Source organism: Kitasatospora sp. NPDC008050, assembly GCF_042957465.1.
GTDB lineage: Bacteria > Actinomycetota > Actinomycetes > Streptomycetales > Streptomycetaceae > Kitasatospora.
Genome location: NZ_JBIBIJ010000033.1, coordinates 1 through 44,271, shown reverse-complemented (window position 1 = coordinate 44,271; position 44,271 = coordinate 1). Strand labels below are relative to the sequence as shown.

Here is a 44,271-nt window from a genome sequence, read left to right as displayed (position 1 = left end):
TTGACTTTTGGCACGCTGTTGAGTTCTCAAGGAACGGACGCTTCCTTTGCAGCCACTTCCGTGGCCCCTCCGGGCGCTTCGTTCTTTCGTGTTTCCAGCTTATCAGATCCGGCTCAGTGCCTTTTCCGCTTCGCTTTCCACATTTCGCTTCCGGCCTTTCGGCTTTCCGCTTCCCCGACTCTACCAGAGTTTCAGTTTCGCTATTTCCTTCGAAAAGGACATACAAAACCGTCAGACTGTTCGTTCGGGGGGTTTCGCCTCCGAACCGCTCCTGCGGCCGGGGCAACTCGGAGAACATTACGCACCCGCGGCCCCGGAGTCAAACCGGCCCCGGGCAGCCGAGCTGCCCGGGGCCGGTCCGGCGACGGTCACGCCGGTCGAACGCGAGGTCAGACCTCGACCACGACCGGAAGGATCATCGGCCGGCGGCGGTAGTTGTCCGCCACCCACTTGCCGATGGTGCGGCGCACCAGCTGCTGCACCTGGCGCACCTCCAGCACGCCGTTGTCGGCGGACTTGCGCAGCGCCTCCTCCAGCTTCTGGACGACCGGCCCGAAGGCGTTGTCGTCGATGCCGGAGCCGCGGGCCTGGATGGTCGGGCCGCTGACGATCTTCCCGCTGGCGGAGTCCACCACGACGAAGACCGAGATGAAGCCCTCCTCGCCGAGGATCCGGCGGTCCTTCAGCGAGGACTCGGTGATGTCGCCGACCGAGGACCCGTCGACGTACACGTAGCCGGCCTGCACCTTGCCGACGATCTTCGCGACGCCGTCGACCAGGTCGACCACCACACCGTCCTCGGCGATCACCGTGCGGTGCTTCGGGACGCCGGTCTTGATGCCCAGGTCGGCGCAGGCCCGCAGGTGGCGCCACTCGCCGTGCACCGGCATCAGGTTCTTCGGGCGGCAGATGTTGAAGAAGTAGAGCAGCTCACCGGCCGAGGCGTGGCCCGAGACGTGCACCTTGGCGTTGCCCTTGTGCACGACGTTGGCGCCCCAGCGGGTCAGGCCGTTGATGACCCGGTAGATCGCGGTCTCGTTGCCCGGGATGAGCGAGGAGGCCAGGATCACGGTGTCGCCCTCGACGATCCGGATCTGGTGGTCGCGGTTGGCCATCCGGGACAGCGCGGCCATCGGCTCGCCCTGCGAACCGGTGCAGACCAGCACGACCTCCTTGTCCGGGAGGTCGTCGAGCTGCTTGACGTCGACGATCAGGTTGCCGGGCACCTTGAGGTAGCCGAGGTCGCGGGCGATGCCCATGTTGCGCACCATCGAGCGGCCGACGAAGGCGACCTTCCGCTTGTACTCGTGCGCGGCGTCCAGCACCTGCTGGATGCGGTGCACGTGGCTGGCGAAGGAGGCGACGATGATGCGCTTGTCCGCGTTGGCGAAGACGTTGCGCAGCGCGGCGGAGATGTCCCGCTCGTGCGGGATGAAGCCGGGGACCTCGGCGTTGGTGGAGTCCACCAGCAGCAGGTCCATGCCCTCCTCGGCCAGCTTGGCGAAGGCCGGCAGGTCGGTCAGGCGACCGTCCAGCGGGAGCTGGTCCATCTTGAAGTCGCCGGTGGCGACGACCATCCCGGCGGGGGTGCGGACGGCGACCGCGAGCGCGTCCGGGATGGAGTGGTTGACCGCGATGAACTCGCAGTCGAAGGGACCGATCTGCTCGCGCTCGCCTTCGACGACCTCCAGCACGTAGGGCCGGATCCGGTGCTCGGCGAGCTTGGCCTCGATCAGGGCCAGGGTCAGCTTCGAACCGATCAGCGGGATGTCCGGGTTCTCCCGGAGCAGGTACGGGACCGCACCGATGTGGTCCTCGTGGCCGTGCGTCAGCACGATGCCGTCGACCTTGTCGAGGCGGTCCCGGATCGAGGAGAAGTCCGGCAGGATCAGGTCGATGCCCGGCTGCTCGTCCTCCGGGAAGAGCACCCCGCAGTCGATGATGAGCAGCCGTCCGGCGTGCTCCAGCACGGTCATGTTGCGACCGATCTCCCCGAGGCCGCCGAGCGGGGTGATCCGGATCGCGTTCGGCGCGAGCGCGGGGGGCGCGCCGAGGTCAGGGTGAGGGTGGCTCAAAAGACTCTCCTTCGCGCCGCGCGCCATATGCCCGGGGTTCTCCCGCTGACATATGGCGCGCGGCTTGTGCTAGCTACCTATCAGGTCAATCCGCCCGTCACCGAGCGGCTGGCTTGTTGCGCCTCGCGCCTGCTCCGGTCCAGCGGCGGATCCCCGGGTGCGGCGATGGGGGTCCGGCGAGCCGGGGGCGCGCACGTCTCTTCGCTACAGGTGTACCCCGCCTGCGGCGAGATCCTGCTTCAATTGCACGATCTCCTCGGGTGTGGCGTCGACCAGCGGCAGCCGGACCGGGCCGGCCGGGTGTCCCTGCAGGTTCAGGGCCGCCTTGGAGAGGATCAGGCCCTGGGTACGGAACATACCGGTGAAGACCGGCAGCAGGCTCTGGTGGATGGCGGTGGCCTCGGCCACCCGGCCGGCGGTGTGGGCCTCGATCATCGCGCGCAGCTGCTCGGAGACCACATGGCCGACCACGCTCACCACACCGACCGCGCCGACCGACAGCAGCGGCAGGTTGAGCATGTCGTCGCCGGAGTACCAGGCGAGGCCGGAGCGGGCGATCGCCCAGGCCGCGGCGCCCAGGTCGCCCTTGGCGTCCTTGTTGGCGACGATCCGCGGGTGCTCGCCGAGCCGGACCAGCGTCTCGTGGCTCAGCGCGACGCCGCTCCGTCCCGGGATGTCGTAGAGCATCACCGGCAGCTCGGTGGCGTCGGCGACCGCGACGCTGTGCCGGTACAGGCCCTCCTGCGGGGGCTTGCTGTAGTACGGGGTGACGACCAGCAGACCGTGGGCGCCGGCGGCCTCGGCCTGCCGGGCCAGCTCCACGCTGTGCGCCGTGTCATTGGTGCCGACACCCGAGAGCACCCGGGCCCGGTCACCGACCGCCGCCACCACCGCTCGCACGAGCTGCGCCTTCTCGGCGTCGCTGGTGGTCGGCGACTCGCCGGTGGTGCCGTTGAGCACCAGGCCGTCGTTGCCGGAGTCCACCAGGTGGGTCGCCAGGCGCTGGGCGCCGTCGAGGTCGAGCTCACCATCGGGGGTGAACGGGGTCACCATCGCGGTCAGAACCCGGCCGAAGGGCGCGGTGGCGAGGGCAGCTGTCGGTGTGGAGGTCGGAGCCATGGGTCCAAAAATACTCGTAGCCGATAAGGAGACCGTGACTCCGGTCCAGGGTTCGGACAACGGGAGTCCTGAGAGCCTGCCAGAAATCCGGACACATCATAGGATTCCGGCGCCACCCGCTCGGGGGTTCAAGTGGCGCCGGAATCCGTGTCCCGAGCCTAGGGAGCGCCCGAATCGGTCGCAATCCAGACATGCCGGGCCAATGCGTCCATATGCCTATCCGGCCAGGTCAGGGCGCGACCCGACCGTGCTCGTTGAAGGCCGCATGGGTGAGCGGCATGAGCTGCGCCCAGAGCGCCTCCATCCGCTCGGCCACCATCTCGATCTCGCGCTGCGGGAAGCTCGGCACCTTGGCGTTCTCCGCCTTGGTGCGCAGCGAGAGGAAGTGCATCAGCGAACGGGCGTTGCAGGTCGCGTACATGGAGGAGAACAGGCCCACCGGCAGCACCGCGCGGGCCACCTCGCGGGCGACGCCCGCGGCCAGCATCTCCTGGTACTCGGCGTAGGCCTGGGTGTAGGCCCGCTCCATCGCCGTGGTCACCGTCTTGTGCTGCTCGGCGCTGCCCTCGACGAACTCGTACCGGCCGGGCCGGCCCTGCTGGACCAGCTTGCGCTCCTCGCCCGGGACGTAGAAGACCGGCTGCAGCTCGCGGTAGCGCCCGCTCTCCTCGTTGTAGGACCAGCCGCTGCGGTGGCGGTGGAACTCGCGGAAGACGAAGATCGGCGCGCTGATGAAGAAGGTCATCGAGTTGTGCTCGAAGGGGGTGCCGTGCCGGTCGCGCATCAGGAAGTTGATCAGGCCCTTGGACTTCGCCGGGTCCTGCTCCAGCGACTCCAGGGACTGCTCGCCCTTGGTCGAGACACGGGCCGCCCAGAGCACGTCGGTGTCGGTGGCGGCGCTGCGGACCAGCTCCACCGTGACGTCGCTGCGGAACGTGGGGGTGGCCGCTGCTTCGTCGGTCACGGGTTACTCCTCAACTTGATGGCGTGGTGCATGGTCTTGCGGGCCTGCGGGGTGTCCCCGGCGTCCGCGTAGGCGACGGCGAGGCGGAACCAGACCCGCCAGTCGCCCGGATCCGCCTCGGCCTCGGCCTGGCGCTTGCTGAACACCTCGTCGGCCGAGGCGCGGTCGATCCGCCCACCGGAGGTGCGGCGCAGTTCGTCCACCGGCAGCCCGCCCTCGGCCTCCAGCTCGCGCGACATCGCCTCGGTGGTGCGCCCGAACCTGACCGTCTGGCGCAGGAACCACACGCCGATGCCCGGGATGATGAACGCACAGATCCCGAGACCGATGCCGAACGGCTTTCCGGTGGCGATCAGTTGGACGCCCTCGCCGACGCAGACCAGCGCGGTCAGCAGCAGCACGGCGGCGAGGATGAAGAAACCGGTACGGGAGGTCATTCGCAGTTCACCGGCTCACAGGTCGAGGAAGTGTTCGAGGCCCAGGGTCAGCCCGGGGACCTGCCCCACCCGGCGCACCCCGAGCAGGATGCCGGGCATGAAGCAGCTGTGGTGCAACGAGTCATGACGGATCGTCAGGGTCTCGCCGGTGTCCCCGAAAAGCACCTCCTGGTGGGCCAGCAGACCGCGCAGCCGCACCGCGTGCACCGGCACCCCGTCGACGTCCGCGCCGCGGGCGCCGGGCAGCGCGTGGGTGGTCGGGTCCGACTGCCGGGGCAGCCCGGCCGCGTCCCGGGCCGCGGCGATCAGCTGCGCGGTGCGGGTGGCGGTGCCCGAGGGAGCGTCGGCCTTGCGGTTGTGGTGCAGCTCGACCACCTCGACGGACTCGAAGTACTTCGCCGCCTGCTGGGCGAAGTGCATGGTGAGCACCGCGCCGATGGAGAAGTTGGGGGCGATCAGCAGCCCGACCTCGGGCCGGGCGGCGAGCCGGCGGTCGACCTCGGCGAGGCGCTCCTCGTTCCAGCCCGTGGTGCCGGTGACCACGTGGATGCCGTGCCGCAGGGCGAAGTCGAGGTTGCCCATCACCGAGTCGGGGTGGGTGAGCTCGACGGCCACCTCGGCGCCGCTCTCCAGCAGGGTCTCCAGCGCGGAGTCCCGGCCGAGCGCGGCGACCAGCTCCAGGTCCTCGGCGGCCTCGACGGCCTTGACGGCCTCCGAGCCGATCCGGCCGGTGGCGCCGATGACGGCCACGCGCAGAGTCATGAGGTGTCCTTTCAGGGCAGAGGGCGTTGAAGCAGCGGGCGTTGATCAGATGAGGTCGGCGAGCCGGGCCGCCCGCTTGTCGGCGATCGGCCCGATCAGCGCCAGCGAGGGCCGGTGGGCGCCCAGCACGTCCCGGGCCACCTCCTGGACGTCGGCCAGCGTGACGCCCGCGATCCGCTCCAGCATCTCGTCCACCGACAGGTGGTGGCCGTAGGCCAGCTCGGCCTTGCCGATCCGGTTCATCAGCGAACCGGTGTCCTCCATGCCGAGCACGGTGGAGCCGGAGATCTGGCCGATCGCCCGGCGCAGCTCCTCCTCGGTGATCCCCTCGGCGACCACCTTGGCCAGCTCGGTGCGGCAGATCCGCAGCACCTCCTCGACCCGCTTGGGCTGGCAGCCGGCGTAGATGCCGAACACGCCGCTGTCCGCGTAGGAGGAGGAGTACGAGTAGACCGAGTAGGCCAGGCCGCGCTTCTCGCGCACCTCCTGGAAGAGCCGCGAGCTCATCCCGCCGCCGAGCACGGAGTTGAGCACGCCCATCGCCCAGCGCCGCTCGTCGTGCCGCGGCAGGCCGGGCACCCCGAGCACCAGGTGGGCCTGCTCGGTGGGCCGGTTGAGCACCTCGACCCGTCCCGCGGTGCGCGTCGCCCGCAGGCCGCGGCGGGCCTCGGCGGGCGCCGCGTCGGACTTGGCGAGCAGGCCGGCGAAGGCCTGCTCGACCTGCTTGACCACCGCGCGGTGGTCCAGGTTGCCGGCGGCGGCCACCACCAGGTGCTCGGGCTTGTAGCGGCGCTTGAAGAAGCCGGCGATCTGCTCGCGGGTCAGCGCCCGGACGGTCTCCTGGGTGCCGAGGATCGGGCGGCCCAGCGGGGCGTCACCGTAGATCACCTTGGCGAACAGGTCGTGCACCACGTCGCCCGGGTCGTCCTCGGCCATCGCCATCTCCTCGAGGATGACGCCGCGTTCGGCCTCCACGTCCTCGGTGCGGATCAGCGAGCCGGTGAGCATGTCGCAGACCACGTCGATGGCGAGCGGCAGGTCGGTGTCGAGCACCCGCGCGTAGTAGCAGGTGTTCTCCTTGGCGGTGAAGGCGTTCATCTCGCCGCCGACCGCGTCCAGGGCGGCCGAGATCTCCAGCGCGTTGCGCTTCTCGGTGCCCTTGAAGAGCAGGTGCTCCAGGTAGTGGGTGGCGCCGTTCAGCACCGGGGTCTCGTCCCGCGAGCCGACCCCGACCCAGATGCCGAAGGTCGCCGAGCGGACCGTCGGCAGGGTTTCGGTGACGACCCGCAGGCCGCCGGGGAGCACGGTGCGACGCACGATTCCGGCTCCGTCCACGCCCTTGAGCAGGGTGCGGGTGGTACCGGGGCGCTGCTTGGCCGCCGAAGCCTGAGCCACGGGCCGTCCTTCTTTCAGGTCAGGAGAACAACAGGGTGCGGCCCGTACGCCGCGAGGGGCGTACGGGCCGCAAGAGACTACTGCGGGTGCGTCACTCGGCGGCGGCGGTCTCGCCGCCCTCCTCGCCCTCGACGACCGGGATCAGCGAGAGCTTGCCGCGCGGGTCGATCTCGGCGATCTCGACCTGCACCTTGGCACCGACGGCCAGCACGTCCTCGACGTTCTCCACGCGCTTGCCACCGGCGAGCTTGCGGATCTGCGAGATGTGCAGCAGGCCGTCCTTGCCCGGCATGAGCGAGACGAACGCGCCGAACGTCGTGGTCTTCACCACGGTGCCCAGGTAGCGCTCGCCGACCTCCGGCATGGTCGGGTTGGCGATCTGGTTGATCGTCGTACGGGCAGCCTCCGCCGAGGGACCGTCGACCGCACCGATGTAGATGGTGCCGTCGTCCTCGATGGTGATGTCCGCGCCGGTGTCCTCCTGGATCTGGTTGATCATCTTGCCCTTCGGGCCGATGACCTCACCGATCTTGTCCACCGGGATCTTGATGGTGATGATGCGCGGCGCGTTCGGCGACATCGCGTCGGGCGCGTCGATCGCCTCGTTCATCACGTCCAGGATGTGCAGACGCGCGTCCTTGGCCTGCTTCAGCGCGGCGGCCAGCACGGAGGCGGGGATGCCGGTCAGCTTGGTGTCCAGCTGCAGGGCGGTGATGAAGTTGCGGGTACCGGCGACCTTGAAGTCCATGTCGCCGTAAGCGTCCTCGGCACCCAGGATGTCGGTCAGCGCGACGTAGTGCGTCTCACCGTCGATCTCCTGCGAGATGAGGCCCATCGCGATACCGGCGACGGCGGCCTTCAGCGGCACACCGGCGTTCAGCAGCGACATGGTGGAGGCGCAGACCGAGCCCATCGAGGTGGAGCCGTTGGAGCCCAGCGCCTCGGAGACCTGGCGGATCGCGTAGGGGAACTCCTCGCGGGTCGGCAGCACGGGCAGGATCGCCCGCTCGGCCAGCGCGCCGTGGCCGATCTCGCGGCGCTTGGGCGAGCCCACGCGGCCGGTCTCGCCAACCGAGTACGGCGGGAAGTTGTAGTTGTGCATGTAGCGGCGACGCGTCTCCGGGGAGAGCGTGTCGAGCTGCTGCTCCATCCGGAGCATGTTGAGGGTGGTGACGCCCAGGATCTGGGTCTCGCCACGCTCGAACAGGGCCGAGCCGTGCACCCGCGGGATCGCCTCGACCTCGGCGGCCAGGGTGCGGATGTCGGTGACACCGCGGCCGTCGATGCGGACCTTGTCCTTGATGACGCGCTCGCGCACGATCTTCTTGGTCAGCGCGTTGTAGGCGGCGCTGATCTCCTTCTCGCGGCCCTCGAACTCCGGGAGCAGCTTCTCGGCGGCGACCGCCTTGACCCGGTCCAGCTCGTTCTGGCGCTCCTGCTTGCCGGCGATGGTCAGCGCCTTGGCCAGCTCGCCCTTGACGGCGGAGGTCAGCGCGGCCAGCACGTCGTCCTGGTAGTCCAGGAAGACCGGGAACTCGCCGGTGGGCTTGGCGGCCTGGGCAGCCAGCTTGGACTGCGCGGCGCACAGCACCTTGATGAACGGCTTGGCGGCCTCCAGGCCGGAGGCGACGATCTCCTCGGAGGGGGCCTCGGCGCCCTCGGCGACCAGCTGGATCGTCTTGGCGGTGGCCTCGGCCTCCACCATCATGATCGCGACGTCGCCGTCCGGCAGCGCGCGGCCGGCGACGACCATGTCGAACACGGCCTCCTCCAGCTCGCTGTGGGTCGGGAACGCCACCCACTGGCCGCGGATCAGCGCGACACGGACGCCGCCGATCGGGCCGGTGAACGGCAGGCCGGCCAGCTGGGTGGAGGCGGAGGCGGCGTTGATGGCGACCACGTCGTACAGGTGGTCGGGGTTGAGCGCCATCACCGTGACGACGACCTGGATCTCGTTGCGCAGGCCCTTGACGAAGGACGGGCGCAGCGGGCGGTCGATCAGGCGGCAGGTCAGGATGGCGTCCTCGGAGGGACGGCCCTCACGACGGAAGAACGAGCCGGGGATCCGGCCCGCGGCGTACATCCGCTCCTCGACGTCCACCGTCAGCGGGAAGAAGTCGAAGTGCTCCTTCGGCTGCTTGGAGGCGCTGGTGGCCGACAGCACCATGGTGTCGTCGTCCAGGTAGGCCACGGCGGAACCGGCGGCCTGACGGGCCAGGCGGCCGGTCTCGAAGCGGATGGTACGGGTGCCGAAGGAACCGTTGTCGATCACGGCCTCGGCGTAGAACACGTTCTCTTCCACCTGGAAGATCTCCTCTTTCGTACGTCTCCGGGAGAGCGTCCCCGCGCTTGCCTGCCGGTGGCCCTGACCTGCCGGGCCGGTCTTCGATCGAAGCCCCCGGGTCGTCCACTCGTGGGACTCCCGGCGGCCACTACCGAGGACCGGCGCCTCTCGGCTGCCAGGCCGCTCAGCGGTGGGCGTCTGGACGCTCTCCTGGATGCGGGCGGCTTCCGTTTGAAGCCTTCGGCCCGCAGTGGGGTTGTGCTGCTCGGGTGAAGCGCGTGGTCGCGCCACCACCCGGCATGCCCACAACCCTACGGTGCGAATCTCGGCCGCCCTGGGAGGCGGACCGGAAATTCTGGCACCCTGCGTCTGTCCCCGGGGTCTGCGGAGTGTCTCCGCGCGACGCCTTCGGGACGGACGGCCTACAGGGGGATGGTACGCGCGAGGGGCGGCTCCCCGTGTGGGGAGCCGCCCCAGGCGGCGGTCTTAGCGGGCGCCACCCGCGGCACCGCGGCGGATGCCCAGGCGGTCGACGAGCGTACGGAAGCGCTCGATGTCCTTCTTGGCCAGGTACTGCAGGAGGCGGCGGCGCTGGCCGACCAGGATCAGCAGACCACGACGGCTGTGGTGGTCGTGCTTGTGGAACTTGAGGTGCTCGGTCAGGTCCGAGATCCGGCGCGACAGCATGGCGACCTGGACCTCGGGGGAGCCCGTGTCGCCCTCCTTCTGACCGAACTCGGCGAAGATCTGCTTCTTGACAGCGGCGTCGAGGGCCACGGCAACTCCTTCTGGGGTGTCCGAGTGAACCTGGTCTACCGCACAGGATCTTCGAGAACTCGGAAGCCCCAGGGTACCAGCCGGCCACTGACCCGTTTGACCTGGTCGCACCCCAGGGCTGCCCGCGGGGCGCGACCGGGCGGCAGCGGGCGGTCAGCTCGCGCCGCGGACCAGGGTGTAGATGCCGAGCACCGCCAGGGTCAGCGGGACCAGCGACATCAGCAGCAGGCTGTCCACCAGGTCCAGGATCCGGCCCCAGAACGGTGACACACCCAGCCGCGGCACCACCAGGGCGATCGCGATCAGCAGCGTGGCACCGAGCGCGACCGAGCCGCCCAGCCAGATGGTGCGCAGGTCGACGGCGGTGCTGCTGGTGGCCTTGAGGATGAACAGCGGGGTGTGCAGCGACAGGCCCAGGATCAGCATGCCCAGGCCCAGCAGCCCGGCGATGGTCAGGCTGAAGACCTGTGCGGTGTAGCGGAACAGCCGGGCCCGCAGCATCGTCGAGATGCCCAGCGCCAGCGCCAGCACCTGCGGGAACATCCGGTCGGCGAAGCCCAGCACGGTGCAGGCGCCGATGATCACCGCGGCGCAGCCGCCGACCAGGCCGACCAGCACCTCGTGGCCGCGGCGGGCCTGGTGGGCGATCCGCTCGTACTGCACGGCCTCGGCCCGGCTGCTCTCCTCACCGGCCCGGCTGCCGCGGGTGCGGGTCTGGCCGGGGGCGCTGAAGCCGACCGGGAGCCGCGCGAAGCGGGCCGAGAGGGCCGGCAGGAAGCCGATCGCGGCGAGCGCCGCGACCCCGGCCACGGCAGCGATGTGGTCGGCCGGGGTGCCCGGCATCAGCACGGCGGCGAAGGTGGCCAGCGTGCCGGCGGCGGAGAGCACCGCGGCGGCCACGAAGACCGAGTCCTTCTCCGGGAGCAGGCCGATCAGCAGCACCGAGACCACCAGCATGGCCACGCAGCCGACCAGGAACTGCAGGCGCCCCGGCCCGTCGTACTTGTGCGCGACGCCGAGGATGCCGCTGCCGGCGATCAGCGCGTGCGGCAGGGCGGCGATGCCCAGGGTGAGGGCCGCCACGTGGTCCTTGTAGACCCGGGCGCGCACGCCTGCGAAGGCGACCAGCACCACGGCCGTCACGCCGGAGAGCACCCCGGGCAGGCCGTGCATGTTGTGGGTCAGGTCGGAGAACCAGAGGGCGAAACCGAGCAGCACGATCAGCAGGCCGGCGCCGATCAGGCCGAAGGCCCGCATCAGGTCCGGGCTCCAGAACCGGCGGTCGGCCTCGACCGCGCTGGCGATGGCGTCGGCCACGTCGTCGTAGACGGCCGGCGGCAGCGACTCGGCGAACGGGCGCAGACTCAACAGGTCGCCGTCGCGCACCTGCTGGGCGGCCAGCGGCAGGCCGCTGTCCAGCACCGTGCCGTCGCGGCGCACCAGATGGAAGCCGGTGGGGTCGCCGTCGGCCTGGGTCTGGCCGGAGAGCCGCAGCACCTCGGGATAGACGTCGGCGAGCGGCACGTCCTCCGGCAGGGCCACATCGATCCGGCTGTCCGGCGCCACCACGGTGACGCGACAGAATCCGGTCGCTGCGTTCGAACTCACCGGTGCTCCCCCTTGCTCACTGTCCTTCATCAACCGTGCGCCGCGTCCACCGGAGTTGGCGCTGCGTCACCCTACCGCCCGAGGGAGCGTCACCGTCCCGCACCCCGGCCGACCCCGTCCGGCACGTCCCGCACGCCCGCAGGGCCCGCCCCCGCTCGGCACCCCGGCGGGCTCGGTAGGATCTGCCCCTGCGCAGGGCGCGTGCCGGGGGCGGGATGGATCGCCGCGGTACCGCCCCGGTCCGCGGCGGGGGCAGGGCAGTCACAGGGGCGCCTCCTTCGGGACCCGTCGAGTCGCGTGAGGCTGGTGCGGTAGTAGATGAGTGTCGTGACGGTCAAGCGTCCGCCCCGGGCGTATCCCCCGGTGGTTCCGGACGAGCCCGTGGAGCTGGTCAACCCGCCCGAACTGCCCCGTGGGGGCGGCGACGACTGGGTGATGAGCCTGCTGCCGCTGCTCGGCATGGGCGGCTCGGCGGCCTTCCTGTTCAGTCCCGGCGCGGCCCCGATGATGAAGGTCATGGGCATGCTGATGGTGGCCTCCACCGCCGGCATGGGCATCGCCCAGCTGGTCAAGGCCCGCAAGGGCGGCGGCGCGGGGCTGGCGGACGAGCGGCGCGACTACCTGAAGTACCTGCAGCAGATGCGCCGCCAGGTCCGTCGCACCGCCGAGCGTCAGCGCGGCGCGCAGCTCTATCTGCACCCGGAGCCGGACCAGTTGTGGTCGATCGTGGCCGAGGGCCGCCGGCTGTGGGAGCGCCGCCCCAGCGACCCGGACTTCGCCCAGATCCGCCTGGGCCGCGGCGCACAGCAGCTGGCCACTCCCCTGGTGGCCCCGCAGACCGCGCCGATGGACGAGCTGGAACCGCTGTCGGCCGACGCGATGCGCAACTTCCTGCAGGCCCACGGCACGCTGCAGGAACTGCCGCTGTCGGTCTCGCTGCGCGCCTTCTACCACATCACCGTCTGCGGCGACCCGGACGCGGTGTACGCCAACGTGCGGGCGATGATCGCCCAGTTGACCACCCTGCACTCCCCCGACGACCTGATGCTCGGCGTCGCGGCCGCGCCCGGCGCGCTGGACGAGTGGGAGTGGGTCAAGTGGCTGCCGCACACCCAGCACCGCAAGCAGAACGACGGCGCGGGCTCGCGCCGGCTGATCGCGGCGGGCCTGGGCGAGCTGGAGCTGCTGCTGGAGGACGAGCTGTCGGGCCGCCAGCGGTTCAGCCGCGACGCCGTGCCGACGCCGGAGCAGCCGCACCTGATCGTGGTCCTGGACGGCGCCTCGGTGCCCCAGGACTCGCTGCTGGCCTCGGTGGACGGGGTGCACGGGGTGACCGTGATCGAGGTGGTCCCGGGCGACCTGGACGAGCCGACCGGGCACCTGGTGGTCACCGTCGGCACCGAGGAGCTGCTGCTGGAGTCGGCCTCCGGGGCCTCCTACTCGGGCCGCCCCGACGCCCTGACCGCCTGGCAGTCCGAGGCGCTGGCCCGGCAGCTGGCGCCGTACCGGATCTCGGCCGGCGGTGACGACGAACCGCTGCTGTCCAACCTGGACTTCACCGACCTGATGGGCGTGGGCGACGCCGGCTCGGTGGACACCGCCCGCACCTGGCGGCCGCGTCCCCAGCACGAGAAGCTGCGGGTGCCGATCGGGGTGGGGGCCGGCGGCGAGCTGGTCCACCTGGACATCAAGGAGGCCGCGCTGGAGGGCATGGGCCCGCACGGCCTGTGCGTGGGCGCCACCGGGTCCGGCAAGTCGGAGCTGCTGCGCACCCTGGTGCTGGGCCTGGCGATGACGCACTCCTCCGAGACGCTGAACTTCGTGCTCGCCGACTTCAAGGGTGGGGCGACCTTCGCCGGCATGGCCGACATGCCGCACACCTCCGCGGTGATCACCAACCTGGAGGGCGAGCTCACCCTGGTCGACCGCATGCGCGACGCGATCGAGGGCGAGCTGAACCGCCGCCAGGAGCTGCTGCGCTCGGCCGGCAACTACGCCAACCTCAACGAGTACGAGCGGGCCAGGGCGGCCGGCGCGGCGCTGGACCCGCTGCCCTCACTGGTGCTGATCATCGACGAGTTCTCCGAACTCCTCACCGCCAAGCCCGACTTCATCGACATGTTCATCCAGATCGGCCGGATCGGCCGATCGCTCGGGGTGCACCTGCTGCTGGCCTCGCAGCGCCTGGAGGAGGGCAAGCTCCGCGGCCTGGACACCTTCCTGTCCTACCGGATCGGTCTGCGCACCTTCTCGGCCGCCGAGTCACGGGCGGCGATCGGCGTGCCGGACGCGTACCACCTGCCGCCGGTGCCCGGCGTCGGCTACCTCAAGTTCGGCACCGACGTGATGGACCGCTTCAAGGCGGCCTACGTCTCGGGGCCCTACCGGGCACCGGGCCAGCAGCGGGCCAGCGGCCGGATCTCCACCGTGCAGCCGGTGCTCTTCACCGCGGCCGAGGTGCCGGTGATCGAGGCGGTGGTGCAGGAGGTGGCCCCCGAGCCGGAACAGCTGGACGACGCGCTGGTCGACACCGTGCTCGACGTGATCGTGCAGCGGATGGTCGGGCAGGGTCCGCCCGCCCACCAGGTCTGGCTGGCGCCGCTGGACGAGGCGCCGAGCATGGACCAGCTGGTGCCGCCGCTCCAGGCCACCCCCGAACGCGGCCTGACCTCGCCGGAGTTCGGCGCACTGGGCCGACTCGTGGTGCCGGTGGGCATCGTGGACCGGCCGCGCGAGCAGCGGCGCGACGTGCTCTACCAGGACTTCTCCGGCGCGGCCGGCCACGGCCTGGTGGTCGGCGGTCCGCGCTCGGGCAAGTCGACCATGATCCGCACCATGGTGGCGGGCTTCGCGCTCACCCACACCCCGGTGGAGACCCAGTTCTACCTGCTGGACTTCGGCGGCGGCGGGTTCCAGTCGCTGCAGGACCTGCCGCACGTCGGCGGGGTGGCCGGACGCCTGGACACCGACAAGGTGCGCCGGATGGTCAGCGAGGTGCACGGGGTGCTGAACCGGCGCGAGGAGCTGTTCCGCGCCACCGGCATCGACTCGATCGGCACCTACCGCACCCGCCGGGCCGCCGGTCAGCTGCCGGACGAACAGTTCGGTGACGTCTTCCTGGTGATCGACGGCTGGCTGACGCTCCGCCAGGAGTACGAGATCCTGGAGCCGGTGATCACCGACATCGTGGCCCGCGGTCTGGGCTACGGCGTGCACGTGGTGCTGACCGCCGCCCGCTACGCCGAGGTCCGCCCGGCGCTCAAGGACGCGCTGCAGAACCGCACCGAACTGCGGCTGGGCGATCCGATGGAGTCGGAGATCGACCGCAAGGTGGCGCAGAACGTGCCCAACGGCGCCCCGGGCCGCGGCCTGACCAGCGGCAAGCTGCACTTCCTGAGCGGGCTGCCGCGCCTGGACGGCTCCTCGGCCATGGAGGACCTGGTGACCGGCGTCGCCGGGCTGGTGGAGGCGGTCGACGCCGCCTGGAGCGGTCCGCGGGCGCCGCAGGTGCGGATGCTGCCGGCCGTGCTGGACGGCTACGCGCTGCCCAAGGGCTTCGAGCAGCCCGAGCGCGGGGTCGCCTTCGGCCTGGACGAGGTCGAGATGGCGCCGGTCTTCGTCAACTTCGAGACCGACCCGCTCTTCATCGTCTTCGGTGAGAGCGAGTCCGGGAAGTCGGCGCTGCTGCGGATGCTGATCAAGCAGATCACCGAGCGCTACACCCCCGAGCAGGCCGGCATCGTGGTCGGGGACTACCGGCGCGCGCTGCTGGGCGCGGTGCCGCCGGAGTACCTGGTGGAGTACGCCGCCGCGCAGCCCGCGATGAGCGCGATCGTGGACATGCTGCGCGGGGCCTGCGCGCGCCGGCTGCCCGGCCCGGACGTGACGGCCGACCAACTGCGCAACCGCAACTGGTACAGCGGCAAGGACATGTTCGTGATCGTCGACGACTACGAGCTGGTCGCCACCTCCTCGGGCAACCCGATGGCCCCGCTGGCCGAGTTCCTGCCGTTCGCCCGCGACATCGGCCTGCGGGTGATCGTCGCGCGCAGCGCGGGTGGCGCGAGCCGCTCGCTCTTCGAGCCGGTGATGCAGCGGATGCGCGAGCTGGGCGGGCAGGGCGTCATGCTCTCCGGCAACCGGGACGAGGGCGCGCTGCTGGGCACCGTCAAGCCGCAGGCGCTGCCGCCGGGCCGCGGTGTGTTCGTGTCGCGGCGGATCACCAGCGGGCAGATGGTGCAGACGGGCTGGTTGCCGCAGCAGTGAGCCGAGCGGGGCGGCCGGCCGGCCGTCACTGACAGTGTTCGAGGGGTCGGGTGCGCGCAGTCGCCGCCCGGCCCCTCGGCATGTGCGCCGTCCAGCAGCCGGAAAGTTATCGAGGTTTTTTCACCGCCGAGCTGCGGTTCTCGTGGTGCTCGCGATCCGGTCCGAAGAGTCGTCGCGATGCCTGGGCCTGCCTGGACCACTGGCAACCGCTGCCGACCGCAACCTTTGAATCGGTCTTCGCAATCCGAGTTCACCTTTGATTCATACGCCGTTGGCCAAAGGTAACAAGTCGGACATCAATCCCGGGGGCCTGCCGCGGGCCAGAGATGTGGATGCCTATGCGGATTACCGCAACGGATTCCGAAGGTCAACCGCCATTGACGCAAGCTATACGCCCCCGCACCATGGCGATCCAAGGGAGCCGGCAGACCAAACCCCCAGGCAGGGGCATCGAAGACGTCGCGGAGGCGATATCGCTCCCCACCCAGCACCGCACAGGACCGCGCACCGCCGCGCTGAGCCGATCGGACCCGCCATGACCGACACGCTTCGCCCACCCGCCGCCACCCCCACGGTGACGGTCAGTACCGCCGAGGCCTCCCGAGGGCTGCAGCGCTCGCTCGGCGTCGTGGGCGGAACGCTGCTCACGCTCTCCTGCGTGACGCCGGCCTCCTCGCTCTTCGTCATCGTGCCGCTGCTGTTCAACTCGCTCGGCACCGCGACCGCGCTGACCATCGGCGTCGGCGCGATCATCTGCGTGGCGGTGGCGTTCTGCTACTCCGAGCTGGGCACCCTGATCCCCAGCGCGGGCGGCGAGTACGCGATGGTGGGCACGCTCGCCGGGCGGTTCGCCGGCTGGCTGGTCTTCATCCAGTCGCTGATCGTGGTGATGATCGTCCCCTCGGTGATCGCCATCGGGACGGCCGCCTACCTGGCCCCGATCGTGCACGTCAGCGGCCCGGTGGCCGGCGCCGCGGTGATGCTGGCCGCCACCGTGGCCGGCCTGCTGGACCTGCGGGCCAACGCCTGGATCACCGGCATCTTCCTGGTCCTGGAGGTGATCGCGGCCGGCGTCGTCTCGATCCTCGGCTTCGCGCACAGCCAGCGCGGGGTGGGCAGCCTGTTCCACGGCGTGGTGGCCGACGCCCACGGCGCCACCAGCGCGGTGGGCCTGGGCGCGATGATGGCCGCCATGGGCACCGCGCTCTTCGTCACCCAGGGCTTCAGCACCGCGATCTACCTCTCCGAGGAGCTGGAGAACCCGCGCCGCAACGTGGCCCGCACGGTGCTGTGGACGCTGGGCCTGTCCGCGGTGGTCATCATGGTCCCGGTCATCGCGATCACCCTGGGCGCGCCCGACCTGTCCACGCTGACCGGCGGCGACATCTCCGGCATGGTGGCCGGCTGGAGCGACTCGGCGCTCGGCACCTTCATCAGCCTGTGCATCGCGCTGGCCATCATCAACGCCGGCATCGTCATGGTGATCCAGAACTCCCGGGTGCTGTTCGCCTCGGGCCGTGACCGGGCCTGGCCGGAGCCGGTCAACAAGGCCTTCGGCACGCTGAACCGCTTCAACGCCCCGTGGGTCTCCACCCTCGCGGTCGGCGTCCCCGGCGCGGTGCTGTGCTTCGTCCCCGGCCAGATGCTGAGCAACATCACCGGCGTCGCGGTCGCCGCGCTCTACCTGCTGGTCGCCGTCGCCGCGCTGTTCGCCCGCCGCGGCGCGCACAAGGACACGCCCGCCTGGCGCCAGCCGCTGTGGCCGGTGCTGCCCGTGCTGCTGATCATCGCCCTCGGCTACACGCTGACCCAGCTGGACACCAAGGCGCTGATCTGGACCGGCGTGATCACCGCCACCGCCTCGCTCTACTGGGTCTTCTACCTGCGCCCGCGCCAGGCGACCCGCTGGGTGATCACCCTGCCGGAGGACGAGCAGGTCTGAGCCCGCCCGGCCCCGCGCGCGACGAAGCGGCCCGTACGCCCCGCTGGGGGGTGTCCGGGCCGCTTCGGCTGTCGCGGGCCGTCCGGGCCGCCTGGCGGGAGCCTCAGCCCTGCTGGCGGCGGTGGTCGCGCAGCACCACGGAGCCACCGAAGAGCAGCGCCACCAACAGGACCGCGCCGCCGAGCACATAGGTGGCGGTGCGCCGGTCACGGTCGGCCTGGGTCTCGCCCAGGCCCAGCGGCTGCGGCAGGATCGGCGCACCGGCCAGCTGGACCGGCGGGTCGGGCACCGGGGCGTTGGCCGGCGGGTCGGTGTCGGTGACCGCCTTGACCGGGTCGACCACCCCCCAGCCGAGGTACTTGTCGGGGGTGCGCTGGGTGCGCTGCGCGGTCTGCTCGATCCGGGTGCGGATCTGCTGAGCCGTCCAGTCCTTGTGCTCGCCGCGCAGCAACGCGGCCACCCCGGCCACGTACGGGGCGGCGAAGCTGGTGCCGTTGTCCACGCACTGGCCGCCGCCCGGAACGGTGGAGAGCATGTCGACGCCGGGGGCCGCGACCTTGACGAAGTCGCCGTACTCGGAGAACGAGGCGCGCTCGTTGTTGCGGTCCGAGGCGCCCACCGCGAGCACCGTGGGGTAAGCGGCCGGATAGGTCGCCCCCTCCTGGCCGTCGTTGCCGGAGGCCGCGACCACCACCACGTTGTGCGCCTCGGCCAGGTCGATCGCGCTCTTGAGGGCGACGCTGCCGCTGAAGCTGCTGTCCCCGTTGGTGCCCCGGACGTCCTGCGAGATGTTGATGACCTGGGCGTTGGCGTTGACCGCGTCCACGACCGCCTGGGCCAGGGTGTCCACGTTGCCGCTGCCCGCGTCGTCGTTCTGCCGGATCGACAGGATCTGGGCGCCGGGCGCCAGGCCCACGAAGCCGACCCCGTCACGGTGCGCGGCGGCGATGATGCCGGCCACCTTGGTGCCGTGGCCGACCGTGTCGGTGGTCGAACCCCCGGCCACCGGCTGGTTGTTGTTGTTCTTGTCCAGCAGCAGCGTGGGACCGGCCTGCACCTTGCCGGCCAGCTGCGGGTTCTGGTTGTCCACGCCGGTGTCGATCACCGCGACCAGCACCCCGCTGCCGGTGACCGTGTTGTTCTGCCAGAGCTGGTCGAGCAGCACCCGCTGCAGCGCCCACGGGGTGCCCGGCACGTCCTTGGCGGGGAAGGTGCAGTCGCCGGCCGCCGCGATGCTCAGCGGCGACCAGTGGGTCCCCGGCGGATCCGCCGCCATGGCGGGCGCGGCGGCCGTCCCGCCCAGCACACCGAGCACCGCGCCGACCGCCGCAATCCGGCTCAGCCTTCGCCCCAACGCCACCTGGCACCCCTCGACTCGCGTGTTCCGCCCAACGTGTTCCGCCCAACGTGTCCTGCTGCGTGTCCGGCCCAGGGCTGCGGCCCGGACACGCGACGGGGCGGGCGTCCAAGGACACCCGCCCCACCTGTTGCGCTCAGCCGGACCGGCTCACCGGCCCCGACCGATGGATCAGCCGTTCCAGATCGCGGTGTTGGCCGACTCGGTCTGGGTGTAGCTCTGGTGAGCGTTGTCCAGCGCCGCGGCGATCTGGTTCAGCGTGGTGTGCAGGTCATTGGCCTTCGAGTCCCAGATGGCCTGGCGGGCCTGGTAGCCCTCCTGAGCCGCACCGGTCCAGGAGCTGGCGATCCGGGTGACACCGGCCTTGAGGTCGTCCAGCTGCTGCTGGACGCGGGTGGCGGTGGCACGGACCTCGGAGCCCGCGTTCTGGATGGTGGCGAAATCGACCTTGATGCTTCCGTCAGCCATGATGGCTCCCTTTCAGGAAAGAGGTGGTGCGGGGCGCCCCTCGGGGACGGCCCCGACTGATGTGCACTGCCGCGCAGCTGCGTGCCGGCCGGGCCGGCAGGGCGTCAGGCGCCCTGGACGCCGCTGAGCGAGGAGCGCTGGTCCTCTTCGGTGGAGGAGTACTTGGCAGTGGTGGCGTCGATCGCCTGCCGGATCTCGTCCAGCACCTTGTTGAGCGCGCTCGCGTCGTCGTTCCACCGCTCCTGGAGCTGGTGGTAAGCGGTCGCAGCCGCACCCTGCCAGCCACCGGCAATCGATTCGACCAGCGAGTTGAGCTTCGAAAGCTCGCCCTGGATCTGCGAGTTGACCTCGGTGATCTTGCCCGAGAAAGCCCGCATCTCCTCAGCGGTCGTCGTGAACTGACCAGCCATGTTCCACCGTCCCCCATGAGACAGACTCTTTCCGGCTGTGCGGTCACCCTGCCCACCCGGACGACACCACGGTGTGATGCTTCGCAGCACTGTAGCCAACGACGCCGACAGTCCCAACATCGGGAGCCGTATGGTTACCAACCCATGACGATGTGGGGGAGATTGGCGCAGCCGGTACTGACCCGCGATCAACTACCGCAATCAGGACGTCTGCTCCTGCAGGGCGGCCTTGGTGTTGAGTGCCGGGCCCGCCGGGATCAGGTCCGACCAGACCTTGGGCACCAGCACCGGCGCCGTGTCCTTGTAGCCCAGCCTGGCCTGGGCCTCGTTGACCTGCGGCTGGCTGTCGCCCTGCGGGCTCGCGGAGGGCGCCGGGGCCGGTGAGGCGCCAGAGGCCGGGCCGTCGTTGCCGGCCGGCACGAAGTAGCGCAGCCCGGTCTCGGTGATCAGGTAGTCGCTGCCGGAGCCCTGGGTGGAGGCGTCCACCGCGCGGTAGAACAGCCCGTGGCCCGGGCTGACATAGGCGCTGGCCGAGCCGGGCACGAAGGCGGCGGGGAAGTCGGCGCCGGCCCACACGCTCTGCTGCACGGCACCCCCGTTCATCCCTTCGAGGGTGGAGCAGATCACCGGACGGGCGGTACCCGGGTCGCCGCCGTTGACCGGAGCGGCCGGCTTGGCCGTCGGCCAGTCGGGCACCTTGGCCATCGGCCCCGAGGTGTCGAAGTCGCGACCGTAGCGGGCGTTGTCGGCCGGGGTGATCTCGGCGACGGTCGGGTTGCCCTGGTCGTAGGCGTAGCCGGTGACCGGCGCCTGCCGGATCAACTCGGCCTCGAAGGCCGTCACCTGGTAGAGCCGGTCGGTACCGACCACGTAGTAGGTCCCCTGCGAACTGACCAGCCTGCCCACGTAGCTCTGGTTGGGGTCGGAGAGCTGCACGCCGGAGCGGGTCTTGGCGGCGGTCATCCCCGGCACCTGCGGGAAGCCGATCGCACTGCCCGGGGTCAGCGTGCCCAGCCAGTCGTCGGTGACCTGCTCCGGCTTGGCCTGGTTGCCGAAGAGCGCGATCCGCAGCGCCCGCACGTCGGAGTCCGACATCCCCGGGGTGCCGATCACGTGCGAGCGGCCCGCCGAGTCCACCAGGTACTGGATGCCCGGCACGCCGTTCTTCTGCACCGCCTGCACGTAGAGCGACTGCCCCGCGTTCAGCAGCCGGTCGGGCCGCTCCAGAGTGGCCGCGTCCGCGCCGGCCGTCACGAAGACGCCCTGGTTGGGGTGGGAGTCGTCGGCCCCGGGCCGGTCACAGACCGACCACTTCTTGGCCGTGCCCGCGTCCGCGGCGCTCGGCAGCTTGTCGGGGGCGTACGGAATGCCGATCGTCGGACCGTGCGCCTTGTAGTTGTCGATCGCCGAGTCGGCGACGATGACCACGCTGGAGTCGGCCGGCAGCACCAGCTTCGCCGAGGACATGTTGAGCACCGGGTGCAGCATCTTGGTGCCGTCGGCGCTGGTCAGCACCACGTAGCGGGTCGTCGAATCCTTGCCCAGGATGACGTTCTTGCCGCTGTCCCAGCCTTCCGGAGCGGTCGGCTTGATCAGGCCCCAGAGCCCGAAGCCGGCCACCGCCACCACCGCCATCACCAGCGAGGGGAGCACCGCGCGGATCGGCCGCGGCGCGTCCTCGTCGCTACCACCACCGGCCGGCTGCAGGAAGGCGCCCACGGTGCGCTTTCGCGCGAAGGTGTAGGCGTTCAGCTCGTCCCTGCGTGATGCCATCGTGCTTGGCCCTCCCCTGTTGAGGCCGCCCGCTCGCCTCAGGTCCCTGGCGACCCTCTACGATGCGGCAGACGTGAGTACGGTACGGGTACTGTTCAGCACCCGGCCAACCGGGCCGTGACAGCGAATCAGAGAGGGTCACGCGGGGGAATGCCAAGCCAGACCGCGCAAGGGCGACGCAGGGCGGCACGGGGCAGGGGGGCCCGCCCGAACGGCACGACTCCCCCGCAGCCCACCGGAGTCCAGGACGGCGGTGGTGGCCCGGCCCCCGTCCCGGTGCGGGTGCACCCGCGCCCCGGACTGCTCGGCGGCCGGCTGCGACTGCAGCAACTGGTGCTGATCGAGGTCGCGGTGGCGCTGGTCGCGGTCGGCTGGACGGTCAACCGGGCGATGGCCGGGGCCTTCGCGGTGCCGGCCGTACTGCTGCTGGCGCTGGCCGTGGTGCCGGTGCGCGGGCGCAGCCTGCCCGAGGCGCTGCGGATCCGCTCGGCCCACCGCGCCCGCCGCCGCGAGGCGCCGAACCTGTTGCCGCCGCCCGGCAGCGACCCGGGCCTGGCGCCCGCGCTGGAGCTGGAACCCGCCCTGCGCACCTACACCCACGCCACCGAGACCGACGTCGGCGCGGGCCGCCCGGTGCGCCGCGAGACCGGCATGATCGGCGACGGCACCTTCCTCACCTCGGTGCTGCTGGTGCAGGCCAAGGACCAGCCGCTGCGCCCGATGCGCACCGCGCTGCCGCTGCCGCTGGACATCGTCTGCTCGGCGCTGCGGGTGGACGACATCGCGCTGGAGTCGGTGCAGGTGCTCCAGCACACCCAGCCCGCCCCGGCCCCGCACCTGCCCGAGCAGGCCCTGGCCACCCGCGCCTACCAGCAGCTGCCGGACGGGCTCAGCACCCCCGCCCTGCGCCTGACCTGGGTCGCCCTCAAGCTCGACCCGGAGCGCGCGGCCACCGCCGTGCTGGCCCGCGGCGGCGGCGAGGAGGGCGCCCGCAAGGCGCTGCAGCGGGTCACCGACCAGCTGGCCGGGCGGCTCAACGGCGCCGGATTCACCGCCACCGCGCTGGACGAGCGCCAGCTGATCGGCGCGCTGTCCATCGCCACCTGTGCCAACCCGCTGGCCACGGCCGGCCGCCAGGGCACCGGCAGCGGCGGCGGTGGCGTCACCCGCCGCACCCAGGAGAGCAGCCGGTTCTGGCGGGTCGACGACCGCTTCCACACCACCTACTGGATCTCCAAGTGGCCCCAGCTCAGCCACTCGCCCGGCGCGGGCGGCGGGGCCTCGGCCCCCGACCTGGTCAACCTGGCCACCGGCACACCCGCGCTGGCCAGCGTGTTCAGCCTGACCGCCCGGGCCGGCGCCGGTGACGCGGCCGCGATCAGCGGCCACGTCCGGGTGGTGGCCCGCAGCGAGGCCGACGTCGCCCAGTTCGGCCGGCTGCTGGAGCAGCGCGCGCAGAGCGCGGGCCTGGGCCTGTCCCGGCTGGACCAGGAGCAGGCACCCGGCCTGCTCGCCACCCTGCCTCTGGGGGGATGTGCCTGATGGCCTATCAGACCTACTCCGGCCAGAACCGGCCGCAGCCCGCCGACCGCACCGGGCCGCTGGCCCGGATCCGGGCCGGATTCGGCCTGCGCGGCCCGCGCCGCGAGCAGCACGTGCTCGGCCCCGAGGAACTGGCCGCGCTCTCCTTCCCGGTCGGCGACGACGGCGTGGTGATCGGTGAGGACCCGCACCGCCAGGCCGCGGTGCTCGGCCTGTTCCGGCCCAGCGCCTACGACGTGGTGCTGGTCGGCGGGGTGTGGACGGCACAGGTGATCGCGCTGCGGGCAGCCGCCACCGGCGCCCGGGTCGCGGTGGAGACCGCCCGGCCCCAGCTCTGGGCGCAGCTGGCACAGGCCGCCGGCGGCGGACAGCCGTGCGTGACCGTGCACCAGATCGGCCGGCTCGGCGCACAGGGCGCCTCGGTCTCGGCGCCGGTCCTGGTGGTGCGCGACCTGGGACCGCGCCCGCCGCGCAGCCGCCTGTCGGCCACTCCCTGGCAGTCCACGCTGACCCTGCTGCCGTTCCTGGGACCGAACGCGGCCCGGGTCATCAACTCGGCCGACCTGGTGGGGGTACAGCGGATCTCCCCGCCGGAGGCCGAACTGATCGGCCGGGTGCTCTCGTTCAGCAGCCAGGACGTGACCGCGTTGCCGCAGCTCGGCGACGACCTCACGCTCTGGGCCACCAGGATCCACCGGCAGTACGTGCGCACCGAGCCGGGCTCGGCCGAGCACCAGCTGCTGGGGCCGCCCCGCCGGGTGGACTGACCGGTACCCGATCGGCAGCCCGCCGCCCCGGCGCCGTCACCCCTACCGGTGACGGCGCCCAGCGGCCGGGCCCGGACGGATCCGCCCACGGCTGAGCCCGCGTCAGGTCGGACAAGTCCCGACGGCGCAGTCAACCTGGCGACGCACAGGTTCTAGTCTTGTGCCTACGGCACCGCGAACAGCGGCGGCGAACACGAGGGAGCCCAAGGTGAGCAGCGATCGGGACGGCGTCTACGTCGGCGACAACGCGGCGGCGGAGGACGACGACGACTGGTCCGACGCCCCCGACTACACTCCCCCGTCCTGGTACACGCAGGGCGAGGCGGCACCGGCGGCCGAGCCGCGGCCCGCGCCTGCTCCGGTGGGCGAACCCCAGCCGGCCTCCGCTGCGCCGGTCCCCGTGCCGATCCCCGCGCAGGCCGGGCCCGGCGGCGAGGCCGAGGTGCCGCCGGCGGCCGTGCCTGCGGCTGCCGTAGCCGCGGCTCCGGTCCCCTCGGACCCGGTCGCGCAGCCCCCCGTCCCGCAGACCGCCGTCCCGCAGACCACCGTGCCCCAGAGCGACGTGCCACGCGCCGCCGTCCCGCCGACCGCCGTGCCGCCGGTCGGCGGCGAGCCGGTGCCGGCCCCCCTGGCGACCCCGCAGGCCGTGGGCAGTGCCCCGGCCACGCCCGGCTTTCCCGGCCCGCCCGCCTGGCCGGGCGCCGAGCAGCAGCCGTACCAGGCCGGCCCGCCGCAGAACGCCCAGGGCCAGCCCGGCGTCCAGCAACCCGGCCTCCAGCAACCCGTCACGGCACCGCCCGCGCAGGCCTACCCCGCCGGCGCCTACCCCGCCGGCGCCTACCCGCCGCACCTGCAGCAGGGCCAGCCGCTCCCGCCCGCCCAGCCGCAACCGGGCCCGGAGGCCGCGCCGCCCGGCGTGCCGAACGCTCCCACCGCCGGCCCGCCGTGGGGCCAGCCGCACCCCGCCGCCCAGCCGGGCGTCCCGCAGGCGGGTCCGGTCGACCCGCGCCAGGGCGGCTGGCCGCAGTCCGGCCCGGCCCCGGCCGTGCCCACCGCCGGCCAGCAGCCGTACCCCGCGCCGATGGCCTACCCGCACCAGCAGGCCGTGCCGCAGGCCCCCGCCGCCTTCCAGCAGCCCGGCGGCCAGCAGCCGACCGCGCAGGGCGCCCCGCTCGGCTACACCGCGGCCGTGGAGCTCTCCTCCGACCGGCTGCTGCGCAACCAGCCCAAGCAGCAGCGCCAGGCGCCGCGGCTGAAGTTCGGCGGCAAGGCCGCGCAGGCCGAGCGCGAGCGCAAGCTCGGGATCATCCGCACCCCGGTGCTGAGCTGCTACCGGATCGCCGTGATCAGCCTCAAGGGCGGCGTCGGCAAGACCACGACCACCACCTCGCTCGGGGCCACGCTGGCCAGCGAGCGCCAGGACAAGGTGATCGCGATCGACGCCAACCCCGACGCCGGCACCCTGGGCCGCCGGATCAAGCGGCAGACCGGGGCGACCATCCGCGACCTGGTGACGGCCATCCCGCACCTGCGCAGCTACATGGACATCCGCCAGTACACCTCGCAGGACCTCAACAGCGGCCTGGAGATCCTGGCGAACGATGTCGACCCGGCGGTCTCCACCACCTTCAACGACTCCGACTACCGCCAGGTGATCGACGTACTGGGCCGCCAGTACCCGATCATCCTGACCGACTCCGGCACCGGCCTGCTGTACAGCGCGATGCGCGGGGTGCTCGACCTGGCCGATCAGCTGATCATCGTCGCGACCCCGAGCGTGGACGGCGCCAGCAGCGCCAGCACCACCCTCGACTGGCTGTCCGCGCACGGCTACGCCGACCTCGTCCAGCGCAGCATCACCGTGGTCTCCGGGGTCCGCGAGACCAGCAAGATGATCCGGATCGAGGACATCGTCGCGCACTTCCAGACCCGCTGCCGCGGCGTCGTGGTGGTGCCGTTCGACGAGAGCCTGGCGGCCGGCGCCGAGGTCAACCTGGACATGATGCGGCCCAAGGTCCGCGAGGCCTACTTCGAGCTGGCCACCCTGGTCGGCGAGGACATCATCCGGGCCCAGCAGGCCGCGGCGAGCGGCGGCTGGCAGCAGCAACAGCAGCCGGCACAGGGCGCGCCGCAGCAGGGGTGGCCCGGCCAGCCCGGACCGGCCCAGCCGCAGCCGTACGGCGCGCCCGGACCGGAGGCCGGCCAGCCCTGGGGCGCGCCGCAGGGCGGTGGCCCGGCCGGTGGGCAGCCCTGGGCGCCGCAGCCCGGCCAGCAGGGCTACGGCTACCCGGCGCAGGGCGCCCCGCAGGCGCCCCCGCCCCAGGGGTACGGCTACCCGCCGGCACCCGGGCCGGTGGCCCCCGGGCCACAGCCGGGCCCGGGCCAGTGGCCCCCGAGCCTGCCGATGCCCGCCCCCACCGACCCCGCGCAGCAGCCGCAACAGCAGCCGCAGCAGCCCGGCTACGGCTACCCGCCGCCACCGCCCCGGCAGTGACCGCACGCGACCGCGCCCGCCCCCATCGCTTCGGGGGCGGGCGCGGTCGCGTGCGGTGACGGCTCGTCAGTCCGTCGTGGTCAGCTCCCTGGCCTGCTTCACATCGGCGGCCATCCGGTCGAGCAGCGCTTCGATGGTGTCGAACTTCTCCATCCCGCGCAGGTAGGCGAGGAAGTCGACGGCCACGTGCAGCCCGTACAGGTCCAGGCCGACCCGGTCGATCGCGTAGGCCTCGACGGTGCGGTGGGTGCCGTCGAAGGTGGGGTTGGTGCCCACCGAGATGGCGGCCGGCATCCGCTCGCCGTCGGCCGTCAGCCAGCCCGCGTACACCCCGTCGGCCGGGACGGCGCTGTGCGGCACCACGTCCACGTTGGCGGTCGGGTAGCCCAGGTCGCGCCCGCGCTGCGCACCGCGCACCACGATGCCCTCGACCCGGTGCGGCCGCCCCAGCACCTCGGCCACCGCGCCCATCTCACCGGCCGCGACCAGCCGGCGGGCCAGCGTGGAGGAGAAGGGCTCGCCGCCACCGGCCGCGCCGCGCACCTGGAGGTCGAGCACCTCGACCTCGAAGTCCGCCTCCTGGCCCAGCTCGGCCAGCAGCGCGACATTGCCGGCCGCCTTGTGGCCGAACCGGAAGTTCGGCCCCTCGATCACCAGCCGCGCGTGCAGTGCGTCCACCAGCACCTGCTGGACGAACGTCTGCGGCGACTCCTTCGAGAACTCCGCCGTGAACGGCAGCACCAGCACCGCGTCCACGCCGAGGGTCGCCATCAGCTCGGCCCGGCGCGGGTGCGGGGCCAGCAGCGGCGGGTGGCTGCCGGGGCGCACCACCTCGCTCGGGTGCGGGTCGAAGGTCACCACGACGGCCTTGGCGCCCAGCTCACCCGCCCGGGCGACCGCCCGGTTGATGATCAGCTGGTGCCCCAGGTGCACCCCGTCGAACGAGCCGATGGTGACGACGCTGCGTCCCCAGTCGCCGGGAATCTCCTCCAGGCCACGCCAGCGCTGCACCCTGACCGCTCCTCTTCTCACATGCTCACACTCGAACCCCTATAGCGTGCCATGCGCCGCTCCGCGCTCCGGCACCGGAACACCCGCTGCGCGCGGCAGCGCGGCGATGACCGGCCGCACGGCCGTGCGTTCGGCCTCGGCCGCCGCGTACTGCGGGTCGCGGCCCTGCGCGAGGAGCACGCGCATCCGGGCCAGCAGCGGACCGCCCGTGGGCGGGTGCGAGTCGAGGGGCCACTCGGCGAGCAGTTGGGCGAAGTCGGCGGCCCGGCCCGCGCAGCACACCAGCAGCGCGTCCCAGCGCTCCGGGCCGCCCGGGCCCTGGGCCCAGGCGTCGGCGATCCGGCGCACCATCGCCCGGGCGCGCTGGGGGTCCTGGCGGGCGGTGGTGTTGGCCAGCCGCTCCAGGGCGGGCGCCAGCACCACCGGATCCCGCTCGGTGACCAGCAGCCGGTCCAGGAACTCGCCGCGCAGCACCTCCCCGGCCGCCGGGCCCCGCACCGGCCCGGTCGCGGTCGCGGTCGGCGAGGCCGCCGGCGCCGCGGCCCCCGGGGTGGCCAGGACCAGCGCGAAGGCCTGCCGGACCGACGCCGGCCGCTCCCCCGGCGGCGCGCCCAGCAGCGCGGTGAGATCGCCCCGGGCGGCCGTACCCAGGGCGAGCCGCCGGTTGAGGTACTCGGCCACCAGCTCGGCCCGCTCGGGGCGGGCCCGCAGCAGGCGCCCGGCCAGCCGGGTGGCCGGGTCGGGCAGCGAACCGGGCGCCGCCACCGCGCCGGCCCCGGGCGCGCCGACTCCGGGCGCGGCGTCCGCGAGCACCCGCAGCACGGCCGCGGCAGAGCCGCCGGGCAGCGCCAGCCGCGCCTCGAACGCGTCGAGGACGGCGGCCGCGTCGGTGGCCAGCGCCACCGCGAGGGCCGCCGGCGGGACGAACGGATCGTCGGCCGCGTACGCGCGCAGCGCGCCCGGCAGATGGCGGGCGCGAGTGACCGGATCGCGGACCAGCAGGGCGAGCGCGGCGCCGTGCAGGCCGGGCTCCGCCTCCCGGGCGAGCAGGGTCAGCGCGGTGTGGCGCAGCAGCTCGACACCCGCGCCGGTGGCGTAGGGCGCGGTGCGCAGGGCGTGCACGGCGGCGGCCACATGGCGCTCGGGACGCGGGTCGTGGCTCCAGCGGTCGACCGCGCGGCAGAGCGCGGAGGGCTCCTCCACCGCGAGCACGGTCAGCAGCGCGTCGGCGCGCGGGTGCCCGGCCGCCACCAGGGCCTCCGTCAACTCGTCCACCGCGAGGGCCCGATGGGCGTAGAGCAGGTCGTGGGCGAGGTCGGCGACGGTGCCGCCGGGGCGGGCGGGCAGGCCGCGGCCGTCCTCGAACCAGCGGCACAGCAGCGGGAAGGCCGCGGGGCCCGCGGCGGCGAGCCGGGCCGCGGCCGAGCCGAGAAATCCCTGCTCGGGGCCGTCCGCCCGGCTCAGGGAGCGCAGCAGCGTCCAGTGGAGCTCATCGGGCAGTGCGAGGGCCTCCCAGAACTCCGGTCCGAACCGGGCCAGTTCGACGCAGCCCGGGCCGTGCGACAGGCCCTGGCCCAGGGCCGCGAAGCCGCCCGTGCCCGCGGCGGCCTGCGCGATCCGCTCCGCCATCCGCTGGAGCAGCTCCTGATGGGCCGCCGGCTCCGGACCGACGCGCAGTGCGGTGGCCAGCAGGCGGGCCGCCCACCAGCGCCGCTCCTGGTCGAGCTCCGCCGCCGCAGGGGTCGCCGCGGGAGTCACCGCGGCGCTCGCCGCAGAGGCCGTCGCAGAGGCCGTCGCAGAGGTCGTCGCAGAGGTCGTCGCCACGGCCGGGCCGGCGGGCGGCCCAGCGGCGGTCAGCGCGTCCCAGAGCCGGTGCAGCCAGGGTTCCAGCCCCGCCGCCCCATGGCTCTCCCCGAGGGCGCGCAGCGCCGCCTCCACCGCACCGACCCGGTGCCGGGGCACCGCACGCCGCGCGCCGCCCTGCTCGCCGCCGGCCAACAGCAGGCGCAGCGCGGCGTCCAGGTCCAGATGGGTGCCCTGCAGCCAGTCCGCCACCTGCGCGTGCGCCAGCCAGTAGCCGTCTCCGGCCGGCACGAAGAGCCCCTCGCCCAGCACCGCGCGGGCCCAGCCGCCGGGCGGGAACAGCTCCTCGAAGGCGTTCCTCCCCAGACCGCCCTGGCCCGCGCCGAGCATCCGGCGGGCAGCCTCGTGCACCCGCCCGGCCACCACCGCGGCCAGCCGGCGCACCCGCTCCGGCGCGACGACCGGCCCGGGCGCCCGCGCCGCGCTCCCCTTGCGATGCGAGGCGGGCCGGTCCCCCTCCCGGGCCAGTTGCCCGGCGATCCGCAGGCAGCGCAGGTCGAGCCAGCCCTGGTACAGCTCGGCCGCGCTCGCCCCCGTCGGGTCCACCCCCGCCGCCCGCAGTTCTCCCGCCAGCCGGAGCAGCAGCGGGCTCACCGCCAGCCGCTCCCATCTGTCCTGATGAATCGTCACATCATAGTGCTGGGCGGCCAGTTCGAGCGCCACGCCGGTCAGCGGGCGGAGCCGGTGCAGCCGCACCGGCTCGGGGCCGCCGCCGAGCCCACCACGACCCACCAGCCCACCACTGCCCACGAGCCCGGCCTCGACCTGCGGCCCGTACCGCTCCCAGCTCTCCGGGCGGCAGGCCACCAGCAGCCGCACCCGGGCGGCCACCAGCCACTCGATGGTCGCCGTCCACCAGGCGGTGCCGAGCACTCCGGGCGACTCCTCGGGCCCGTCCAGCACCACCAGCAGGGGCCGCCCGCCGGCCGCACAGACCTGGGCCACCGCCACCTCGTCCACCAGCTCCGATGACCCCGCCGAGTGCTGCTCCCGCTCGGCGAGCCCGGCCAGCGCGCGGCCGAGGGGCGCTCGCAGGCAGCGGTCGGCGGCCCGCAGGTCCGCGCCGCGCAGCCAGAGGGTGGGCAGCGGCCGGGCGCCCGCCGAACGGCGGACCGCGAGCGCGGCCAGCTCGGTGCTCCCGCCGCTGCCCGGCTCGCCGACCAGGACGGTCAGCACCGCGGCCGGCTCCTCGCCGGCCAGGCCGTCCGAGCGCTCCACCCGGTCGGCGGCCAGCTCGCCGATCCGCCCCGGCCCGGCGCAGGCCGTTGCCAGCTGGCGGGCGGTCAGCCCGAGGGCGCCGCCCAGGTTGAGCGAGTGGCCGTAGGCCGGCGCGGCCACCGCGTTGCGGGCCAGCAGCTCGGCCAGGGCCGGCGGGCCCAGCGAACGGGCGGTGGCGAGCGGGATCACGCCGGTCAGCCCGGCCGGCAGGCCGCGCAGGCCCGGCGCCAGCAGGCCGAGGACCACCCCGGTGACGGGGTCGAGCACCGGCAGGCCGGGAATCGGTGCGAGGCCCGGCGGCAGTTCGAGCAACAGCACCCCGGCCAGCAGGCGGGCCGGCGCCGCGCCCGAGGTCAGCGCGGCCGCCGTGCCGCGCATCACACCCGTCACGGCGGGTGCCCCGGGGACGAGGACCTGCTGCCCCGGCTCGTCGGCCACCCCGGCCTCCGGCGAAGGACCGGCCTCGGCCACCGGCAGCGGTTCAGCCGCGGCCTGCGGGCCGTCCCGCGCCACCGTCAGCCAGGCCAGGCCCAGCTCGGGACAGCGTGCCAGGGTCCCCGGGCCGACCGTGTGCCACGCCCCGGCGGCCGTGCGGACCCGCAGGCCCGCGCCGTCGGCCGGCTGCTCGGCCACCACCTCGTCGGCGGTCAGTACCGTGCCGCGCGCGTCCGCCCAGAACCCGTAGCCGAGCGGGCGCCCGGCACCCGTGCTGATCGCCACCAGCGCCCCGTCGGGGTCCGCCGGCCCGCCACCCCGCAGACCACCCGCCATCGTGCTGCCCTCCCCGGCGGCCCCGGTGGGCACCCGTTCGGGCCCGTCACCGCTGCCGTGCTCGCCGCGAGGAGCCTGCCCGGGCAAGGGGCCGGGCGACCCCGGCCACACCGTTCACCACGGGCTTTCACCTCGCGCGCTCGCCCATTCGAGTGAGCACGGTCCAGGTGAGTCCAGCGGGAGCGTGGTGCCGGCCGACGAAAGTGCTGTCAGCCGACGAAGACCGCCACCGGCTTGGCCTGCCCGCGCTGCTCCTCGACCAGGGCGAGGAACTGCTCACCGGGCCCGAACACCGCGATCGGCCCGTCCACCCCGAGCCCCGGCGCGGGCAGCCGCACACCGGTCGACAGCCGGCGCGCGTCCTCCTCGCCGACATCCCAGCGCGGGAAGGCGGCGGCCGCGGCCTCGCCGATCGGCAGCACCGTGAGCTGCTCCTCCAACTGCTCCAGGGTGTGCGCGGACTCCACCCCGTACGGCCCGACCCTGGTGCGGCGCAGCGCCGTCAGGTGGCCGCCGACGCCCAGCGCGCTGCCCAGGTCGCGGGCGAGCGCCCGGATGTACGTCCCGGAGGAGCACTCCACGGTGACGTCCAGGTCGAGCACCGGCGTGCCGTCCTCGGCCACGGCCTCGCGCAGCTCGTGGACGGTGAAGGAGTGCACTGTGGTGGGCCGGGCCGGCAGCTCGAAGTCCTCGCCCTCCCGCACCCGGTGGTACGAGCGCTTGCCGTCGATCTTGATCGCGCTGACCTTGGACGGTACCTGCATGATCTCGCCGGTCAGCACCGCGATCTGCTCGTCGATCGCCGCCCGGCTCACCCCGCCGGGCGCCTCCCAGCGCACCGGAACCGAGGCGGTGACCTCGCCCTCCCGGTCGTCGGTGATGGTGGTCTGGCCGAGCCGGACGGTCGCCTCGTAGGTCTTGGCGGTGAGCATCAGGTGGCCGAGCAGCCGGGTGGCGCGCTCGACGCCGATCACCAGCACCCCGGTGGCCATCGGGTCCAGGGTGCCGGCGTGGCCGACCTTCCGGGTCCCGGCGAGCCGGCGCAGCCGGGCGACCACGCCGTGCGAGGTGATGCCTTCGGGCTTGTCCACGATGACCAGGCCGTCAGGGCCGGTGCCTTTGCGCTTCATCAGTTCTTTCTCTGCACAGTTTGCCAACCATGGTTCCGGGGCCCGCAACGCCTGCGGACCCCGCACAACGCGCCCGGCCGGTACGCCCGGCCGAGCCGCCTCAGCGCACCGCCCGCCCCAGCGCCGCCCGGAACCGGGCGACCGCGCTCGGCGCGTCCCCCCGGACCGAGAAGCCGGCCGCGAACGCGTGCCCGCCGCCGCCCAGCTCGCCGCAGACCGCGGCGACGTCGACGGCGCCCTTGGCCCGGCAGGAGCCGCGCAGCGTGCCGTCCGGGTCCTGCTTGAGCACCAGCGCGACCTCCGCCTCGGCGGGCTTGCGCAGCACGTCGATCAGACCCTCGATCTCCTCCACCGGGACGCTGAACAGTGCCAGGTCCTGGTAGGGCACCCAGGTCCACACCAGCCCCAGCCCGCCCGCGGCCTCGGGCTCGTAGACCGCGCGGTCCAGCGCGGCGGCCAGCACCTTGAGGTAGCCGAACGAGGTGGTGTCCCAGAGCCGGCGGGAGATCAGATCCTGCCGGATCCCGGTGGCCAGCAGCCGTCCGGCCAGCTCATGGGTGGCCGGCGTGGTGCCGGCGTACTTGAACGAGCCGGTGTCGGTGGCCACCCCCGTGTACAGGCAGGTGGCGATGGACTGGTCCAGCCGGACCCCCAGCCGCCGCAGCAGCTCGTCGACCAGCACCGCGGTGGCCGGCGCGCTCGGATCGATGATCCGGTGGCTGCCGAAGCCGGGGTTGGAGGCGTGGTGGTCCAGCACCACCAGGTGCCGCGCGGCGAACGCCTTCTCGCGCAGCAGCCCGAGCCGCCCCTCGGAGGCGACGTCGAAGCAGAGCACCAGCTCCGGCCGCTCCGGTACCTCGGCGGCCGGCACGATCAGCTCCTGCCCGGGCAGGAAGGAGAGTGACTCCGCGATGACCTGCGGGTCGTCACCGAAGGAGACCCGCACCCGGTGGCCGAGCGCACGCAGGCCGAGCCCGGCCGCCAGGGCCGAGCCGAGCGCGTCGCCGTCGGGGGTGATGTGGCAGATCAGGTCGATCACCGGGCTCTGCTCGACGAGTGCCACGATCCGCCGCCACTCCCGCTCGAAATCGAGCGGTGACTCCTCGCGAGGCGCCGGAAGCACCGCGAGGGCGTCCTCCACCGGGTGGGTGGAGAACGCCCTCGCCGAACCGGCCGCCGCCGGCTCACCTGCCATGACTACTCGTCCTCGTCCGCGTCGTCGTGCTCGGCGGCCCGCTTGTACGGGTCGGCGTCACCGGCGTACTGCGCGCCGGCGGCGGCGGAACGCACCGCCGCGTCGGAGCTGCGGACCTTGTCCAGCAGATCGTCGATGGTGCGCGCGGTGTCCGGCAGCGCGTCCGCGACGAAGGTCAGCGACGGGGTGAAGCGCACCCCGGTCTGCTTGCCGACCTCGGAGCGGAGCACGCCCTTGGCACTCTCCAGCGCGGCCGCCGTCGCCTCCCGCTCGGTCTCGTCGCCGAAGACCGTGTAGAAGACCGTGGCCTCCCGCAGGTCACCGGTGACGCGGGTGTCGGTGATGGTCACGAAGCCCAGGCGCGGGTCCTTGATCCGCCGTTCCAGGGTCTCCGCGACGACCACCTGGATTCGGTCGGCGAGCTTGCGCGCCCTTGCGGTGTCGGTCACGTTGCCTCCTCGTGCAGTGGGCGCGGTACGTGGGGCGCCGCAGCGCCCCGCGGGGCCCACGCCCCAACGTACCGGCCCGCGCTCAGCCTTGTGAGCGCTCTCGGTCCTCGTCGGTGTGATGGTGGCGACTGTCCGGGGTCGGTCGTCGGCCATCCGCCGATCTCAATCATCGTCGTCGCCGTAGTAACGCCTGCGGGCAGCAAGCAGCTGCACCTCGGGGCGGCCGGCGACCAACCGCTCGCAACTGTCCAGGATCTCGGTGACAAAACGGTGTTCGCCGGAGACCACCGCCAGGCCGATCTCGGCCCGGCGGTGCAGATCCTGGTTTCCGACTTCCGCGGCGCAGACGCTGTACTTGCGCTGCAGTTCGGCCACGATGGGCCGCACGATCGAGCGCTTCTCCTTGAGCGAGTGAACGTCGCCGAGAAGCAGGTCGAAGGTGAGTGTTCCCACGAACATGTGTGACAGGTCTCGCCGACCTGAGGGCCTCGTAGGACCCCCGTGCGACCACGGGGGCTGATGTCGAGGACCCTACACAGCGAGACCGGGGCCGGTCGACGGGAATTCCCGCCGACCGGCCCCGGCTACCGATGAGCCTTACGAGCGCGGCTTCTCGCGCATCTCGAAGGTCTCGATGACGTCGTCCACCTTGATGTCGTTGAACGACCCCAGGGTGACACCGGCCTCGAAGCCCTCGCGGACCTCGGTCGCGTCGTCCTTGAAGCGGCGCAGACCCTCGATGGTGAGGCTCTCCGCCACGACCTTGCCGTCGCGGATGAGGCGCGCCTTGGCGTTGCGGCGCAGCAGGCCCTCGCGGACGATGACACCCGCGATGTTGCCGAACTTGGAGCTGCGGAAGACCTCGCGGATCTCCGCGGAACCGAGGCGCACCTCCTCGTACTCCGGCTTGAGCAGGCCCTTGAGCGCCGCCTCGATCTCCTCGATCGCCTGGTAGATGACCGAGTAGTACCGGACGTCGACGCCCTCGCGCTCGGCCGCCGTGCGAGCACGGCCCTCGGCGCGGACGTTGAAGCCGATGATGATGGCGTCCGAGCCCATCGCCAGGTCCACGTCGGACTCGGTGATCGCACCCACACCGCGGTGCAGGATGCGGAGCTCGACCTCCTCGCCCACGTCCAGCTTGACCAGCGCGTCCTCAAGGGCCTCCACCGAACCGGAGACGTCACCCTTGATGATCAGGTTGAGCTGCTGGATACCGCCGGCCGCGATCGCCTGGTCCAGGTTCTCCAGGGAGATCCGCAGCGGACGCTTGGCGAACATGGCGTTGCGGTCACGGGCCGAACGCTTCTCGGCGATCTGGCGCGCGGTGCGGTCGTCGTCGACAACGATGAAGCTGTCGCCGGCGCGCGGCACCGAGGTCAGACCGAGCAGCAGGACCGGACGGGACGGGCCCGCCTCGGCGACGTTCTTGCCGTTCTCGTCCAGCATGGCGCGGACGCGGCCGTGGGCGTCACCGACGGCGATCGAGTCGCCGACGCGGAGCGTACCGCGCTGGACCAGGACGGTCGCCATGGCGCCGCGGCCCTTGTCCAGGTGCGCCTCGATGGCGATACCCTGCGCGTCCTGCTCGGGGTTGGCCCGCAGGTCCAGCGAGGCGTCCGCGGTCAGGACCACGGCCTCCAGCAGCTGGTCGATGTTCAGGCCCTGGCGCGCGGAGATGTCGACGAACATGGTGTCGCCGCCGTACTCCTCGGCCACCAGACCGAACTCGGTCAGCTGACCGCGGACCTTGGTCGGGTCGGCACCCTCGACGTCGATCTTGTTGACCGCGACCACGATCGGCACACCGGCGGCCTTGGCGTGGTTGAGCGCCTCGACCGTCTGCGGCATGACACCGTCGTTGGCCGCGACCACCAGGATCGCGATGTCGGTGGACTTGGCACCACGGGCACGCATGGCGGAGAAGGCCTCGTGACCGGGGGTGTCGAGGAAGGTGATCTTGCGCTCCTCCCCGTTCACCTCCGCCGACACCTGGTACGCACCGATGTGCTGGGTGATGCCACCGGCCTCGCCGGCCACCACGTTGCTCTTGCGGATCGCGTCGAGCAGGCGGGTCTTACCGTGGTCGACGTGACCCATGACGGTCACCACCGGCGGACGCGGCATGAGCTCGTCCTCGTCGCCCTCGTCGGCACCGAAGTCGATGTCGAAGGACTCGAGCAGCTCACGGTCCTCGTCGTCCCGGCTGACGATCTCCAGGATGAAGCCCATCTCGCCGGCCAGCAGCTCGAGGGTGGCGTCCGCGACCGACTGGGTCGCGGTGACCATCTCACCGAGGTTGAACATCACCGAGACGAGCGCGGCCGGGTTGGCGTTGATCTTCTCCGCGAAGTCCATCAGCGAGGCACCACGCGACAGGCGGACGGTCTGCCCGTTGCCGCGAGGCAGCATCACACCGCCGACGGACGGGGCCTGCATGGCCTCGTACTCCTGGCGCCGCTGACGCTTCGACTTGCGGCCACGGGCCGGACGACCGCCCGGGCCACGACCGAAGGCACCCTGCGTGCCACCACGGGCACCCGGGCCACCGGGACGGCCGCCGAAGCCACCGGGACGGGCACCGCCGCCACCGAAGCCACCGCCGCCGCCGGCACCGCCACCCGGACGGGGGCCGCCGAAGCCGCCGCCACCGGCCGGACGCGAGCCCGGACCGGCCGGACGACCGGCGAAGCCGGGACGGGCGCCGCCACCGGCACCCGGACCACCCGGACGGCCGCCGGGGCCACCGGGACCACGGCCACCGGGGCCCGGACGCGGGCCGGTGCCCGGGCCGGGACGCTGCGGCATCATGCCGGGGTTGGGACGCGGCATACCGGACGGGCTCGGGCCACCGGGGCGCGGGCCGGCCGGACGCGGCATCCCGTCGGGACGCGGCGCACCGGCGCCGGGGGCACCGGCGGGACGCGGACGGTCGCCACCGGGACGCTGCGGGCGGTCGCCCGGAGCACCGGCGGGACGCGGACGGTCGCCACCGGGACGGGGGGCACCCGCACCGGGAGCACCGGCGGGACGCGGACGGTCGCCACCGGGACGCTGCGGGCGGTCACCGGGAGCACCGGCCGGACGCGGACGGTCGCCCTGCGCACCCTGACGGCGCTCGCCGGGACGCGCCATGCCGGTCGCACTGCCCGAGGTGAAGGGGTTGTTGCCCGGACGCGGACCCGCGGGACGCGGGCCGGGACGGGCGCCACCGCCGGCCGCGGAACCGCTGGGACGCGAAGCCGGGGCAGCAGCGGCGGGACGCGCGGGGGCGGCCTCGCCACCGGCCGGAGCCGGCGAGGAGAACTCGGCCGCAGGGGCCGCCGGAGCAGCCGCAGTGGCCGGACGCGCCGCCGGGCGCGGGCCCGGGGTCGGGGCGCCGGCCGGCCGCGCTGCCGGAGCGGGGGCTGCCGGAGCAGCCGAGGCCGCCGGAGCAGCCTGGGCCACCGGAGCAGCCGGAGCCGCCGCGGCGGGGGTGGGACGGGGGCCGGGGGTCGCGGCGGGGCGCGGACCCGGCGTGGGGGCTCCCGGCTTGGGTGCGGCCGAGGCGGCACCGCCGGGGGTGGGCGCCGCGGGCTTCCGCGGGCCAGGCTTAGCGGAGGAACCACCGGAGGGCGGCGTCGCTCCCAAAGCGTCAGTCAACTTGCGCACAACCGGCGCCTCGATCGTCGAGGACGCCGAACGGACGAACTCACCGAGCTCGGTGAGCTTGGCCATGACGGCCTTGCTCTCCAAGCCAAGCTCCTTGGCGAGTTCGTATACCCGGACCTTAGCCACTTCGCTCCTGTCTATAAGTCCGGGGCAGTTGTCCGCCGGACCGTCGCTACTTCATGGGCGTACTCATCGCGTACTCATCGAGTGCTCATCGCAATCTCGACCTACTTCCATCTCGCGAGGTACCTGACTTGTGGCGCGGTGCACCGAGGTGCGCGCGCCGTGCTCTGTACGGTGGTTCTCCCCCGTGTCCACGAGGGTGGTGCCCTGCGCTCCGACCGGGGCCCGGCCTTGCTGGTCAGGGCGCCGCAGCGCCGTTCGCCCGGGCCTCGAGCCACTCCCGTAGCGCCTCCGTGTCGAGCGTTTCCTGGAGCCGGAAGGCCCTCGGGAACGCCCGGCGGCGGACCGCCAGGTCGAGACAGGCCGGATCGGGGTGCAGATACGCGCCCCGGCCGGGCAGCGAACCCTGAGGATCGGGGACGCAGCCGCCCTCGATCGCCCTGATTCGCAACAGCTCTTGCTTGGCCGCTCGCTTGCGGCAGCCCACGCAGGTGCGTTCAGGGCATGCGCGGACACGCGTCCGGCCGGACACCATCAAGTCTACCCCTCCGCAGGGACTGACCGCGGCCCCGTCGATCAGGACGGGGCCGCTGCACGTGATTGACAACACCGCTACTCGGCGGCGGATTCCCTGCCCGGCTCGGCACCGAGGGTCTCGGTGTCCGGCCGGATGTCGATCCGCCAACCGGTGAGACGGGCGGCCAGACGGGCGTTCTGCCCCTCCTTGCCGATCGCCAGCGACAGCTGGTAGTCGGGCACGATCACCCGGGCGGAGCGCTGGGCGTAGTCCACGATCTCGACCTTCGTCACCCGCGCGGGCGACAGGGCGCTGGCCACCATCTCGGCCGGGTCCTCGGACCAGTCCACGATGTCGATCTTCTCGCCGTGCAGCTCGGCCATCACGTTGCGCACCCGGCCGCCCATCGGGCCGATGCAGGCGCCCTTGGCGTTCAGGCCGGCCCGGCGCGAGAAGACGGCGATCTTGGTGCGGTGACCGGCCTCACGGGCGATCGCGGCGATCTCGACGCTGCCGTCGGCGATCTCCGGGACCTCCAGCGCGAAGAGCTTGCGCACCAGGTTGGGGTGAGTGCGCGAGAGCGTCACCGAGGCACCGCGCACGCCGCGGCGCACCGCCACCACGTAGCTGCGCAGCCGGGTGCCGTGCTTGTACTCCTCGCCGGGGACCTGCTCCTGCGGGGGCAGGATGGCCTCCAGCTTGCCGATGTCGACCAGCACGTTCTTCGGGTCGCTGCCCTGCTGGACGACACCGGTGACGATGTCGCCCTCCTTGCCCGCGTACTCGCCGAAGGTCTGGTCGTCGGCGGCGTCCCGCAGACGCTGCAGGATCACCTGCTTGGCCGTGCTGGCGGCGATCCGGCCGAAGCCGCTCGGGGTGTCGTCGAACTCCTTGGGCTCGACGCCCTCCTCCAGCTCGCTCGCGTCCTCAAGCGCCCACACGGTCACGTGCCCGGTCTTGCGGTTCAGCTCGACGCGGGCGCGGCGGCGCGAGCCCTCGGTCCGGTGGTACGCGATGAGGAGCGCCGACTCGATCGACTCGACCAACAGGTCGAACGGGATGTTCTTCTCGGTCACCAGCCCACGCAGGGCACTCATGTCGATGTCCACGGCTACGCCTCCTCTGCTCTGCTCTTCTTACTCACTGCTCGTCGCGGTCGGCGTGCGCGCCGGCGCTGTCCTGCTCGGTCTCGGTCCCGGCGGCCTCGCCGTCGGCTCCGGCCTCCTCGGACTCCGCGTCGTCCGTCTCCTCGAACTCCGCGTCGTCGGCGAGCAGCTGCTCGTCCTCCTTGCGGTTGAACTCCACCTGGATCCGGGCCTTGGCGACCTCGGTGAACTCCAGGCGGCGCTCCTTGGCGCGGCCACGGCCCTTGACGGGCTGCACCTCGACCAGCGCGCCGTCCTCGTCGCTCGACAGGATCCGGACGATGATCTCGCCGCCCTCGACGAGCTGGACCTTCACCAGGCGGCCGGCATTGCGGCGCCAGTGGCGGGGCTCGGTGAGCGGGCGGTCCACGCCCGGGGAGCCGACCTCCAGCAGGTACGCGGCGTTGCCCATCAGGTCGCTCTCGTCGAGCGCCTGACCCACCTCACGGCTGAACTCGGCGATCGCATCCAGATCCACGCCGCCGTCCGCGTCCACGTCGATCTGCACCTGGCGGCGGCTGCCGGCCTGGGTCACCTTGACTTCCTCAAGGTCCAGACCGGCGCGCTCGGCCAGCGGTGCCAACAGGGCACGCAACCGATCGGTGGGGGTGGTGCTCATCCGGGTGACTCCTCGGCCGCGTCTGCTGTTGTCAGAAGGTCGTAACTCGACCCAAAGCCTATCGGGTCGACCCCCGAACCGCCGATTCCGACCAGGCCGGGCACCTGGGCGAGAGCCCGCGGCGGCGCCGGAGCGCGCCCCCGCGCTCGGCGGCTCAGTGTCGGACGGTACGGTCGAGCGGGGCGGGCACAACTCTTTCACCTGATGGATACGCGCTGGTTCCCATCCTCAGTCATGGCCGCGGGGGCGTTCGGCGACTTCCGCACGACCTCCTGGAGCGCGTCGATGCAGTCCCCCAGCCGGCGGACCTTCCTGGCCTCCGGGGCCCTGGCCGTCGCCGGGCTCCTGGCCGCCTGCACCTCCTCGGGCGGCAGGTCCGACGGGTCCGGCGGGCCGGGCGGCGGTGGGAAGGCCAAGCCCGACCCGGACCTGGCGCTGCGCACCAAGGCGGTGGCCGCCACCGACGCGCTGCTCGCCCAGTACGCGCCGCTCACGGGTACCGGCGGCGCGCCGGTACCCGCACTGCGTGCGGAGGTGGAGGCCCAGCGGGCCGCGCTGGCCGCCGGGCTGCCGGCCGGCGCCGGCTCGCCCTCCGGCAGTGCCGCCGCGCCCTCGCCGAACGCCACCGCCTCGGGCGCCGGGGCGTCGAGCAGCCCCGGCACACCGGGCGGCCTGGCGGCGCTGGCCGCCGCCGAGTGGAGCACCGCGCAGGCCCGGCTGACCGACCTGGCGGCCGCCTCCCCCGAGCTGGCCCGCCTGTTGGCCTCGGTCTCGGCGGCCGGCGCGCTGCACGCGGTCGAGCTGGGCGACCAGAGCCCTCTGGCGGCGAGTGCGCCGCCGGCGCCCTCCCCCGCCCCTGGCGCGGCCGGCTCCCCCGCGGCCGGCAGTTCGCCGGCCGGCGCTGCCAACGCTCCGTCAGGCCCTGCCTCGCCCAGCGCCGCCGCCTCCAACGGCTCCCCGGCGAGCCCCGCCTCGCCCGGCGCCGGGTCGGCCGCGCTCCCGGCCGGGGCGCTGACGGCGCTCCAGGCGGCGCTGGCCGGCGAACACACCGCCGTCTACGCCTTCGGGGTGATCGCGGCCAGGATCGGCCCCGGCCCCAAGCGCGACGACGCCCGCTCCTGCTACGCCGCCCACCAGGCCCGCCGGGACGCCTGGCAGCGCCTGCTCTCCGGCGCGGGTGCGACCCCGACCGCAGCCGCGCCCGGCTACCAGCTCCCGTTCGCCGTCACGGACACCGCCTCGGCCGGCCGGCTGGCCGCTGAGATCGAGACCCGGTTGACGGCCGTCTACGCCGACCTGGTGGCGGCCGGCTCCGGCTCGCTGCGACTGGACGCGGCCACCGCGCTGCGCGCCTGCACCCTGCAGGCCGGCCACTGGGGCGCCGCCCCGGGCGCGCTGCCCGGCCTGCCCGCGAAGGCGGCCCCCAGCGCGTCGACGAGCCCGACGCCAAGCCGCTGACCAGCGCGGCTCCCCGGTGGCGAGCCGCGCTGGGCGGACAATGGACGGGTAGCGCCAGGGGGAGCCGAGGTGGAAGGTCAGCATGTCGCCAGCAGCAGGGAAGTGCACCGTACCGGACCGACTGCGGATGAGCGTGCTGGCCCGCCAGGGCGAGGCCGGCGCCGACTGGCTGGCGGCGCTGCCGGACCGGATCGCCCGCCAACTGGAGCGCTGGGAGCTCACCCTGGACCGGGTCGCCGAACCCGGCGGCCGGCTCAGCCTGATCGGCTACGTGCGGCGCGCGGACAACACGCCCGCGGTGCTCAAGGCCGGCCTGGTCACCGCCGAGACCGCCCAGGAGCCCGCCGCGCTCGCCCACTGGGCCGGCCGCGGCGCGGTGCTGCTGCTGGACGCCGACCCGCCCGAGGGCTTCCTGCTGCTGGAGCGCCTGCACGGCGAGATCCCGCTGCGCTCGCTGGCCGAGGCGAAGGCGATGCTGGAGGCCTGCGGCCTGCTCCAGCGATTGTGGAGCGACCCCGGCCCGCACCACTCGTTCGGCTCGGTGGCCGAGCATGTCGCCGTCCGCTCCCAGTGGCTGGCCGAACACCCGGCGCTGGCACAGGAGTTGGATGCCGGTCCACTGGTGGAGGCGGCGGTGCGCACCGCCGCCGAGCTACTGGACTCTGCTGAGGAGACCTTTCTGCTGCACGGCGACTTCCACCACGGCAACGTGATGGCCGCCGACCGATCGCCGTGGCTGGCCATCGACCCGCAACCGCTGGTCGGCGAACGCGCCTTCGACCTGGCCTGGCTGGCCCAGGACCGCAAGGAGACACTGGCCGCCGCCCCCGGTCCCGAGGGCGCGCTGCGCCGGCGCCTGCGCCGGCTCGCCGAAGCGGTGGAGGTGGACCTGGAGCGGCTGCGCGGCTGGGTGCTCTTTCGCAGCGTGGCGGCCGGCCTCGCCTCGCTGGCGGCCGGCGACCGGGCGGCGGCCGAGCTCTACCTGGAGTTCGCGGGGCGGCTGTAGCCGGCACGGTCCAGCAGCGGCAGCCGGGCACCCATCACGGCGTAGGGCCGGTCGGTGTTGGGGAACCGCACCGCACGGGCCAGGTCGCGGTAGCCCAGCGAGCGGTAGAGCCGGCGGGCGGGCGTCTCGGCGTCGATCGCGGACAGGATGCTGCGCGACAGACCGGAGCGCTCGCACAGACTGCGGATCAACGTGCTGCCCAGGCCCTGCCCCTGGTACTCGGGCAGCACGTGCAACTCGGTGACGGCGAAGACGTCGTCCAGCCAGTCGCCGTGCCCGCGGGCCTCCAGGTACGGCTCGATCACCGTGCTCCACCAGTGCTCGCGCAGGTTGGGCATGCCGTAGCCGAAGCCGACCAGCCGGCCCGCGCGCATCGCGCCGAGCGCGACCACCCCGGGCTGCAGGGCGTGCCGCCCCACGATGTGCAGCCGTACCGCGATCTCCGACGGCGAGAGCCCGAAAGCCGCCGCCTGCACCTCCAGCGCGTACGGTGCCCAGGCCGCCAGGTCGATCGGCTGGACGGTCACCTCGGTCAGCTGCTCCATGGCCGGGAGGTTACTCCCTCCCGGCGATCACCGAGGCGAACACCGCAGACTCTCAGAAGAGCACCGACATGAAGGCCCCGACCTCGCGGAAACCCACCCGGTGGTAGGCGGCGCGGGCCGGCAGGTTGTAGTCGTTGACGTAGAGGCTGACCACCGGGGCGACCTCGCGCAGCGCGATGTCGAGCACGGCGGCCATGCCGCTCTCGGAGAGCCGGCGGCCACGGTGGGCGGGGGCGACCCAGACCCCCTGGATCTGGCAGGCCCCCTGGGTCACCGCGCCGATCTCGGCCTTGAAGATCACCTCGCCCTGCTCCGAGATCCGCGCGAACGAGCGGCCACCGCTGACCAGTTCGGCCACCCGGGCCTGGTAGAGCAGGCCGCCGTCACCGGCCAGCGGGGAGACCCCGACCTCCTCGGTGAACATCGCCACACAGGCCGGCATCAGCAGGTCGATCTCGTCCTTGCGGACCCGCCGCACCAGCGGGTCGGGCGCGACCCCGGCAGCGGGCTCGGTGGTGGCCAGCAGCGGCTGACGGGCCCGCACCTCGCGGGCCGGGCCCCAGCTGGGCTCCAGCAGCTCCCACAGCGCGGCCGTCGGCCCGGCGGGGCCGACGATCGAGGAGCAGCGCCGCCCCTGGCGGCGGGCCCGCTCGGCGAAGGCCCGCACGGCCTGCGGCCCGGCGTTGATCGGCACCAGGTTGGCCCCGGCGTAGCAGAGCGACTCCAGCCGTCCGTCCGGGCCGAACCAGCCCCACATCTCGCCGCCGAGCCGCCACGGGTCCAGGCCGACCGCCTCGACCCGGGTGGCCACGAAGGCGTTGGCGACCGGGTCCCGGCGCAGCACCGCCAGGGTGTCGGCGAGGTCGGGACCCTCCAGCACCCGGGTCGCCTCCCCCGGCCTGCGGCCGGCGGGACCCCCATGGCCGCGGATGGCCTGCTTCGCGCCGGGGAGCATCACACCTCGATCGAGCACAGCGCCTCATCCACCGTCATTCGGCGGCGATCACGGTCGGAGCACCGGAGGCGACGCCGTCTGCCTGCATCTGCTCGGCCAGCTTGAGGGCCTCCTCGATCAGGGTCTCGACGATCTTCGACTCGGGCACGGTCTTGATCACCTCGCCCTTCACGAA

At 73.0% G+C, this 44,271-nt stretch carries 32 protein-coding genes and 1 pseudogene; 7 read left to right on the top strand and 26 right to left on the bottom strand.

Annotation, left to right across the window (positions count from 1 at the left end; translation table 11 throughout):
- Nucleotides 1-389: 389 nt before the first annotated feature.
- The 9 genes from ACFZB9_RS35945 to eccD all read right to left on the bottom strand — a co-directional run bounded on the left by ACFZB9_RS35945 (nucleotide 390) and on the right by eccD (nucleotide 11,421).
- The gene (locus tag ACFZB9_RS35945) at nucleotides 390-2,075 is read right to left on the bottom strand and encodes a ribonuclease J (protein WP_391454241.1); all 1,686 of its coding nucleotides are present in this window, start codon (nucleotides 2,073-2,075) and stop codon (nucleotides 390-392) included.
- Nucleotides 2,076-2,279: 204 nt separating this feature from the next.
- Nucleotides 2,280-3,194, bottom strand: coding sequence for a 4-hydroxy-tetrahydrodipicolinate synthase (gene dapA, locus ACFZB9_RS35940; RefSeq protein WP_391454239.1), 915 nt, complete (start codon nucleotides 3,192-3,194; stop codon nucleotides 2,280-2,282).
- Between the two features lie 229 nt (nucleotides 3,195-3,423).
- Nucleotides 3,424-4,158: an FAD-dependent thymidylate synthase gene (gene thyX, locus ACFZB9_RS35935; protein ID WP_391454238.1), complete on the bottom strand. Its 735-nt coding sequence runs from the start codon at nucleotides 4,156-4,158 to the stop codon at nucleotides 3,424-3,426.
- Nucleotides 4,155-4,595 (bottom strand): hypothetical protein, encoded by a 441-nt coding sequence (locus ACFZB9_RS35930; protein WP_391454237.1) that lies wholly within the window; start codon nucleotides 4,593-4,595, stop codon nucleotides 4,155-4,157. Before ACFZB9_RS35930 ends, thyX begins: the two co-directional genes overlap by 4 nt.
- Before the next feature lie 15 nt (nucleotides 4,596-4,610).
- Nucleotides 4,611-5,357 (bottom strand): 4-hydroxy-tetrahydrodipicolinate reductase, encoded by a 747-nt coding sequence (dapB, locus tag ACFZB9_RS35925; RefSeq protein ID WP_391454236.1) that lies wholly within the window; start codon nucleotides 5,355-5,357, stop codon nucleotides 4,611-4,613.
- Between the two features lie 45 nt (nucleotides 5,358-5,402).
- Nucleotides 5,403-6,752: a M16 family metallopeptidase gene (locus ACFZB9_RS35920; protein ID WP_391454235.1), complete on the bottom strand. Its 1,350-nt coding sequence runs from the start codon at nucleotides 6,750-6,752 to the stop codon at nucleotides 5,403-5,405.
- Nucleotides 6,753-6,843: 91 nt separating this feature from the next.
- Nucleotides 6,844-9,054, bottom strand: a complete 2,211-nt coding sequence (locus tag ACFZB9_RS35915; protein ID WP_391454234.1) for a polyribonucleotide nucleotidyltransferase — start codon at nucleotides 9,052-9,054, stop codon at nucleotides 6,844-6,846.
- A gap of 468 nt (nucleotides 9,055-9,522) precedes the next feature.
- A complete protein-coding gene (gene rpsO / locus ACFZB9_RS35910; protein WP_184935315.1) occupies nucleotides 9,523-9,813 on the bottom strand; it encodes a 30S ribosomal protein S15 in 291 nt (96 codons plus the stop codon).
- Between the two features lie 153 nt (nucleotides 9,814-9,966).
- Entirely contained in the window at nucleotides 9,967-11,421 is a 1,455-nt protein-coding gene (gene eccD / locus ACFZB9_RS35905) for a type VII secretion integral membrane protein EccD (protein WP_391454232.1), read from the bottom strand.
- Nucleotides 11,422-11,739: 318 nt separating this feature from the next.
- On the opposite strand from eccD, the gene eccCa reads away from it, so the two are divergent.
- On the top strand, nucleotides 11,740-15,687 hold the full coding sequence (gene eccCa / locus ACFZB9_RS35900; RefSeq protein ID WP_391454230.1) for a type VII secretion protein EccCa: 3,948 nt from the start codon (nucleotides 11,740-11,742) through the stop codon (nucleotides 15,685-15,687).
- A gap of 535 nt (nucleotides 15,688-16,222) precedes the next feature.
- Nucleotides 16,223-17,629, top strand: coding sequence for an APC family permease (locus tag ACFZB9_RS35895; RefSeq protein WP_391454228.1), 1,407 nt, complete (start codon nucleotides 16,223-16,225; stop codon nucleotides 17,627-17,629).
- Between the two features lie 103 nt (nucleotides 17,630-17,732).
- Here the strand turns inward: ACFZB9_RS35895 and mycP are convergent, their stop codons facing one another.
- The 4 genes from mycP to eccB all read right to left on the bottom strand — a co-directional run bounded on the left by mycP (nucleotide 17,733) and on the right by eccB (nucleotide 21,637).
- Nucleotides 17,733-18,983 carry a type VII secretion-associated serine protease mycosin gene (gene mycP, locus ACFZB9_RS35890; RefSeq protein WP_391454245.1) on the bottom strand — a complete coding sequence of 417 codons (1,251 nt, stop codon included), beginning with the start codon at nucleotides 18,981-18,983 and terminating at the stop codon, nucleotides 17,733-17,735.
- A gap of 174 nt (nucleotides 18,984-19,157) precedes the next feature.
- The gene (locus ACFZB9_RS35885) at nucleotides 19,158-19,454 is read right to left on the bottom strand and encodes a WXG100 family type VII secretion target (RefSeq protein WP_391454227.1); all 297 of its coding nucleotides are present in this window, start codon (nucleotides 19,452-19,454) and stop codon (nucleotides 19,158-19,160) included.
- A gap of 104 nt (nucleotides 19,455-19,558) precedes the next feature.
- The gene (locus ACFZB9_RS35880; protein ID WP_391454225.1) at nucleotides 19,559-19,864 is read right to left on the bottom strand and encodes a WXG100 family type VII secretion target; all 306 of its coding nucleotides are present in this window, start codon (nucleotides 19,862-19,864) and stop codon (nucleotides 19,559-19,561) included.
- A 201-nt stretch (nucleotides 19,865-20,065) separates the two neighbouring features.
- Nucleotides 20,066-21,637: a type VII secretion protein EccB gene (gene eccB, locus ACFZB9_RS35875; protein WP_391454223.1), complete on the bottom strand. Its 1,572-nt coding sequence runs from the start codon at nucleotides 21,635-21,637 to the stop codon at nucleotides 20,066-20,068.
- 150 nt (nucleotides 21,638-21,787) lie between these two features.
- Between eccB and eccE the strand changes: the two genes are divergently transcribed.
- From eccE to ACFZB9_RS35860, 3 genes are all read left to right on the top strand, one after another.
- The gene (gene eccE, locus ACFZB9_RS35870; RefSeq protein WP_391454221.1) at nucleotides 21,788-23,179 is read left to right on the top strand and encodes a type VII secretion protein EccE; all 1,392 of its coding nucleotides are present in this window, start codon (nucleotides 21,788-21,790) and stop codon (nucleotides 23,177-23,179) included.
- Nucleotides 23,179-23,946 carry a hypothetical protein gene (locus ACFZB9_RS35865; protein WP_391454219.1) on the top strand — a complete coding sequence of 256 codons (768 nt, stop codon included), beginning with the start codon at nucleotides 23,179-23,181 and terminating at the stop codon, nucleotides 23,944-23,946. The genes eccE and ACFZB9_RS35865 overlap by 1 nt, the downstream gene beginning before the upstream one ends.
- A gap of 208 nt (nucleotides 23,947-24,154) precedes the next feature.
- Complete coding sequence (locus ACFZB9_RS35860) at nucleotides 24,155-26,440, top strand: AAA family ATPase (RefSeq protein ID WP_391454217.1); 2,286 nt, start codon at nucleotides 24,155-24,157, stop codon at nucleotides 26,438-26,440.
- Nucleotides 26,441-26,506: 66 nt separating this feature from the next.
- Here the strand turns inward: ACFZB9_RS35860 and ACFZB9_RS35855 are convergent, their stop codons facing one another.
- From ACFZB9_RS35855 to rimP, 10 genes are all read right to left on the bottom strand, one after another.
- Nucleotides 26,507-27,451, bottom strand: coding sequence for a bifunctional riboflavin kinase/FAD synthetase (locus ACFZB9_RS35855; protein WP_391454216.1), 945 nt, complete (start codon nucleotides 27,449-27,451; stop codon nucleotides 26,507-26,509).
- Between the two features lie 39 nt (nucleotides 27,452-27,490).
- A complete protein-coding gene (locus ACFZB9_RS35850; protein ID WP_391454214.1) occupies nucleotides 27,491-31,303 on the bottom strand; it encodes a serine protease in 3,813 nt (1,270 codons plus the stop codon).
- 209 nt (nucleotides 31,304-31,512) lie between these two features.
- Nucleotides 31,513-32,433, bottom strand: a complete 921-nt coding sequence (gene truB, locus ACFZB9_RS35845; RefSeq protein WP_391454213.1) for a tRNA pseudouridine(55) synthase TruB — start codon at nucleotides 32,431-32,433, stop codon at nucleotides 31,513-31,515.
- A 100-nt stretch (nucleotides 32,434-32,533) separates the two neighbouring features.
- Nucleotides 32,534-33,628, bottom strand: a complete 1,095-nt coding sequence (locus ACFZB9_RS35840) for a bifunctional oligoribonuclease/PAP phosphatase NrnA (RefSeq protein ID WP_391454212.1) — start codon at nucleotides 33,626-33,628, stop codon at nucleotides 32,534-32,536.
- Nucleotides 33,629-33,630: 2 nt separating this feature from the next.
- A complete protein-coding gene (rbfA, locus tag ACFZB9_RS35835; RefSeq protein WP_391454211.1) occupies nucleotides 33,631-34,077 on the bottom strand; it encodes a 30S ribosome-binding factor RbfA in 447 nt (148 codons plus the stop codon).
- 162 nt (nucleotides 34,078-34,239) lie between these two features.
- Nucleotides 34,240-34,536: a DUF503 domain-containing protein gene (locus ACFZB9_RS35830; protein WP_184935330.1), complete on the bottom strand. Its 297-nt coding sequence runs from the start codon at nucleotides 34,534-34,536 to the stop codon at nucleotides 34,240-34,242.
- A 138-nt stretch (nucleotides 34,537-34,674) separates the two neighbouring features.
- On the bottom strand, nucleotides 34,675-37,854 hold the full coding sequence (gene infB / locus ACFZB9_RS35825) for a translation initiation factor IF-2 (RefSeq protein WP_391454210.1): 3,180 nt from the start codon (nucleotides 37,852-37,854) through the stop codon (nucleotides 34,675-34,677).
- Between the two features lie 235 nt (nucleotides 37,855-38,089).
- The gene (locus tag ACFZB9_RS35820) at nucleotides 38,090-38,383 is read right to left on the bottom strand and encodes a YlxR family protein (protein ID WP_391454243.1); all 294 of its coding nucleotides are present in this window, start codon (nucleotides 38,381-38,383) and stop codon (nucleotides 38,090-38,092) included.
- Nucleotides 38,384-38,463: 80 nt separating this feature from the next.
- Nucleotides 38,464-39,477 carry a transcription termination factor NusA gene (gene nusA / locus ACFZB9_RS35815; protein WP_391454209.1) on the bottom strand — a complete coding sequence of 338 codons (1,014 nt, stop codon included), beginning with the start codon at nucleotides 39,475-39,477 and terminating at the stop codon, nucleotides 38,464-38,466.
- Nucleotides 39,478-39,508: 31 nt separating this feature from the next.
- Nucleotides 39,509-40,132 carry a ribosome maturation factor RimP gene (gene rimP / locus ACFZB9_RS35810; protein ID WP_391454208.1) on the bottom strand — a complete coding sequence of 208 codons (624 nt, stop codon included), beginning with the start codon at nucleotides 40,130-40,132 and terminating at the stop codon, nucleotides 39,509-39,511.
- A 285-nt stretch (nucleotides 40,133-40,417) separates the two neighbouring features.
- On the opposite strand from rimP, the gene ACFZB9_RS35805 reads away from it, so the two are divergent.
- Both ACFZB9_RS35805 and ACFZB9_RS35800 read left to right on the top strand, forming a co-directional pair.
- On the top strand, nucleotides 40,418-41,590 hold the full coding sequence (locus tag ACFZB9_RS35805; protein ID WP_391454207.1) for a ferritin-like domain-containing protein: 1,173 nt from the start codon (nucleotides 40,418-40,420) through the stop codon (nucleotides 41,588-41,590).
- 82 nt (nucleotides 41,591-41,672) lie between these two features.
- On the top strand, nucleotides 41,673-42,596 hold the full coding sequence (locus ACFZB9_RS35800) for an aminoglycoside phosphotransferase family protein (protein ID WP_391454206.1): 924 nt from the start codon (nucleotides 41,673-41,675) through the stop codon (nucleotides 42,594-42,596).
- Here the strand turns inward: ACFZB9_RS35800 and ACFZB9_RS35795 are convergent.
- The 3 genes and pseudogenes from ACFZB9_RS35795 to ACFZB9_RS35785 form a co-directional block, all read right to left on the bottom strand.
- On the bottom strand, nucleotides 42,569-43,141 hold the full coding sequence (locus ACFZB9_RS35795; RefSeq protein ID WP_391454205.1) for a GNAT family N-acetyltransferase: 573 nt from the start codon (nucleotides 43,139-43,141) through the stop codon (nucleotides 42,569-42,571). The two genes, ACFZB9_RS35800 and ACFZB9_RS35795, sit on opposite strands and share 28 nt — an antisense overlap.
- A gap of 52 nt (nucleotides 43,142-43,193) precedes the next feature.
- Nucleotides 43,194-44,114: a GNAT family N-acetyltransferase gene (locus tag ACFZB9_RS35790; RefSeq protein ID WP_391454204.1), complete on the bottom strand. Its 921-nt coding sequence runs from the start codon at nucleotides 44,112-44,114 to the stop codon at nucleotides 43,194-43,196.
- 16 nt (nucleotides 44,115-44,130) lie between these two features.
- Nucleotides 44,131-44,271: pseudogene (locus ACFZB9_RS35785) on the bottom strand (4-hydroxy-3-methylbut-2-en-1-yl diphosphate synthase); the annotation flags it as partial.

Excerpts from the sequence above, each read along its gene's own strand:
- dapA (WP_391454239.1), bottom strand. The coding sequence starts at position 3,194 with ATGGCTCCGACCTCCACACCGACAGCTGCCCTCGCCACCGCGCCCTTC.
- ACFZB9_RS35930 (WP_391454237.1), bottom strand. The coding sequence starts at position 4,595 with ATGACCTCCCGTACCGGTTTCTTCATCCTCGCCGCCGTGCTGCTGCTG.
- dapB (WP_391454236.1), bottom strand. The coding sequence starts at position 5,357 with ATGACTCTGCGCGTGGCCGTCATCGGCGCCACCGGCCGGATCGGCTCG.
- eccCa (WP_391454230.1), top strand. The coding sequence starts at position 11,740 with ATGAGTGTCGTGACGGTCAAGCGTCCGCCCCGGGCGTATCCCCCGGTG.
- ACFZB9_RS35895 (WP_391454228.1), top strand. The coding sequence starts at position 16,223 with ATGACCGACACGCTTCGCCCACCCGCCGCCACCCCCACGGTGACGGTC.
- ACFZB9_RS35885 (WP_391454227.1), bottom strand. The coding sequence starts at position 19,454 with ATGGCTGACGGAAGCATCAAGGTCGATTTCGCCACCATCCAGAACGCG.
- ACFZB9_RS35880 (WP_391454225.1), bottom strand. The coding sequence starts at position 19,864 with ATGGCTGGTCAGTTCACGACGACCGCTGAGGAGATGCGGGCTTTCTCG.
- eccB (WP_391454223.1), bottom strand. The coding sequence starts at position 21,637 with ATGGCATCACGCAGGGACGAGCTGAACGCCTACACCTTCGCGCGAAAG.
- eccE (WP_391454221.1), top strand. The coding sequence starts at position 21,788 with ATGCCAAGCCAGACCGCGCAAGGGCGACGCAGGGCGGCACGGGGCAGG.
- ACFZB9_RS35865 (WP_391454219.1), top strand. The coding sequence starts at position 23,179 with ATGGCCTATCAGACCTACTCCGGCCAGAACCGGCCGCAGCCCGCCGAC.
- ACFZB9_RS35850 (WP_391454214.1), bottom strand. The coding sequence starts at position 31,303 with ATGGCGGGTGGTCTGCGGGGTGGCGGGCCGGCGGACCCCGACGGGGCG.
- truB (WP_391454213.1), bottom strand. The coding sequence starts at position 32,433 with ATGAAGCGCAAAGGCACCGGCCCTGACGGCCTGGTCATCGTGGACAAG.
- ACFZB9_RS35840 (WP_391454212.1), bottom strand. The coding sequence starts at position 33,628 with ATGGCAGGTGAGCCGGCGGCGGCCGGTTCGGCGAGGGCGTTCTCCACC.
- ACFZB9_RS35830 (WP_184935330.1), bottom strand. The coding sequence starts at position 34,536 with ATGTTCGTGGGAACACTCACCTTCGACCTGCTTCTCGGCGACGTTCAC.
- rimP (WP_391454208.1), bottom strand. The coding sequence starts at position 40,132 with ATGAGCACCACCCCCACCGATCGGTTGCGTGCCCTGTTGGCACCGCTG.
- ACFZB9_RS35805 (WP_391454207.1), top strand. The coding sequence starts at position 40,418 with ATGCAGTCCCCCAGCCGGCGGACCTTCCTGGCCTCCGGGGCCCTGGCC.
- ACFZB9_RS35800 (WP_391454206.1), top strand. The coding sequence starts at position 41,673 with ATGTCGCCAGCAGCAGGGAAGTGCACCGTACCGGACCGACTGCGGATG.
- ACFZB9_RS35795 (WP_391454205.1), bottom strand. The coding sequence starts at position 43,141 with ATGGAGCAGCTGACCGAGGTGACCGTCCAGCCGATCGACCTGGCGGCC.